Annotated in this window: 54 protein-coding genes (1 of these 54 running past the window's edge); 21 read left to right on the forward strand and 33 right to left on the reverse strand. The window is 63.6% G+C overall.

The window, feature by feature from the left end; genetic code table 11:
* Positions 1-698: 698 nt before the first annotated feature.
* The 3 genes from SNE35_RS23835 to SNE35_RS23845 form a co-directional block, all read right to left on the reverse strand.
* Positions 699-2,525 carry a putative bifunctional diguanylate cyclase/phosphodiesterase gene (locus tag SNE35_RS23835; RefSeq protein WP_320425521.1) on the reverse strand — a complete coding sequence of 609 codons (1,827 nt, stop codon included), beginning with the start codon at positions 2,523-2,525 and terminating at the stop codon, positions 699-701.
* A gap of 156 nt (positions 2,526-2,681) precedes the next feature.
* On the reverse strand, positions 2,682-3,206 hold the full coding sequence (locus SNE35_RS23840; protein ID WP_320425522.1) for an FxDxF family PEP-CTERM protein: 525 nt from the start codon (positions 3,204-3,206) through the stop codon (positions 2,682-2,684).
* A 140-nt stretch (positions 3,207-3,346) separates the two neighbouring features.
* Positions 3,347-4,885: a DUF4331 domain-containing protein gene (locus tag SNE35_RS23845; protein WP_320425523.1), complete on the reverse strand. Its 1,539-nt coding sequence runs from the start codon at positions 4,883-4,885 to the stop codon at positions 3,347-3,349.
* Positions 4,886-5,167: 282 nt separating this feature from the next.
* Here SNE35_RS23845 and SNE35_RS23850 point away from each other — a divergent pair, with 282 nt between their 5' ends.
* Both SNE35_RS23850 and SNE35_RS23855 read left to right on the forward strand, forming a co-directional pair.
* Positions 5,168-7,711: a chemotaxis protein CheB gene (locus SNE35_RS23850; protein WP_320425524.1), complete on the forward strand. Its 2,544-nt coding sequence runs from the start codon at positions 5,168-5,170 to the stop codon at positions 7,709-7,711.
* A gap of 43 nt (positions 7,712-7,754) precedes the next feature.
* Positions 7,755-8,342: a PAS domain-containing protein gene (locus SNE35_RS23855; protein WP_320425525.1), complete on the forward strand. Its 588-nt coding sequence runs from the start codon at positions 7,755-7,757 to the stop codon at positions 8,340-8,342.
* Between the two features lie 26 nt (positions 8,343-8,368).
* On the opposite strand, the gene SNE35_RS23860 is transcribed toward SNE35_RS23855, so the two are convergent.
* The 3 genes from SNE35_RS23860 to SNE35_RS23870 form a co-directional block, all read right to left on the reverse strand.
* Entirely contained in the window at positions 8,369-9,088 is a 720-nt protein-coding gene (locus SNE35_RS23860) for a Crp/Fnr family transcriptional regulator (protein ID WP_320425526.1), read from the reverse strand.
* A gap of 334 nt (positions 9,089-9,422) precedes the next feature.
* Positions 9,423-10,220: an SDR family NAD(P)-dependent oxidoreductase gene (locus tag SNE35_RS23865; protein WP_320425527.1), complete on the reverse strand. Its 798-nt coding sequence runs from the start codon at positions 10,218-10,220 to the stop codon at positions 9,423-9,425.
* Between the two features lie 36 nt (positions 10,221-10,256).
* Positions 10,257-11,423 carry a zinc-dependent alcohol dehydrogenase gene (locus SNE35_RS23870; protein WP_320425528.1) on the reverse strand — a complete coding sequence of 389 codons (1,167 nt, stop codon included), beginning with the start codon at positions 11,421-11,423 and terminating at the stop codon, positions 10,257-10,259.
* A 461-nt stretch (positions 11,424-11,884) separates the two neighbouring features.
* Between SNE35_RS23870 and SNE35_RS32120 the strand changes: the two genes are divergently transcribed.
* From SNE35_RS32120 to SNE35_RS23880, 3 genes are all read left to right on the forward strand, one after another.
* Positions 11,885-12,055, forward strand: a complete 171-nt coding sequence (locus SNE35_RS32120) for a YqcI/YcgG family protein (RefSeq protein ID WP_431312782.1) — start codon at positions 11,885-11,887, stop codon at positions 12,053-12,055.
* A 67-nt stretch (positions 12,056-12,122) separates the two neighbouring features.
* On the forward strand, positions 12,123-12,356 hold the full coding sequence (locus SNE35_RS23875; protein WP_431312783.1) for a DUF1989 domain-containing protein: 234 nt from the start codon (positions 12,123-12,125) through the stop codon (positions 12,354-12,356).
* Positions 12,357-12,623: 267 nt separating this feature from the next.
* Positions 12,624-13,622, forward strand: a complete 999-nt coding sequence (locus tag SNE35_RS23880) for an extracellular catalytic domain type 1 short-chain-length polyhydroxyalkanoate depolymerase (RefSeq protein ID WP_320425529.1) — start codon at positions 12,624-12,626, stop codon at positions 13,620-13,622.
* 508 nt (positions 13,623-14,130) lie between these two features.
* On the opposite strand, the gene SNE35_RS23885 is transcribed toward SNE35_RS23880, so the two are convergent.
* The 5 genes from SNE35_RS23885 to SNE35_RS23905 all read right to left on the reverse strand — a co-directional run bounded on the left by SNE35_RS23885 (position 14,131) and on the right by SNE35_RS23905 (position 20,597).
* Complete coding sequence (locus SNE35_RS23885; protein ID WP_320425530.1) at positions 14,131-14,313, reverse strand: hypothetical protein; 183 nt, start codon at positions 14,311-14,313, stop codon at positions 14,131-14,133.
* Between the two features lie 175 nt (positions 14,314-14,488).
* Positions 14,489-16,807 carry an FdhF/YdeP family oxidoreductase gene (locus SNE35_RS23890; protein ID WP_320425531.1) on the reverse strand — a complete coding sequence of 773 codons (2,319 nt, stop codon included), beginning with the start codon at positions 16,805-16,807 and terminating at the stop codon, positions 14,489-14,491.
* Between the two features lie 140 nt (positions 16,808-16,947).
* The gene (locus tag SNE35_RS23895; protein WP_320425532.1) at positions 16,948-18,012 is read right to left on the reverse strand and encodes a YihY/virulence factor BrkB family protein; all 1,065 of its coding nucleotides are present in this window, start codon (positions 18,010-18,012) and stop codon (positions 16,948-16,950) included.
* Between the two features lie 52 nt (positions 18,013-18,064).
* Positions 18,065-18,814, reverse strand: a complete 750-nt coding sequence (locus SNE35_RS23900) for a DUF72 domain-containing protein (protein ID WP_320425533.1) — start codon at positions 18,812-18,814, stop codon at positions 18,065-18,067.
* 1 nt (position 18,815) lies between these two features.
* On the reverse strand, positions 18,816-20,597 hold the full coding sequence (locus tag SNE35_RS23905; protein ID WP_320425534.1) for a RecQ family ATP-dependent DNA helicase: 1,782 nt from the start codon (positions 20,595-20,597) through the stop codon (positions 18,816-18,818).
* Between SNE35_RS23905 and SNE35_RS23910 the strand changes: the two genes are divergently transcribed.
* Together SNE35_RS23910 and SNE35_RS23915 are read left to right on the forward strand one after the other, a co-directional pair.
* Positions 20,592-21,317, forward strand: a complete 726-nt coding sequence (locus tag SNE35_RS23910) for a hemerythrin domain-containing protein (protein WP_320425535.1) — start codon at positions 20,592-20,594, stop codon at positions 21,315-21,317. The genes SNE35_RS23905 and SNE35_RS23910 overlap by 6 nt on opposite strands.
* A gap of 2 nt (positions 21,318-21,319) precedes the next feature.
* A complete protein-coding gene (locus tag SNE35_RS23915; RefSeq protein WP_320425536.1) occupies positions 21,320-21,880 on the forward strand; it encodes a low affinity iron permease family protein in 561 nt (186 codons plus the stop codon).
* A gap of 220 nt (positions 21,881-22,100) precedes the next feature.
* On the opposite strand, the gene SNE35_RS23920 is transcribed toward SNE35_RS23915, so the two are convergent.
* Positions 22,101-22,985: an SDR family oxidoreductase gene (locus tag SNE35_RS23920; protein WP_320425750.1), complete on the reverse strand. Its 885-nt coding sequence runs from the start codon at positions 22,983-22,985 to the stop codon at positions 22,101-22,103.
* A gap of 576 nt (positions 22,986-23,561) precedes the next feature.
* Here SNE35_RS23920 and SNE35_RS23925 point away from each other — a divergent pair.
* The 4 genes from SNE35_RS23925 to SNE35_RS23940 all read left to right on the forward strand — a co-directional run bounded on the left by SNE35_RS23925 (position 23,562) and on the right by SNE35_RS23940 (position 27,173).
* Positions 23,562-25,571: a PAS domain-containing hybrid sensor histidine kinase/response regulator gene (locus tag SNE35_RS23925; RefSeq protein ID WP_320425537.1), complete on the forward strand. Its 2,010-nt coding sequence runs from the start codon at positions 23,562-23,564 to the stop codon at positions 25,569-25,571.
* Positions 25,572-25,840: 269 nt separating this feature from the next.
* On the forward strand, positions 25,841-26,023 hold the full coding sequence (locus SNE35_RS23930; protein WP_320425538.1) for a DUF6496 domain-containing protein: 183 nt from the start codon (positions 25,841-25,843) through the stop codon (positions 26,021-26,023).
* A gap of 38 nt (positions 26,024-26,061) precedes the next feature.
* Positions 26,062-26,658 carry a cysteine hydrolase family protein gene (locus SNE35_RS23935; protein WP_320425539.1) on the forward strand — a complete coding sequence of 199 codons (597 nt, stop codon included), beginning with the start codon at positions 26,062-26,064 and terminating at the stop codon, positions 26,656-26,658.
* Positions 26,655-27,173 (forward strand): DUF421 domain-containing protein, encoded by a 519-nt coding sequence (locus SNE35_RS23940; RefSeq protein ID WP_320425540.1) that lies wholly within the window; start codon positions 26,655-26,657, stop codon positions 27,171-27,173. The genes SNE35_RS23935 and SNE35_RS23940 overlap by 4 nt, the downstream gene beginning before the upstream one ends.
* 147 nt (positions 27,174-27,320) lie before the next feature.
* Here the strand turns inward: SNE35_RS23940 and SNE35_RS23945 are convergent, their stop codons facing one another.
* The 3 genes from SNE35_RS23945 to SNE35_RS23955 all read right to left on the reverse strand — a co-directional run bounded on the left by SNE35_RS23945 (position 27,321) and on the right by SNE35_RS23955 (position 30,868).
* Entirely contained in the window at positions 27,321-27,452 is a 132-nt protein-coding gene (locus SNE35_RS23945; protein WP_320425541.1) for a hypothetical protein, read from the reverse strand.
* 29 nt (positions 27,453-27,481) lie between these two features.
* The gene (locus tag SNE35_RS23950) at positions 27,482-29,521 is read right to left on the reverse strand and encodes a sensor domain-containing diguanylate cyclase (RefSeq protein ID WP_320425542.1); all 2,040 of its coding nucleotides are present in this window, start codon (positions 29,519-29,521) and stop codon (positions 27,482-27,484) included.
* A gap of 525 nt (positions 29,522-30,046) precedes the next feature.
* Positions 30,047-30,868, reverse strand: a complete 822-nt coding sequence (locus SNE35_RS23955) for a c-type cytochrome (RefSeq protein ID WP_320425751.1) — start codon at positions 30,866-30,868, stop codon at positions 30,047-30,049.
* Positions 30,869-30,915: 47 nt separating this feature from the next.
* On the opposite strand from SNE35_RS23955, the gene SNE35_RS23960 reads away from it, so the two are divergent.
* From SNE35_RS23960 to SNE35_RS23980, 5 genes are read left to right on the forward strand one after another with little or no spacing between them, the layout of a single operon-like run.
* Positions 30,916-31,353, forward strand: coding sequence for a c-type cytochrome (locus SNE35_RS23960; RefSeq protein WP_320425543.1), 438 nt, complete (start codon positions 30,916-30,918; stop codon positions 31,351-31,353).
* Positions 31,354-31,364: 11 nt separating this feature from the next.
* A complete protein-coding gene (gene coxB / locus SNE35_RS23965) occupies positions 31,365-32,282 on the forward strand; it encodes a cytochrome c oxidase subunit II (protein WP_320425544.1) in 918 nt (305 codons plus the stop codon).
* Positions 32,279-34,759 (forward strand): cbb3-type cytochrome c oxidase subunit I, encoded by a 2,481-nt coding sequence (locus SNE35_RS23970; protein ID WP_320425545.1) that lies wholly within the window; start codon positions 32,279-32,281, stop codon positions 34,757-34,759. Before coxB ends, SNE35_RS23970 begins: the two co-directional genes overlap by 4 nt.
* 29 nt (positions 34,760-34,788) lie before the next feature.
* Entirely contained in the window at positions 34,789-35,106 is a 318-nt protein-coding gene (locus tag SNE35_RS23975) for a hypothetical protein (RefSeq protein ID WP_320425546.1), read from the forward strand.
* Between the two features lie 3 nt (positions 35,107-35,109).
* A complete protein-coding gene (locus SNE35_RS23980) occupies positions 35,110-35,601 on the forward strand; it encodes an MgtC/SapB family protein (protein WP_320425547.1) in 492 nt (163 codons plus the stop codon).
* Positions 35,602-35,827: 226 nt separating this feature from the next.
* On the opposite strand, the gene SNE35_RS23985 is transcribed toward SNE35_RS23980, so the two are convergent.
* Positions 35,828-36,166, reverse strand: coding sequence for an Hpt domain-containing protein (locus tag SNE35_RS23985; RefSeq protein WP_320425548.1), 339 nt, complete (start codon positions 36,164-36,166; stop codon positions 35,828-35,830).
* Positions 36,167-36,866: 700 nt separating this feature from the next.
* On the opposite strand from SNE35_RS23985, the gene SNE35_RS23990 reads away from it, so the two are divergent.
* The 3 genes from SNE35_RS23990 to xth all read left to right on the forward strand — a co-directional run bounded on the left by SNE35_RS23990 (position 36,867) and on the right by xth (position 38,327).
* The gene (locus tag SNE35_RS23990; RefSeq protein ID WP_320425549.1) at positions 36,867-37,112 is read left to right on the forward strand and encodes a hypothetical protein; all 246 of its coding nucleotides are present in this window, start codon (positions 36,867-36,869) and stop codon (positions 37,110-37,112) included.
* Positions 37,113-37,301: 189 nt separating this feature from the next.
* Positions 37,302-37,487 carry a DUF3606 domain-containing protein gene (locus SNE35_RS23995; protein ID WP_320425550.1) on the forward strand — a complete coding sequence of 62 codons (186 nt, stop codon included), beginning with the start codon at positions 37,302-37,304 and terminating at the stop codon, positions 37,485-37,487.
* Positions 37,488-37,490: 3 nt separating this feature from the next.
* Complete coding sequence (gene xth, locus SNE35_RS24000) at positions 37,491-38,327, forward strand: exodeoxyribonuclease III (protein WP_320425551.1); 837 nt, start codon at positions 37,491-37,493, stop codon at positions 38,325-38,327.
* A gap of 199 nt (positions 38,328-38,526) precedes the next feature.
* On the opposite strand, the gene SNE35_RS24005 is transcribed toward xth, so the two are convergent.
* The 15 genes from SNE35_RS24005 to ku (SNE35_RS24075) form a co-directional block, all read right to left on the reverse strand.
* Positions 38,527-40,686, reverse strand: coding sequence for a xanthine dehydrogenase family protein molybdopterin-binding subunit (locus SNE35_RS24005; protein WP_320425552.1), 2,160 nt, complete (start codon positions 40,684-40,686; stop codon positions 38,527-38,529).
* 1 nt (position 40,687) lies between these two features.
* Positions 40,688-41,677 carry an FAD binding domain-containing protein gene (locus tag SNE35_RS24010; RefSeq protein WP_320425553.1) on the reverse strand — a complete coding sequence of 330 codons (990 nt, stop codon included), beginning with the start codon at positions 41,675-41,677 and terminating at the stop codon, positions 40,688-40,690.
* A 3-nt stretch (positions 41,678-41,680) separates the two neighbouring features.
* On the reverse strand, positions 41,681-42,295 hold the full coding sequence (locus SNE35_RS24015) for a (2Fe-2S)-binding protein (protein WP_320425554.1): 615 nt from the start codon (positions 42,293-42,295) through the stop codon (positions 41,681-41,683).
* A 66-nt stretch (positions 42,296-42,361) separates the two neighbouring features.
* Complete coding sequence (locus tag SNE35_RS24020; protein WP_320425555.1) at positions 42,362-42,547, reverse strand: hypothetical protein; 186 nt, start codon at positions 42,545-42,547, stop codon at positions 42,362-42,364.
* Between the two features lie 319 nt (positions 42,548-42,866).
* Positions 42,867-44,057 (reverse strand): GAF domain-containing sensor histidine kinase, encoded by a 1,191-nt coding sequence (locus tag SNE35_RS24025; protein WP_320425556.1) that lies wholly within the window; start codon positions 44,055-44,057, stop codon positions 42,867-42,869.
* Positions 44,058-44,467: 410 nt separating this feature from the next.
* Positions 44,468-44,995, reverse strand: coding sequence for a hypothetical protein (locus tag SNE35_RS24030; protein ID WP_320425557.1), 528 nt, complete (start codon positions 44,993-44,995; stop codon positions 44,468-44,470).
* Positions 44,996-45,469: 474 nt separating this feature from the next.
* Positions 45,470-45,913 (reverse strand): hypothetical protein, encoded by a 444-nt coding sequence (locus SNE35_RS24035; protein WP_320425558.1) that lies wholly within the window; start codon positions 45,911-45,913, stop codon positions 45,470-45,472.
* Between the two features lie 61 nt (positions 45,914-45,974).
* Positions 45,975-46,379 carry a hypothetical protein gene (locus SNE35_RS24040; protein WP_320425559.1) on the reverse strand — a complete coding sequence of 135 codons (405 nt, stop codon included), beginning with the start codon at positions 46,377-46,379 and terminating at the stop codon, positions 45,975-45,977.
* 235 nt (positions 46,380-46,614) lie between these two features.
* Positions 46,615-47,094 (reverse strand): hypothetical protein, encoded by a 480-nt coding sequence (locus SNE35_RS24045; protein ID WP_320425560.1) that lies wholly within the window; start codon positions 47,092-47,094, stop codon positions 46,615-46,617.
* A gap of 28 nt (positions 47,095-47,122) precedes the next feature.
* Positions 47,123-47,479 carry a hypothetical protein gene (locus SNE35_RS24050; protein WP_320425561.1) on the reverse strand — a complete coding sequence of 119 codons (357 nt, stop codon included), beginning with the start codon at positions 47,477-47,479 and terminating at the stop codon, positions 47,123-47,125.
* 94 nt (positions 47,480-47,573) lie between these two features.
* Positions 47,574-48,527 carry a non-homologous end joining protein Ku gene (ku, locus tag SNE35_RS24055; protein WP_320425562.1) on the reverse strand — a complete coding sequence of 318 codons (954 nt, stop codon included), beginning with the start codon at positions 48,525-48,527 and terminating at the stop codon, positions 47,574-47,576.
* Between the two features lie 21 nt (positions 48,528-48,548).
* Positions 48,549-51,074 (reverse strand): DNA ligase D, encoded by a 2,526-nt coding sequence (gene ligD, locus SNE35_RS24060; RefSeq protein ID WP_431312788.1) that lies wholly within the window; start codon positions 51,072-51,074, stop codon positions 48,549-48,551.
* Between the two features lie 77 nt (positions 51,075-51,151).
* The gene (locus tag SNE35_RS24065) at positions 51,152-51,331 is read right to left on the reverse strand and encodes a DUF3606 domain-containing protein (RefSeq protein WP_320425564.1); all 180 of its coding nucleotides are present in this window, start codon (positions 51,329-51,331) and stop codon (positions 51,152-51,154) included.
* A gap of 79 nt (positions 51,332-51,410) precedes the next feature.
* A complete protein-coding gene (locus tag SNE35_RS24070) occupies positions 51,411-52,250 on the reverse strand; it encodes a tetratricopeptide repeat protein (RefSeq protein WP_320425565.1) in 840 nt (279 codons plus the stop codon).
* A gap of 11 nt (positions 52,251-52,261) precedes the next feature.
* Positions 52,262-53,206 carry a non-homologous end joining protein Ku gene (gene ku / locus SNE35_RS24075; protein WP_320425566.1) on the reverse strand — a complete coding sequence of 315 codons (945 nt, stop codon included), beginning with the start codon at positions 53,204-53,206 and terminating at the stop codon, positions 52,262-52,264.
* A 242-nt stretch (positions 53,207-53,448) separates the two neighbouring features.
* On the opposite strand from ku (SNE35_RS24075), the gene pepA reads away from it, so the two are divergent.
* Complete coding sequence (gene pepA, locus SNE35_RS24080; RefSeq protein ID WP_320425567.1) at positions 53,449-54,258, forward strand: flocculation-associated PEP-CTERM protein PepA; 810 nt, start codon at positions 53,449-53,451, stop codon at positions 54,256-54,258.
* A gap of 104 nt (positions 54,259-54,362) precedes the next feature.
* Here pepA and SNE35_RS24085 read toward each other — a convergent pair whose 3' ends face one another.
* Positions 54,363-54,623, reverse strand: coding sequence for a glycine zipper domain-containing protein (locus tag SNE35_RS24085; protein WP_320425568.1), 261 nt, complete (start codon positions 54,621-54,623; stop codon positions 54,363-54,365).
* 424 nt (positions 54,624-55,047) lie between these two features.
* Positions 55,048-55,839: a hypothetical protein gene (locus SNE35_RS24090; protein WP_320425569.1), complete on the reverse strand. Its 792-nt coding sequence runs from the start codon at positions 55,837-55,839 to the stop codon at positions 55,048-55,050.
* A gap of 351 nt (positions 55,840-56,190) precedes the next feature.
* Between SNE35_RS24090 and SNE35_RS24095 the strand changes: the two genes are divergently transcribed.
* Positions 56,191-56,767, forward strand: partial view of a hypothetical protein gene (locus SNE35_RS24095; protein WP_320425570.1) — the 5' end (the start) only. The gene runs 2,303 nt beyond the window's last position; only the first 577 of its 2,880 coding nucleotides appear in the window; its start codon is at positions 56,191-56,193; the stop codon falls past the right edge of the window.

Below are 56,767 nucleotides of genomic sequence, written 5' to 3' on the forward strand. Positions count from 1 at the left end.
AAGTCTAGGCGTGATTGCCTGACGGCGGGCCTTGACCAATCCCCCAGAATGGGGACGGTCGTGGCTCGCAGGCGTCGCGAACGCCGAACGTTGATCCGCGAACCAGGCTTGCGCGAGCACGGCCTTGAACGGCCATTGCGCAGTCGACAGCGCCGATCCGCCTTTCGGAGCCAGCTCGCGCTGAACTCCATGCATCCTTGGTACTCGTGAAGCGAGCCCTCTAGTGGACGCCACAGAAAAGGCAGTCGCAGAGCCGCTCTGGCGCGCATAGCGCCGATCGGGTCCCCCCGGAAGACGCCCTTGATGGCCTGGTCCAATACGGCCCCAGAGCCAACGATCTTGGACACTCTGAGTTATGTGGCCGCGCGGCGCCGTCGCGCAAAGCTCGAAGGAAGGCGAAGTGGGATGGTCAAATTCGTCGTCGAGCGACACCAAGCAAATGCGTAGAGCGGCCTCGCTTCCTCAGGTTCTCGTTGGTCGACTCGATTACCCGTGTCAGCACGCCACGCGCGCACAGTCTCCCGCACCACTGGTGGTTACCGGCCCGACACCTCAGCCTCCCTTCGCCATCACCGTCAACGTGTTTCCTCCGGACGCATGCAGGGACCTGCTGCCCATCGGCGCCAGTCAAAAAAGCATATGTCACGCATCCTGAGGCGAGAGCCTGCGTGCATTGAATTCAGGCAGGCTGCGCGTAGTCAATGGATATCCAGGCGTGTCTTGCGGGCCCAGTCGCCAGCCCACGCGGGCACCTGATCTCCAGGCATCGGGCGCGCGATGCCGTAACCCTGACAGATATGGCAGCCGTTGGACAGCAGGACGGCACAGTGCTCCGCAGTCTCCACACCTTCTGCAATGACCTCGCAACCGAAGGCATGTGCCAAATGAATGACACCTTCGACAAGGGCCCGATCACCCGCATCAGACAGAATGCCGCGGACGAAAGTCTGGTCTATCTTGAGCACATCGATCTTCAGCTGCCGCAGCAAGGCCAATGATGAGTAGCCGGTGCCGAAGTCGTCGAGCGCGACCTTTACGCCTAGCGCAGTGCATTGCGCCAGAGTTCCAGCCGCCTGTACTGCGTCAGAGAGGGCCGCGCTCTCGAGGATCTCGATCTCCAGCAGACTGGCATCGACGAATGGATGCAGCTTGAGCAGCGCGGCCAGCCGGGTTGCAAAGTCCTGCCGGAGCAGATGAAAGGGCCCGATGTTTGCGCTGGCGCCCATGTTCAGGCCCATCCCGCGCCAAGTCTCGATCTGGGTGAGCACGCGGTCGACCACCCATTCGCCGACCACGATTTCCAGTTCTGTGTTTTGGATCGCACCGAGGAAGGCCGCAGGCAGCAGCAATCCTTGTTCGGGATGCTGCCAACGAATGAGAGCCTCGGCCCCGGTCACCTGCCCGGTGCCGAGGTCGACCTTGGGCTGATAGTGCAGCACCAGTTCGCCGCATTGCAGGGCCTGCTGGAGGCGCAAGCGCTGCCTTTTCACCGACTTGACACCTCTGTCCCGCGCCAAGTCGAAACGGTGCACACCATTCTTACCGGCATCCTTGGCCAGGTACATTGACTGATCCGCGTGGCGAAGCAGCGTCTCGGCGTCCGCATCGTCGGCGGGGTAGAGCGTGAGGCCAATGCTCGCTGAGACCGAATGGTGCCTGCCTTTGGCAAAGACCGGTAGTCGGACGGCCGATAGCACCCTTTTCAGGGTCGCATCGCAGTGTTCCTCCTGGTCCAGATCAATCAGCAATGCGAATTCATCACCGCCGAGGCGCGCCACAGTGTCTTCCGCACGCAAGGCGGCGGTGAGATTTCGCGCAATGTTCATCAGTACCTGGTCCCCCGCATCGTGGCCGTGCCGGTCATTCACCTCCTTGAACCCATCCAAGTCAAGGTAGCAGATAGCGAGCGGATTGCCGCTGCGACTTGAACGAGCCAGCGCAAGCTGCAGCCGGTCGGAGAACAGCCGCCGATTGGGTAGACCGGTCAGCGGGTCATAGTTGGCGATACGAACGAGCTCGGCCTCATGAAACTTCAGCTTGCTGATGTCGGAGAAGACGGCCACGTAGTTACGCACTGAGCCCACCTCATCCACCACGGCCGCAATGGACGTGGACTGCGGATAGAGAGAGCCATCCTTGCGGCGATTGAGGACTTCTCCCCGCCAGCAACCGTGCTCGGCAAGCGACCGCCACATCTCTTCGATCAGGCCCGGATTGTTCACGTCCAGGGCCAACATCGAAGGCCTGCGACCAACCACCTCATCCTTGGCATAGCCGGTGATCCGCGTAAAGGCGGGGTTGACGTCGAGAAGTATCGCGCCGAAGTCGCAGACCATGATGCCGTCATAGCTGTTGGCAAACACGGCCGCCCCGAGCTGCGACTCCGCCTGAGCACGGCGAAGCTCTTCGTTCTGCGCCTCCAACTCGACTTGGTGCACCTGCAGTTCGTGAACCAGACGCCGCAATTCGGTTTCGCGTGGCACGCCACCTTCCTCGTCCGCAGAAATGACTTCTACATCCTTCATGGCGGCGGCCTAGCATTTGCAGTGCGCGAACTCTGGCACGAATGCCAGAAGCCGCCAATCGGGATGGAGCCTAACTGCCAAACTAAGCGGAGCTATTTCGGCTCAAACGCCGTGCACATGCGCCGAACGCCGCCGGCCGCTCATGGGCCTGTCCGACTACGCGACGCGACGCGAGATGCGGCTGTGCGAGGCGCGGAGGCCACCGATCATCCCAAGGCCAAGAAGCATCAGCACAAAGGTCTCCGGTTCCGGGACGGCGACCTGAACTTCGAAAGTCCCGGTATATGTGCCGGCTGCGCCGGTCAGCGTCGAGGGGTCACCGCCATAGCCGAAAACCGTCAGCGAGAGCGGCTGGCTCGCATCCACGACCGCCTGAAAACTCCACGAAGCGCCTGCGCTTCCCGGCGGAGCGCTGAATCCTTCATTGTTGAGCAGGGCGGAGAAGAAGGTGACCGAGCCATCTGGAGAGGCGAGGTTGACGCTCACCGTGCCCTTCACGCTTTCAGGCGTGAAGCTGAACACGTCAACGAACAGGTCGCTCACTGAACGCTGGAATGTCGTGCCGAGCAGATTCGGTCCCGTTGCCGTCAAGGTCAGCGGAATGGGCGCCGACCCCTGGCCGAACGATGCGGCCGCTATGAGCGCCAGCGGGGCAAAGAGCACAAACTTTTTGAGATTCATCATCATCCTTTCATGCCCGGCTGCACGCCTGGCCATGGATTGGCAATCAGATATCGCTGCCACGTCAGTCGCAAAGCGCATGGATAGACACCGCAGAAGTCCCAGTGCGATGAACACCAGTCTTCATCGGCGCACTCTGCTCACGGATAGATACTTCCGGGCGGAGCGGCCGGGTTGAAATTGCCCGGGAGCGGCGTGGTCAGATAAGGGAACTTCGAACCGTAGTTGCTTGAGTTCTTGCGCACGCCGTCATTGAACGGCAGCGCTCCGGACGGAGCGCTTGAAGCCGCACATCCGACCCCAAAGGTGTCGCTGGGCCCTGTCAGAACGCAGAGCGCACCCATTGAGACGCGCAATGACAGATCGACCACGTCGTCGCCCGGCCGCCGTCCGTTCGGGAACCCTGCGATGTCCCCTGCCGCGGCCCCCAGCGGATTCTGCGAACCCACCCCCACAGGCGCCACCGCAGTGTTCAAGCGAAGCATCTCGGCGGGGACCACATTGGCCGGCTGGTTGAGCGTTCTCAGCCCCTTCAGGAACACGGTCAGCAGATCGGTTCGCGGGAAGTTCGTCGGAGCGGACACGCTCGGATACAAGCTGTGAATGAGCGCCGGCAGGGCCGGGTTGGTGACGTAGTCCGGGAAGTTGACCGCATCATCCTTGGGCCGCGATGCGTTGAAGCGGTCCTTGTCGTCGATGCCGATGATGACCTCGTTCACCAATGGCATGCCCAGGCGAGACACCTGCGACCAGGCACCGCCTGCGACCACCGCCTTGCCGAGCCCCGACGAGGGCGAAGGATTCAACAACATCCCTTGATGCAGGCTTGCGGTGGTCCAGACGCCGATCACGGGCTCGGTGCCCTTGGTAATGCAGGAGATCGGGAGTTCAAGCGCCAGCGTGCTGACGTTCTTCCCCTCCAGATCGTTGTTGTTCCCGCTGACCTCGTTGCTGCCCAGGGGATTCAGGTTGATCAGGTCGAAGATCTTGCCGACTGCAATGTAAAAAGGCTCCTTGCGCTGGCCGACGAAGGCCTTCCCCGGCGTCGCGCATCCTGGGATATTGATGCGGTAGATGTGCTGGTCCGCATACATTGCGTAGCCTGCAACGCCGCCGAAGCTCTTGTCGCCAATGTTGTCGACCGGCTTGTCGAAGGTCGCGGAAGCGCCGGCGGCATTAGTCACGCTGGAACGTGTGCCAGTGCGGCGGTCGCCGCGCACGAGGTCAATCGTGTAGGTTTCCCGCACATTGAGCGTTGCCGGATTGATACCGGAAATGGCACCGCTGTTGATGAGCGGAATTTTCACCGACTTTCCGCCAGAGTTGACTGACGTCGCCTTTGAGGTGCTCTTGAACTGGAACTGGAACGTCAGGGCCTCCACGCCAGCTCCTGCGTTGTCGATGTGGATCTCATAGAGCGCATCCGGATTGAACATGTAGAAGTTCGGCCCCCCTTGAGGGTCCTGGAACGGGATGTAGTCGGCCAGGATGGTGACGTAGCCGGCGCGTCCCGCCTCGTAGCTTCGGAACGCGTAGAGGTCGGTCGCATCGACCGACGGATTCATCGCGATGAATGGCGCTTCCCGATGGCTTGACGCGGACGCCCACGGCAAGGCGCCGATGGCAAGGGCTACAACGCCCAGACGGCCAAGGGCAAGGGGGCTGGGATATGGAATCATCATGTGATCTCCTGTGATCCTGAGGGCGTTGTGGGGCAGATTGCGGGACCGTGAGCCAATGCCTGTGCCGTCAGCCATCAATGGCGAGCGGCTGGCCATTGAGATGGTCAGTACAGCATTGACAAGCCGTCGGGACGACCCGGCGAGAGGACGGGCACAGTCTGGAATCAGCGGCTCGATGTGTATGTGCGACGTCGCACATATCGCGACAGGCCAATGGCCAAGCTCGGCTGCGCCTGGATCAGTCTGGATCGCGCCGGAACGTCTGACCGATACTGCCGCATGAGCTTCATTCCCTCGCCCGCCGCACCCTTAGATCCACCCCACCCAATGCGGATCGTCGGCCTGGGTGCATCCGCCGGGGGGCTTACTGCGCTGGAGCAATTCCTGGCCCACGTGCCGGCGCATAGCGGACTGGCCTACGTGGTCGTGCAGCACATGGATCCGAACCACAAGGCACTGCTGGTCGAACTCCTCCAGCGATCAACGACGATGCCGGTCATCGAGGCGACCCATTTGCTACGCATCGATGTCAACAGCGTCTATGTCATCCCGCCGAACCGTGACCTGACCGTCGTCAACGGGCATCTGCACCTGGCCCGGCCGATTCAGCCGCGCGGGATGCGACTCCCGGTCGATGTGCTGTTTGGCTCGCTCGCCCGTGACCAGAGGGAACTGGCAGTCGGCGTGGTCCTGTCGGGCATGGGCTCGGATGGCACGCAGGGCTTGCAGGCGATCAAGGCGCATGGCGGATTGACGCTCGCACAGCAACCGTCGTCTGCCCAGTTCGATGCCATGCCCTCAAGCGCCATCAAGGCGGACTCAGTCGATATCGTGGCGTTGGCCTCGGAGATGCCCGCACGCATCCTCGCCGCCACGGCTCATGGGGTAACGGCGCTCGCGCCCGCGGTCGGTCAGTTACAAGGCCTCGCAGAAATCCTGGACCTGCTGCGTGAGCACAGCAAGCACGATCTTTCGCCCTACAAGACCAGCACGTTGACCCGGCGGGTCGAGCGCCGCCTCAGCGTCCACAGCCTCAACTCCATGCATCAGTACGCGGAATTCGTGCGACAGAACCCGCGTGAACTGGACCTGCTGTTCAAGGAGATGTTGATCGGCGTGACCTCGTTCTTTCGTGACCCGGCGGTCTGGGACGAGATGAAGGAGAAAGTGTTTCCAGGTCTGTTGAAAGGTGCCACGCAAGGCACGCCCCTTCGCGCATGGGTGGCCGGCTGCTCCACCGGCGAGGAGGCCTATTCCTTGGCGATGGTATTCCGTGAGACCGCCGATGCGATGCAACTGCCACCGTCCGTGACCCTGCAGATCTTTGCCACCGACCTGAGTGCCGACGCCATCACCATCGCACGCCGCGGCATGTACTCGGCCAAGGTGGCCGCCGACATGAGCCCAGAACGATTCGCGCGCTTCTTCAGCCCGCAAGGGGAAGGCGTTGCGATTGCCAAGGATATCCGCGACATGGTGTTGTTTGCTCAGCACGACGTGATCCTCGACCCGCCTTTTACGAAATTGGATCTGCTTTCGTGCCGCAACCTGATGATCTACTTCAACGCCGCATTGCAACGCCGGTTGATCCCGCTGTTCCACTACAGTCTGAAGTCCGGAGGTACGCTGCTTCTGGGCGCCTCGGAGACTGTCGGGCGCGCAAGCTCGCTATTTACGCCGCTGGGGGCCAAGTCCCGCCTCTATCGTCGCGACGAGAATCCCGTCCATATCCGGTCGGTGGCCTTTCCCATCAACCCTCATTTCCCGTTGCGCCCCACTGCCCAGGAGTCCCTCGTGTCCCTACCGACGCCGCAAGCGGCCAATCTACAAGTGCTCGCCGACCAGGTCCTGCTGCAGGAGTTTGCCCCGCCAGCAGTGCTTGTGAACGAGCAGGGCGACATCATCTACATCAGCGGACGCACTGGCCGGTATCTGGAGCCCGCTGCCGGCAAGGCCAACTGGAACATCCACGCGATGGCGCGCGCCGGCATCCGCGCCCAGGTGGGCGCGGCATTGCGCCGGGCCCTGCAGGACAACGGGCCGGTGGAACTGCATGGATTGAAGCCCGAGGGGGACCTTCAATGGACGGTGGACGTCACGGTGAAGCGAATCGAAGAACCCAATGCGTTGGCCGGCATGGCAATGATCGTGTTCCGGGAACAATTCGTTTCTTCAGCCCCAGTCGGCCAGCGCCACGGAGCGCAAGAAGCAGACGACCCGGCCGCTCTGGAGGAACTCACTCGGGCCAACGAGGAAATCCGCGCGCTGCGGCAGGAGATGCGTGCCTCGGCCGAAGAACTGCAAGCCTCCAACGAAGAGCTCCAGTCCACGAACGAGGAGTTGCAGTCGGCCAATGAGGAACTGACCACGTCCAAGGAAGAGGCCCAGTCAATGAACGAGGAGCTTCAGACCATCAACGCTGAGTTGCATTCGAAGCTGGAAGACCTTGCAATGGCCCACAGCGACATGCAGAACCTGCTCAACAGCACAGACATCGCCACACTCTTCCTGGACAGCGCACTCAATGTCCGGCGCTTCACCGAACAGATCAAGCGCATCGTTCACCTGCGCGAGAGCGATGTCGGCCGGCCGCTGAGCGAGCTTGCCAGCACGCTGGTCTATCCGGATCTGCATGTTGACGCCCTGGAGACCCTGCGCACACTGGTCGCCTCTGAGAAACAGATCAGAACGACGGACGAGCGCTGGTTCACGGTCCGGATCATGCCGTACCGCACTGTTTCCAACGTTATCCAGGGCGTCGTGATCACCTTCGTTGACATCACCGCCGCGAAAATTCTGGAGGCGCGGCTGCGGAGCGCTTAGAGTCGACCTTGATCAGCCGTCTTGATCGCGAAGGATACTCATCATGGATAGGGAGATCGCCTCTTCACGCAATTGGATCGACCTGCGGTCACGCGCCGCCGCTCGATTGGCCGGCCAAGAGATGGACCTCAAGCGTGCCAGTCCGAGCGAGGCGATGCGCGTCCTCTTCGAGCTTGCCTCATCTCCTGAGAACGCGGCCGATGCGCTCGCCCTGCTGCACGAGTTGCAGGTCCATCAGGTCGAGCTGGAGCTTCAGGGGGAAGAACTTCGGGACTCCCGGGCCGAGCTGGAAGCGGCGTTGGCCCGCCAGATCGAGCTGTATGAAGTCGCCCCAGTGGCTTGCTTCACCGTGGATGCCGAAACTCGCCTGCATGAGATGAACCTCGGCGCCGCCCGCCTGCTTGGCAGCGATCGCGACACCTTGCTGGGCATGTCGTTGACAAGGTTTCTCACGGAAGGCAGTGCCGACGCACTGCTGACGCTGCTGAAGAACGTGGCACAAGGTAAGAGCCGTATGACCTGCAAGCTGGACCTGCTGGGAGTGGAGCAGAGGCCGCTTGCAGTCCAGGCCGGAGCGACCAGAGACCCGGCGGGCGACCGTTTCTTGATCGCATTCGTGGAAGTCGGTTAGCCCAACCGGGCAAGATGAGCCCGAATTCAACGCCGTGACATCTCCGGCAGCAACCGTTCATATTCCTGCCTAACCGCGCGATAGCACTCACAGCTACGCGCCTCCAGGCCGGGGCGATCGAGGACGAACAGATGCCCGCGTGAATAGCGGATGACGCCCGCCCGCTGAAGCTTCAGCGCGGCATCCGTTACGCTCTCCCGACGAACACCCAGCATGCTCGCAATCATGTCCTGCGTGGCTGCCAGTTCATTGCCATTGCTCCTGTCCAGGGTCAGCAGCAACCAACGACATATCTGCTGATCTGTCGAATGATGACGATTGCAAACGGCGGTTTGCGCCATCTGTGTGATCAATGCCTGCGTGTAGCGCAACAGCAAGTGCATGAACACCCCGGCGCGTCCGAACTCTTCCAGGGCCGCTTGAGCTTGGACTCTGACGGTCTGGCCTGCCCGCTGAACGAGAACGCGGCTGGTCGTACTGCCCCCGCCCATGAAAAGTGCGACACCGATCAGTCCTTCGGATCCCACGACCGCAATCTCGGCTGAAGCGCCATTTCTCAGCAGATTCAGTAGCGCCACGATGGCGGTCGTAGGGAAGTACAAATGCTTGACTCTGTCTCCAGGTTCATAGATCACCTGCCCCTGCGACAGGGAACAGGTGTCTGCCGACGGAAGCAACCGTCTCAGCTCCGCTTCCGGCAGGGCGGCAAGGAGAGCATTTCCGGCGAGATCGTGATCGGTTGCCATGCCGTTCTTCAGCGCAGGCCCGCGTCAAGAAAGGTCACAGCTGGAAAATACGGACGTGCTTGCGTGTCGTTGCAAGGCAAGGGTCGCGATTTCGGCAAGGTGGACATACGACACGATAGCTGGATTCCCTCTCCTCCAGCACCGGTCTTGAGGACTTGAGAACGTCAGATACGTCTGGCGTTGGACGGCTCCGGAGATCACCCTCTGCTTGCTTGGCACTGCGGAGCCGCTCCAAGGAGACGTGCCTCTCCTCTGCCTATGGTCCGCCCTCCGGTGGCCGCCAGCGGCGCTTGAGGACGTCACACTGTTCCTATGTGGCTGTCTAAGACGAACGCTATCTGTCGGCGCTTCCCGGAGCAGCAGTCTTTCGATGCTGCTCGGCCAGCCTGTCCGCTGGCGTCACATGGGCAAGTAGCGCCTCGATCTTGTTCTTCCACCCGGAAACCACGTCGCTGTTGCCTTTCTCCATCGCTTCGAAACCATCCTTCGCGACGTCGGCCGGAGCTGCCTTGTGGGGATCGGCGCCGACCTTGGTGTCTTCCATGTCGGCACGGGCGAAGAACTGCGTATCGGTCGCACCGGGCATCAGAACCGTGACGGATACGCCTGTGTCCTTGAGCTCGTTGCGTAGTGCGTAGGAAAACGAGTCGATGAAAGCCTTAGACGCGTTGTAGACCGCCTGGAATGAACCCGGCATCAAGCCTGCGATCGAGCCCGTGATTAGGATCTTTCCAGCATTGCGCGCACGCATGCCTTGCCCCACACGATGGATGAGCGCGAGCGTGCCAGTTACGTTGGTGTTGATCACATGGCGGATCGCCTCGAATTCCTGGTCCAGGAAGCCATGGCCCAGCCCGTGACCGGCATTGGCCAACAACGCATCGACGGCCCGGCCACCAATAATCGCGTCCAGAGCAGCCACGCCATCGTCTGTTGCCAGGTCGACCTGAACGAACTCGACCGTCGAACCGCGCGCTCGAAGCTCCTCTGCGACTTGGGCAAGCGGCCCCTGGTCGGCTGCGATGACGAGGTCATAACCATGCTGTGCGCAAAGCACGGCCAGTTCGCGTCCGATGCCTGAGGAGGCTCCGGTAACTACGGCCAGCGGGCGTTGTTGAAGTGATGCGTCCATCGGTACTCCTGAAAGGGTGAACAATGCAGCCAAGCCTCATGGAACAAGAACGACCTTACGGCAGTCCTCTTGCTTCTTATTGAAGATCTCGTAGCCGCGGGCGGCTTCAGCCAGCGGCAGGCGATGGGTGATGATGACCTCGGGCCGGAGTTCACCGTTTGAGATCAGCTGCAGCAGCTCCGGCATGAAGCGCTGCGCGTGCGTCTGCCCGCCCTTGAAGGTCAGGCCTTTCTCGAATGCATCGCCAAACAGGAACGCATGGATGAAGCCAGCGTATACGCCGGGTACGCTGACGATACCGCCACGCCGGGTGGCCGCAATTGCCTGCCGCAGCGACGCCCCGCTCGATCCTTCCAGCTTGATCGCAGTCATCGCGGACTCAAGCGCGCTGCCCTTGGCTTCGAAGCCGACGGCGTCGATCGAGGCGTCGACGCCGCGGAAATCGGTTTTGTCGATGATCAAGCCGGCCGGATCGTCGACCTGATCAAAGTTGATCGCCTCGACGCCGTAGGTCGCCACCGCGAAATCGAGGCGGTATTGATGGTGATCAATCATGAAAATGCGATCGGCGCCCAGCATGCGCGCCGATGCCGCTGCCATCAGCCCCACCGGCCCAGCACCGAAAATTGCGACGCTTGATCCCACCCCGACTTCCGCATTAACTGCGGCTTGGTAGCCAGTGGGCAGAATGTCGGAGAGGAACAGCACCTGCTCGTCGCTCAAGGTCGAGTCGGGGATTACAAGCGGCCCGATATTGGCCTTCGGCACGCGGACGAACTCCGCCTGGCCGCCGGCATAGCCGCCATAGAGGTGGCTGTAGCCGAACAAGCCAGCGCCTGCACGAGTGTCCTTCTTGTTCAGGATCGCGCCCCGGCCGGGGTTGGTCTCCTCGCACGCCGCAAACAATTGGCGATCGCAAAAGAAGCACGTGCCACAAGAGATCGTGAAAGGCACGACGACCCGATCGCCGCGCTTGACACGGGTTACCGCGCTGCCGACATCCTCCACGACGCCCATGAATTCATGGCCGAGGATGTCGCCATGCTTCATGCCGGGAATCTTGCCGCGATAGATGTGCAGGTCCGAGCCGCAGATGGCCGTAGCCGTCACCCGCAGCAGGATGTCGTCGTCATTCGTGAGCACGGGGTCGGCCACAGTGTCCACGCGGACATCGTTGGAACCCTGGTAGGTGAGCGCTTTCATCGAAGTCCTTGGTGTCGAGAGTTGCGCTTTCAAGGCAAGCCTTGTGCCGCATAGCTGCGGGTCTTTATCCTGTTGATGCAGCGCCTGTAGGCCCGCGCGTCCGCTTTCCCTGCAGCAGGGGAGCCCCAGCCCTCACGCGTAACCACCGCCACGACAGGCCATGACTCGCGGTGCTCCACGCACCAGCGGTCGCCGCGCACACGACGCCTGGGCTCGCCGCCGTCTACGTGCCTTCATCGACGACACAGACCTCCCTTGCGTCGGCCCGAGGTCCGCGCTGAACACCGACCGGGTTCGCTTCGGGCATTGCGGAGCTCTCGCGGACACTGACGCTGCCGTCTGATTCGGCAAGACTTGCGGAGCTTCTCGCGGGAACTTTCGAATCCCGATCCCGTCCCGGTCAGTTTCATCGCCTTGTTCGACAAAGGAACATCGGACGAGCCGTCGTTCGAGACCGCGCTGTGGCGACAGCTCCAGGCCTCCATGAACTCGACCAGGACGAGCACGATTGGGATCCACGGGTCGGCGACGACGCAACTTCGCTGAAGTTCTCGATGGGCATCTCCGGCCGAGCGTTCTTCGTCGTTGGCCTGCACCCACACGCGTCGCGCATGGCTCGCAGGCCTCCCTAGCACTGCCTGGTGTTCAACGTCCATGACCAGTTTGAAGCGCTAAAAACGCTCGGGGAAGTACGCAAGCATGCAGAGGGCGATTCGCCAGCGCAGCCTCGCCTTGCAAGGCAACATCATCTACGCGTTCAAGCTCGTCCTGACTACCGGCGACGTGCTGTACTCGAACGACAGTCGGCCGATGTTCACCATCGGTCAGGACACCGTCGGCCGCCATGATTTCCTGCTCACGCCATGCAGCCTGGAGATGTTCACATCCTGTATCGGCATGTCGGCCACCATCCAAGCTGCTTCGAGAACCTGAACAAGGCCTTCGATGTGCGCCCAAGCGGCACCATCAGCGTCGAAGTGCCAGAGTCGCGGGCCGGAGATTTCGTCGAACTGCGCCGGGATGGATCTTGTATGCGCACTGACTGCCCGCTCCTCAGAGGGTTCTAACAAGGGTGCCTTCAAGCCGATCGACTTTGAAATCCATCTACCGGCAACGGCCTACACAGGAACGGCCTCTGGGTGAGCAGTACGCAGCCCATCACTCAGCGATCATGTTGCAGCGCAACATGAATGGACCGCAATGAACGAAAGCTCTCTTCAGTGCGACACCTTGGCCCATCGGGCTGCCGCTGGCGACTTCATCAGCCGCAGCCACATGCTTGGACACAGACGGCGAGACTACAAGCTGTTCATTCCAACGAAAACCAATGACGAGCCGATGCCCCTGCTCGTGATGCTTCACGGCTGCAAGCAAGATCCGGATGACTTCGCCGCTGGCACGCGGATGAACGACTGGGCCCAGCGCGAAGGCTTTCTCGTGGTCTATCCGTCCCAGCCGAGGAGCGAGAACTGCAACAACTGCTGGAACTGGTTCGACAGCAGACAGCAGACCCGCGACGGAGGCGAGCCGGTGTTGATCGTCGGTATCGTCAAGGACATCATGAACGAGCACCCGGTCGATGCTGCACGAATCTTCGTGGCAGGCCTGTCGGCGGGTGCGGCGATGGCCGTCATCCTCGGCTCGACATATCCGGACCTGTTCGCCGGCGTCGCTGCCCACTCGGGCCTACCGGCGGGCGCGGCAAGCAACATGCTCGCCGCGGTGGCAGCCATGCAGGGACGCAAGAGCGTCTCCACTGCCGAAGCGTCCAACCTGCCAGTGCCAACCATCGTCTTTCACGGCGACGCCGATCCGATCGTCAATCTCTCCAACGGCGCCACCATCGTCGAGCAGGCGTTGCAGGGCAGCGCGGCGTGCGACATCAAGCTTGGCCGGCGGCGCGTCGAGCCGGGCGTACACGAAGGCATTCGCTTCACCCGCGCCCATCACACCGACGAAGGCGGCAGGCATCGCATAGAGGAATGGATCGTCCATGGCGGCGAGCACGCATGGTTCGGCGGATGCGACGAAGGCTCCTTTACCGATCCTTCCGGGCCTGACGCTTCCGCCGAGATCGTCCGCTTCTTCCTGGAACTCCCGCCTCACCGATCCAGCCAGGCTTCAGCAGACGCCGATGAGCGGTCCGACGACGACATCGCGGCCTTTTCTTCGACACCGCGCCGTGCCCGGCACGCCTAGGGCTAACGGACTCTTGGCGACCGACTGAACGGCCGTCAACAGACAATTCCGGTGCGCCCGCTTACTGAACGTCAACACGACGCCGCCGATCCCCTTTTCGCCCACACTCGGATGCATCGAGCCTGAGGAGGCGGAAGCTATAGCGGACATCGAGCAGCGCTTCACGAAGATCGCCGACATCACCTACCGCGACAGCGGGCGAGGCTTGCGGTCGGTGCACGCCAAGAGCCACGCGCTCCTACACGGCGAACCGCATGTGTTGCCGCGCCTGCCTGCGCTGCTAGCGCAGGGCATCTTCGCCGAGGGCCATTCGTTTCCGGTCATGCTGTGAGTTTCCACTTCTCCGGGTGAGTTCCTAGACGACCATGTGTCGACGCCCCGTGGCATCGCCATCGAAGTGCTGGGCGTGTCCGGCGAACGCCTTCCCGGTTCTCTGGACGCGACAACGCAGGACTTGCTGATCGCCAATGCGCCGCTTTCAACAAGCCCAACGCTCGGAAGTTTGCCGTCAGCTGAAGTTGCTGGCCTCGACGAAAGACAGGGCCAAGGGTGCCACGAAAGTGGTCTCCGCGCTTTTCGCTGAGCCGATAAATTGCTGGAAGCGGTCGGCACCGAGAGCGGCACGCTGAAGAGCATGAGCGGCGAGCCCATCCACCACCCGCTGGGCGAAACCTATTGTCAACAGTGCCATTCCGCTGCAGCGACTACGTGGCAAAGTTTTCCTTCGCGCCCATCTCGCCAGAGCTGACCGCGCTGCACGGGCCTCGGTCGTATGGCGAATCTGCCGGACGGCCTGCGGCTGGCCGTGGAGTCCTTCCGCGGCACCCACGGGCGGATGCCCGTTCGGTCACGGCTGAACCCCGAAATCAACTGGCCACGGCACCGGCCAGCTGCATCGCCCGGACGCGCACGGGAATCGACTTGCCAGCCGGCACTTCGCTCTCCTTCGCGTGGTGCCCCAACGGCACCAGCGCATTCAGCTCCGGGAAGTAACCAACCAGGCAGCCTCGCGGGAGGTCGTAGCGAATCACCCGCAGACCCGCTACCTCTCGCTGGATACCGTCACCAAAGACGGTGCTCAGTGCAGCAAGGCTGCCCGGCTCAAGTCCGGCATCGGCCATGTCCTCGCCATTCATCAGGACGATCTTTCGGCCCTGGACGCGGCGCAAGCGGTCTTCGTCGCTGTAGACCGTCGTGTTGAACTGATCGTCGCTGCGGACCGTCACCAGGCGCAGCACGCCGGCCTCATGGCTCACTGCGTCGTCGGACGCCGCGGTCCATCGGGCGGGCACGCTGAAGTTGGCTTTTCCGTTCTCAGTCTTCCAATGACGTTCTCGCGCGGCATTCGGGCGCGGAAAGCCGCCAGGCGTATCCATGCGCTCATTGAAGTCATGGAAGATCTCTGGCCAGGTCTTCGCGATGGCGTCGCGGATCAGCGCGTAGTCGTCCGTCCACTCCCGCCAGGTCAATCGCGGGTTCGCCGGCAGGGTGCGCTGCGCGATGCCCGCCACGATGGCGACCTCGGACAGCAGCGACGTCGACGCAGGCTCTGCCACCGCGTGGGAAGCATGCATGTGTCCGGTCGAGTCCTCCGTCGTGACGATCTGGAGGCCCGACGCCTGCCGGTCGAACTCGGAGCGCCCGAGGCACGGCAGCAGGTAAGCCACCTCGCCGTGGATCACATGGCTGCGATTCAGTTTCGTCGCCACCTGCACGGTCAGCCGCAGGCGGCGCCAGGCATCTTCGAGCCGACGCGTGTCTGGCGCTGCGCGCAAGAAGTTGCCGCCCAGACCGATGAAGGCCTTGACCTCGCCATCAATGACTCCGGCGCAGGTCTTGACGGTCGTTCGACCCGGCGTGCGCGGCGGCTCGAAGCCATAGAGTTCCTTGAGCTTGTCCAGCGGCGCGAGCTTCGGCTTCTCGGTGATGCCGACGGTTCGTTGCCCCTGTACGTTTGAATGGCCGCGCACAGGACAGATGCCCGCGCCTGCGCGGCCGATGTTGCCGCGCATCAGGAGCAGGTTCACCAGCATGTTGACGTTGGAAACTCCCTCGCGGTGCTGTGTTAAGCCCATGCCGTATACCGCGATGACGGCTTTCGCTGCCGCATAGGTAGCTGCGGCCTGCTCCAGGTCGACGCGTGCCAGGCCGCTTTCGTATTCAATGTCTCGCCAATCGAGTTCGCGCAGCACCGCAGCGAGATCATCGAAGCCATGGGTGTGTTCGGCGATGAATGCCGTGTCCAGGACGCGCTTGCCACCGTCCGCCAGCGCGGCGTCGTCCCGCTCGATCAGGTACTTGCACAGGCCCGCCAGGGCAGCGATGTCGCCGCCCGGCCGCACCTGCAGGTATTGCGTGCTCACCTGCGTATGACCTGGCAGCAGCATGTCGTGCGGCGACTGCGGATTGTCGAAGAACTTCAGGCCGCTCTCCACCATCGGATTGAAAGTGATGATGGGCACGCCGCGGCGACGCGCGTCCTGGAGGTCGTGCAGCATGCGGGGGCTGTTCACGCCGACGTTCTGGCCGAAGAACAGGATGCAGTCCGCATGCCGGAAATCTTCAAGCCATACCGTTCCGATCGGCACGCCGATGGACTTGGGCAGCGCCACCGAGGTCGACTCGTGGCACATGTTGGAGCTGTCGGGCAGGTTGTTGTGCCCGTACGCACGGGCGAACAACTGGTAGAGATAGGAAGCCTCCAGCGACGCCCTGCCGGAGGTGTAGAACACCGCCTGCTGCGGATCGATCTTCTTCAACTCAGCAGCGATTTCATCGAAGGCCCGCTCCCAACTCACCTCGACATATCGGTCGGTGGCCGGGTCCCAGCGCATCGGAGCCGTCAGCCGGCCGCCCTCCTCCAGTGCGTGGTCCGTCCAGGATTCGAGCTCTGACAACGAACGCTGGAAGAAGAACTCGGGCGTACGGCGCTTGCTCGTCAGTTCCCAAGCCGTCGCCTTCGCGCCGTTCTCGCAGAACTCGGCCGTGTGCGGATGCTCCGGCTTGGCCCAGGCGCAACTCACGCACATGAATCCGCCCGTCTTGTTCTGGACGGCCAATGCCTTCAAGGCCGCGGCCGGAACCAGTTCCCGCGTCAGGTAGGTGACGACCGATTTAATCGAGCCCCATCCGCCGGCAGGCGGAACCGTCTGCTCCGCCAGATCGTCTTCAACGTGAATTGCCATCTGTAGCCTCTTTGCCGTGGCCTTGAAGTGCGCCTTGACAGTGGGCACTCCAGCGATGCGAAGACGGTACGGGCTGCAGCGCGCAATCAGCGTAGGACGCCTTCCCGACGGCACGTACGAATCGCACGAGCCCGCAGCCGCTAGTGGCCGGGCCTCGGCCGATCCGGATCCGGTGTCTTTGCGATCACGCCGGCTACGACCGCCAGCGCGATGAGGCCCAGCGCGGTCTTCCACCATGCACGGTGAGGCGAAGCCTGGGCCGGCGTCGAAGTTCTCTCGCCGCTGGCGTCGGGGCCGGCACGGCCAATCGGCTCGTCTCGCTGTGGCGCGGCCACCGGCGGTGCCGGTTCTGGCGCCACGCGGCACGATCCCAGCGAGTGCGCATACGCCCATGTGAACTCCGCACCCAGCAGGAATATCTGCGCAGAGTAGTACACCCACAGCAGCAGCACGGCGAGCGAGCCGGCGGCGCCGAAAGTCGATGTCACGCCACTTGTACCGATATACAGGCCGATCAGGAACTTGCCTGCATTGAACAGCAGCGCCGTCACTGCCGCGCCAAACCAGACATCGTGCCAGGCGATTCGCACGCGCGGCATGATTTTGTAGATCAGCGCGAACATCACCGCGACCAGCGCATAACTGACGACAAAGTTCAGCACCGACGCCAGCACATGCCACGCGGCCAGCCGTTCGTCTGTCCAAGCGCTGAAGGCTGCGAGCGCGGCGCTCAGCACCAGCGACGTCATCAGCAGGAAACCGATGCCGAGGATCATTCCGAACGACAGCAGCCGTGATCTCACGAGGTGCCAAATGCCGCTCGTCTTGTCACGGGCGGGCGCGCGCCAAATACGGTCCAGGGAATCCTGCAGTTCGCCGAAAACCGAGGTGGCGCCGACCAGCAGCGCGCCCGTGCCGATCACCGTGGCTGCCAAGCTCTTTGCGGGCTGCGAGGCGCTTTCCAGGAGGCTCTGTACTGCCATCGCGCCGGCATCGCCCATCAGCCCGCGCAGTTGCGACAGCACTTCAGCGCTGGCGGCGTCCCTTCCGAATACGAGTCCTGCCACCGAGATCGCGATCAGCAGCAGCGGCGCGATCGAGAACATCGTGTAGTACGCGATGGCGGCGCCCATGCTCGGCGCATAGTCGTCCACCCAGGCTGAGACGGCCTGGCGGACCAATGGCCAAATGTTCGAGAGCTTCATGCCCGGCGCCTTCGTCTGCGTGTAGATTGGCTCGGATGCCGGCATTGGTGGCTCAGGCAGACGCCCGGAAGGCCAGGGCATTGCCGAGTGCCCGTCCGCCCGCGGTATTGTCGAAGATGCACCATACTTCCTTCGCCCTGGACCACTGCTGGCGGATCTCGTGTGCACGCTCCGCGAGCCAGGCCGGCTCATAGGCCGACCAATACATCCGCGGCGAGCCGTGCCATCGGTAATAGATCTGCGCGCCGTCTCCATCGCCGTGATCACCAAGCCAGCCGCCAGGTCGTACCGCCGCCTCGCAGCGCGCCGGATCGGCCCCGGCCCGGGAGACCCGAAGTGCAGCCAGCGCTCGTTCGGCCGCCGGCTCGAACCAGCTCGCATGCCGCGGCTCGACGACTACGCGCCCACGCGCAACGCCCTCCTCTTCCATCAAGCCGAAGAAACTGCGCACGGGCCGTGCCTCGTAGGCCAGTGACGGCGGCAACTGCACCAGCAGCACGCCGAGACGCTGGCCCAAACCCTCGACCTCGGCCAGAAAGCGCCGCAGCGGCTGCCTGGCGCGACGCAATCGGCCATCGTGGGTGATGCTGCGCGGCAGCTTGACGGCGAAGCGGAAGCTCTGCGGCGTCATCGCAGCCCAGCGTTCGTAGACCTCGCGGCGATGGTTGCGGTAGAACGAGGTATCGATCTCAACGCCGTGGAGCACACGTGCAAAGCGTTCCAGATGCTGGCCCTCACCCGGGAACGCTGCCGCCTCGCTGCGTGGTATCGACCAGCCGGCCGTGCCGATGCGCAGCTGCATCTCAGGCGCTCGCCGCGATTTCTGCCCCGGCCGTGCGCCGGGGGACGCGGGCCCGCTTGACGAAGTCTGGCCGGAAGCTGCGCCGTTCGCTGGCTTCGCCGAAGGCTACCGTCACCGCCTCGTTGCTTGCATCAACAACGGTGCCCGCGCCATAACGCCGAACACGCACGTAGTCCCCGGGCGAGAAGGATTCGCGTTGGCTCGACGCGGCATCGCCATCCAGCTTCGGCAGGATCTGCTCGGTCTGCCGTTCCAGCTCGACTTCGTGTCGGGCCATGCGCCGGCAGTTGTCGCACTGCAGACAGCGGCCATCCGCGAACGGCAGCGGCTCCTGGAAGCCCTCCAGCAACGCCCGCCAGCGACAGGCGCCTGTCTGAGCATAGGCAACCATCTGTTCGAGCCGGGCCCGGTCCTGCTCGCTTCGCTCGACATACCCAGCCAGCATTGCGTCCAGTTGCACCATGCCTGCGGTAACTGCGCCAACAGAGATCCGGCCTTCCCGGTCGATGTCGATGAGACGTTCGCCACGCATCAGGTTCAGGAGGACGCGCAACTTGGCCGCGGGTCGCTGCAGGCGCTCCTTCAGTCGCGCGAGCGTCCAGCCGCTTGCGTCGGCAGCATTGCCCGAAGCGAGCAGACCGACCAGCGCACGGCCATCGTCCGCCGTCGGATAGCGACCGTTCAGGAAGAACTGCTGCACGGCGCGGTCGCCGGCGAGGAACAACAGCTCGCAGCGCGCCGGGAGCCCATCGCGGCCCGCCCGTCCTGCCTCCTGGTAATAGGCATCCAGCCCCGGAGGCAGCTGATAGTGCAGGACGAGGCGGATGTCAGGCTTGTCGATGCCCAGACCGAAGGCGTTGGTCGCCACGATCACCCGTGTCTCCCCGTTCATGAAAGCCATCTGGCTGGCCCGACGCCGTGGCGCGCTGAGCTTGCCGTGGTACAGGTCCGCGTCAGTGCCTGCTTCCAGCAAGGCAGAGTGGACAGCCTCGGCCGCCTTCACGGTCGTGGCATAGACGATGACTGCCCCTTGCTCCTCGGCGACGATCTCCACCGTTCGGCGACGCTTTGCCGCCTCGTCGGCCATCGTCTCGACGCCGAACCGCAGGTTGGGCCGGTAGCTGCTTGCCGCCAGCACTCCGGCCGCGGGAATGCGAAGCTGTGTGGCGATGTCCTCGATCACTTCGTCAGCGGCCGTCGCGGTCAGCGCGAGCACGGGCGGTGAATCTAGTTCCAGCAGTGCGGTGCCGATCTCGGCAAAGGCGGGTCGGAAGTCATGGCCCCAGCGCGAAATGCAATGCGCCTCGTCGACCACCAGCAGCGCGAGTTGCTGCTGCTTGAGCATCGCCTGGAAGGCCGGATCGGCAAAACGTTCAGGCGTGGTGAAGAGCACGCGCACCTGCCTCAGGTCCAGTGCCAGCAGGCTCTCACGCTGTGTCTCGGCATCGAGCGCGCTGTTGAGCTGCACGGTTGCAACGCCGAGCTGCTGCAGCCTGTCGTATTGGTCCTGCATCAAGGCGATCAGCGGCGAGATGACGACCGTCAAGCCCGGTAGCAAGGTCGCGGGCAACTGATAGCAGAGCGACTTGCCGGCACCGGTGGGCATCACCGCCAGCGTGTTCAGCCCGCGCAGCACGCGATCAATTGTCTCCTGCTGGCCCGGACGCAGGCGCTGCAGGCCGAACAGCCTGCGGAGCTGGCGGGTCACGCGCTGGCGCAGCCGCGCCGATACGGTCTGCCGGCTTGTCGGGCGGACCTTCGAACGGGATGAGAGGACTTGCATGGCAAGAGACTAAGTCGCCGCGCGGCACTGTGGCGCGCTGAACGTGCAAAAGCGTTGCTGTCCCAGGCCGGGGCCGGGTGTTGTCCGACGCGCGACAAAGGGAGCGATCCAGACCGCGGCAAGGGACTACGCCCGATGGCGCATTTGTCTGACGAAGTCCGCCGGCCCTACGCCGCACAGTCCCGCAGCGCACGGGATTTCACGTCGAACAGTCCCGGCAACTCGATAAGGTACATCATGGCAACTGCAAGCAAGAAGACCTCTCCCCGTACGCCGAAACCCCAGGACGCCATCGCCCTGCTCAAGGCGGATCACAAGAAGGTCAGCGGCCTTTTCGAGGAGTTTCAGAGCTCCCGCTCCGCCGCCAAAAAGAAGAAACTCGTGGACCAGATCTGCATGGAATTGACCGTGCACACAGAGATCGAAGAAGAGATCTTCTACCCTGCCGTGAAAGCGGCCCTGAAGGACAAGGAACTGGTACCCGAGGCCAACGTCGAACACGCATCCATCAAGGACCTGATCGCACAGGTCAAGGGCGTCGAGCCGGACGGCGAGATGTACAACGCGCGGGTCAAGGTGATGTCCGAATTCGTCAAACATCACGTCAAGGAAGAACAGAACGAGATGTTTCCCAAGGCGAAGAAGACCACGCTCGACATGCTGGAACTCGGCGCGCGGATGGCAGCACGCAAGGCGGAGCTGCTCGCGGCAGGTGGTTGATCATGGTGTCCGACACTGCTGCGTTCACGGAAACGACTGCGGCAGAGGATCCCGACGTGTTGGGCTCGATGCCGAGCACCAACACGGCCAGCTATGCGCGCCACTCCTCGGTCCTGACCTTGTTCGATCGCTTCTCGGCCCGGGTCACGCGATGGGCTGGGTCGCCTTTGGCGTTCACCGGCGCGCTCGTTTGCGTGCTGCTGTGGGCTGCCGTCGGCCACATGTTCAAGTACTCGGAGAACTGGCAGTTGGTGATCAACACAGGCACGACCATCGTCACCTTCCTGATGGTGTTCCTGATCCAGCAAGGGCAGAACAAGGACAGCGTCGCACTGCACCTGAAGCTGAATGAACTTCTGGCCGCCAACAAGCAGGCCAGCAACCGGATGATCGGCATCGAGGATCTCGACGAGCAGGACCTGCGCGACGTTGCGGCCTTCTACGTGCGGCTTTCGGAGCGCGCGAAGAAAACGGGCGCCCAGAAGGAATCTCACTCGATCGATGACGAAGGTATGCCCACCGACGCGCACGACGCAACGGTCTCCGTTCCGGCGACTGTCTGACGGGGATCTGAGTCAGTTTGACCCCACACGGCGTGGCTGCCTCCAGCCCGATCCACATCAGGCCTTCGAGACATCGCACCCCTGGAGATTGTTGCGCGTTCAATCAAATCGACGCTCATCACCACGGCTCCCACAAGGCTGTCCAGCGCAGGCGCGATCGGTTCTCTCAGGCGTCCGACCGACCGCGCACTGTGCGGCGCGACTGTGGGCTCGAAATCGTTCATCCCTGTGGTCTGCCGCCCGTACTGCCGTAGATGTCACCGCTGGCGAAACTGGCCGCGCTATCTGCAAGCAGGACGTAGAGCGGGGCAATCTCGGCCGGCTGGCCGGGCCGGCCGGTAGGTGAGTCGGCGCCGAACTTGACCAGCTTCTCGGGCTTCTGACCGCCGCTGGGCTGCAGTGGTGTCCAGAACGGCCCAGGCGCCACCGCGTTCACGCGGATGCCCTTCGGCGTGAGCTGCTTTGCCAGCGATTTCGTCAGTGATGCGATCGCGGCCTTCGTGGCGGCGTAATCGACAAGATCTTCTGCCGGATCGTACGCATTGATCGACGCGGTGTTGATGATCGTCGCGCCTGCGGGCAAATGGGGCAGCGCTGCCTTGGTGATCCAGAACAACGCGTAGACATTGACCTTGAATGTCGAATCAAACTGCTCTGTGCTTATGTCCAGCAGCGATGACTGAGCCGCCTGAAAACCCGCATTGTTGACCAGCAGATCCAAACCTCCTAGCGCCTCGCGCGCATCGTCGACCAGCCTGCGACAGAAGTCTTCTGAACGAAGATCACCCGGCAGAGGGAAAGCCTTGCGTCCCGCCGCTCGAATCAATTGCACGACCTCGCGAGCATCCTCCTCCTCGGCGGGTAGGTAGTTGAAGGCCACGTCAGCCCCCTCTCGCGCAAACGCGATCGCGGCGGCGCGGCCGATGCCCGAATCGCCACCCGTGACCAGCGCCTTGCGTCCAAGGAGGCGGCCCGAGCCCTTGTAGGACTGCTCGCCGTGGTCGGGCCGTGGCTGCATACGGCTCGCCAAACCCGGCCGCTCCTGCTGCTGCGGCGGAAAGGGCGGCTTCGGATGGGCCTCGCGCGGGTCACGTAAGGCCACCATTCCGGGCGCGCCCCCAGCCCGTGCGTCGGAGGTGTCTGCGGCGATCTCGACGGGCGCGGCACCCGCGGAGCCCGCGTGCACCGGTACCTCGCCCTGCTGGCCTGGGATCGAATCGACGTTGCGCTTGGTCACAGCATGCTCCTGATTGTTGAGATGTCGACCTCCACAAGCAAACGGAGTTCCCAGCCTTGGGCATTGCCGAAATGAGGGCATTCCAACCAACGATCTTCATGGAGGCCCTCACCGAATGGGGCGACGCGGTGGCTGATCTGACGTTCGAACTCCTCGACTAGACCCGACGGGCTAGCCGAGTCCTCTCCCCGAGATTGAGCCCCTAAGCCTGGTCAGTTCGGCGGGATGGCCCATGGCCGGCATCCTTCTCACAGCTTCCCGATCCAGATAGGCCCGGTGATCCAGGTGCCTGCAGGGAGACGGAATGGTTCAGGGTGTTGAGTGGGCTGGTAGGACAAGTCCCACATCCAAAAGCGGCGGGCGCGCACCGTCGGCCCCACTCCAGGACTCAGACTGGCGGTGATGACCCGTGGCCGATGCGCCACAACGATTTCCTGCTACCCCATGCCCTCGTCAGATCCGGCTCCTCCGCAAGTTCAAGCCGATAAGCGCTATCGAATGCTGGTGGAAAGCGTGCGCGACTACGCGATCTTCATGCTCGATCCCCAGGGAATCGTGCTGACGTGGAATGCCGGGGCGCAGCGATTCAACGGCTACAGGCCCGAGGAAATCATTGGGCAGCATTTCTCTACCTTCTATCCTCCGGAGGCCCTCGCAAGGGGATTGCCTGCGTACGAGCTGGTGGTCGCGGCCGATAGAGGTTCCTTCGAGGATGAAGGCTGGAGGGTTCGCAAGGATGGCTCCCAGTTCTGGGCCAACGTGATCATCAGTGTCATGCGCGACCCCGACGGCAAGCTGGTCGGATTCTCCAAGGTGACGCGCGACTTGACCGAACGACGTGGCCACGAAGAAGCCTTGCGTCGGAGCGAGGAACGCTTCCGATTGCTGGTCGAAGGAGTGCCCGACTACGCGATTTTCATGCTCGACGCGAACGGAAACGTTGCGACTTGGAACGTCGGCGCCCAGCGGATCAAAGGGTATGCGGCGGAGGAGATCATCGGCCAGCACTTCTCCGTTTTCTATCCGCCCGAGGTGAGAGACAGCGGTTGGCCACGTCACGAACTGCAGGTCGCGGCCGAGACGGGAAGTTTCCGTGATGAGGGCTGGCGGCTGAGAAAGGATGGGTCGGCCCTGTGGGCCCATGTGACCATCACCGCCTTGAAGGACAGTTCGGGTCGCCTCCTCGGCTTCGCGAAACTCACCCGCGACCTCACTGAACGCCGCACCGCCGCCGCCGCGGAGATCGCCAGCCAGCAACGTGAGGAGATCCTGGAGGCGGAGCGCAGTGCGCGGATGTCAGCTCAGCGCGCCACACGCATCAAGGATGAGTTTCTGGCCACTTTGTCCCACGAACTACGTACCCCGCTGAGCGCCATCCTCGGATGGACGCAACTGCTCGCAAGGGCGGGGACCAATGCCAAGCCGTCGGATATCCAGCGCGCTATCGAGGTGATCGACCGCAATGCCCGCGCCCAGGTTCAACTCGTCGATGATTTGCTGGACCTCAGCAGAGTGATGAGTGGCAAGATCCGCCTCGACCTGCAGCAGCTGTCCCTGGTCGACGTGGTCCAGGCCGCGGTCGATTCCGCGGTGCCGTCCGCAGAGACGAAGGGCATCCGTCTTCAGTCGGTGCTCGATCCCACACCCACGGTCGTCACCGCGGACGGCGGCCGGCTCCAGCAGGTTGTCTGGAACTTGCTCACCAATGCGATCAAGTTCACGCCCAAGGGTGGCCAGGTGCAGGTCCTCCTGCAGCGGGTGAACTCGCATATCGAGCTGAGCGTGAGCGATACGGGGATCGGCATCCCTGGTCACTTCCTCCCGCATGTCTTCGACAGATTTTCCCAGCAGGACAGCTCAACCACGAGGTCCTACGGCGGCCTGGGTCTGGGCCTGGCTATCTCCAAGCAGTTGATCGAACTGCACGGGGGGTCCATCCGCGCGGCGAGTCTTGGCGAAGGACAGGGGGCGACCTTCTTCGTTCACCTACCGTTGTCCATCGCGCAGATCGAGGAGGAGCATGCGCGCAGCCATCCGACAGTGCCGAGGGCCGACGACGACACGTCACCACTGCCGACGCTCGAGGGAATTCATATCTTCATCATCGATGACGAAGCTGATGCGCGCGAGCTGTTGCAGATGATGCTTCAAGAGCGCGGTGCCCAGGTGACCAGCTTCAGGTCCGCCGAGCATGCGCTCGACGCCCTCGAGAAAACCAGGCCTTCCGTCATCATCAGTGACATCGGCATGCCCCATATGGACGGATTCCAGTTCATTCGGGCGTTGCGCACTCGCGAGATACGTGAGGGCCGCATTCCGGCGGTCGCACTGACGGCCTTCGCGAGGCCAGAGGATCGCAAGCGCGCGCTGCAGGCTGGCTATCAGGCCCATCTGGCAAAGCCCTATGACATCGCCGAACTGGTCCTTCTGGTCGCCGATTTGATCGCCAGATAGCCGTCGCGAAGCGAGCGTCCAACGGAAGGGCAATGCACCGGTCACGGCCTCGGTCGGAAGCCCTGCAACAGCTTCCTGGTACCGGGGTGGATTGGGCGATGCAGCCCAGATGGACTGCATCGTGCGGCCGTTAATCACAACGTCAGTATGAACACAGGCGTCGCCATGGCGAATCGATCGTCCAAAACAAGAGCCGGTCTGCGCCGGCACCGCTATTGCCATGTGATGTGACGGGCTCGGCATGCGGGCCCTCGCTTGAGGAGTACGACATGGCACGCTATGGAGAGAAGGCATCCGAGAAGGTCCACAAGACCATGCACGAAGCGAAGCACGGCACGCTGAAGAGCGGTTCCGGCAAGAAGGTGACGAGCCGCAAGCAAGCCGTGGCGATCGGCCTGTCGGAGGCCCGCAAGGAAGGCGGCAAGGTGCCGGCGCGCAAGAAGTCGCATTGAACTCTCGTCGCCTAATGGGCAAGCGGGAGAAGCGCAGCATGGCAGCCAACAAGATGCGCGTCGACGAGCTCGCACCGAGTAAAACGGTGCTGCTGCTCGTCGACTTCATCAACCCGCTACGCTTCGATGGTGCAGACTTGCTCGCGCCCAGTGCGCTCATGGCGGCCCGGCAAACGGCTCGATTGCGAAAGCATCTGTCCATCAAGGGCAGTCGGACCATTTTCGCCAACGACAACTACGGCCAGTGGACTTCGGACTTCAAGGAACTCTGGAAGCGTTGCGCCGCACTCCCCGGCGCTGCCGGCCATATCGCGAAGTTGCTGAAGCCGGCGGCCGATGACTTCACCCTGCTCAAGCCTCGCCACTCGGCCTTCTATGCCACGCCGTTGGATATCCTGCTGAAGCAGTTGCGCTGCAAGAGGCTGGTGATCGCCGGCATAGCGTGCGACAGCTGCGTGCTCTTCAGCGCCATGGATGCATATCTGCGGGACTACTCACTGTGGGTACCGCCAGATTGCACGGCATCGGAAACCGAGGACAGCTGCGACCGCGCCGTTGAACAGATGCGCCGCGTTCTGAAGGCGCATGTCGGCCGCGCCTTCCCGGTCGATCCACCCAGCGGATCTCGGCCATGAGCGCCGACTGGCTGATCGGGATCCACGTTCCGCCGCTGGAGCTAGTCCTGCGAGGAAGTCTGATGTATTGGTTCCTGCTGCTGGTTTTCCGCTTTGTGCTGCGCCGAGACGCGGGATCGCTGGGCGTGGCGGACCTGCTGTTCGTCGTGATCATCGCTGACGCAGCGCAGAACAGCATGTCCGGCAGCTACGACACCGTGGCCGAGGGCCTGATACTGGTCGGCACACTGATCTTCTGGAACTATGCTCTCGACTGGGCCAGCTATCACTGGCCGCTTGCACACAAGCTGACGGAACCACCGCCGCTGCCGCTCATCAAGGCAGGTCGCATCATCGTCAGGAATCTGCGCAAGGAGTTCCTGACCCGAGAGGATCTCGAAGCGCAATTGCGCCAGGCGGGCATCGACGATGTCCTCCAGGTTCGCGCCGCCTTCCTCGAAGGCGACGGGAAGCTGTCCGTGATGAGATACGACACGGCTGCAGCCACCAAACCGGACGACGCTCGATCGCATTAGTCGCCATTCCATCACTTCACGCGAGTCGGGTTCTCGAACGGAGCCGACATTAGGCATTTAGATTGCTACACCGGTGCTCCGCCACGCCCACGTCGGGCCGGACCGGGCAGACCGAACCGATTCATCGGATGTTCTCTAAAAAGCACATCACCGCGTGAGCCCCACCATGAACGGTCCCTGCTCGAGCAGTAGTCCGTTGCGTCCGCGGCCCGCGGCGGTGATAAACGCGGCGTTCGCGCAATTCTGCTGGAGGCGCACCAGCGTCGTGAACGCCATCATTTCACGATGGCACAATTTTCCGACCGAGCTCAGGTCGGAACCAGGGATCTTGCTACACCTCGTCCGGCGGCCTTCGCGGCATAGCAGGCGCGGTCGGCAGCGTTGGTCCACGCTGCTGCATCAGCCATCGTCACGGTCAATGCTGCCACCCCGGCGCTGGCACCGATCTTGAGAGATCGAGACTCCCACGGAACGTCGAGGCCGGAGATCTGGGCGCAGATCTTGTCGGCGATCTTGAGAGCCACATCGACGTCGCAGCGCTCGAGGAGGAGAGCGAACTCGTCGCCTCCGAGGCGCGCCGCAAGATCGCCCGGACGGATCACGCTCGCGAGCAACCGAGCGACGGCCACGAGCACGGCGTCCCCAGCCGCATGGCCCTCGCGGTCATTGATCGGCTTGAACCGGTCGAGATCCAGATACACGATGGCTGCGGGAAGCGACCTGGGCAGGGTCTCGACGAGCCGCGTCACGCGGTGTTCAAACGTCTTCCTGTTGGCGAGGCTGGTGAGGCCATCGTGGGATGCTGCCCACTGGAGTTCCCGCTGCGCATCTCGTTGGGACGTAATGTCGCTGAGCGTCCAGATGGATCCCAGCGACAGGTCTAAGGCGTCCAGGGGATTGCATTTGAGCTGGCCCCAGAACTGCGTGCCATCCGCGCGACGCATCAACCATTCACCGCTGCGCCCGCCGATCGCCACGGATCCGTTCGACTGACGCTTCGGAGGAGATCCTCCATCGAATATCCGGTCGATCGACCCGCCGAGAAGCGTCGATTTGTCATGCCCGAGTACAGCGCAGAAGCCTTTGCTCACCAGTTCGAACTTGTCGTCCAAGACAAAAGCTATACCGATGGGCGCCGAATCTACAGCGGAGCTGAGCATCTTAAGCAGATGCGCCTTCTCGGCCTCGAGGCGCCGCTGCTCGATCGCGCCCTCCCTCAGCGCTGCAGAAAGTTCTCCCAGCTCTCCGGGGCAGTCCGGCCACCCGGCTCCGGGCGCAACCTCCCTGTCCGCCATGCGCGTGACGCGCCGCCGCAGTGCAGTCAATGGACTCAACAGCCACGACAGCAGCGCCAGGAGCATGGCGGACAGGATTGAAACGAGTGCCAGCGCCCAAGCGACTGCGTAGTGTTTTGCATCACGCAGAGGTCGCAGAAGGTCCGATTCCGACGTCGCGCGCCATACCAGCCAATCGGCGCCCGGCACGCCGGCGGCTGTCACGATCTCTCCCGGTTGCGGCAGTTCGAGCCCGGAGGGCTCGAGAGAGCTTCCGTGGGCGAGCCATTGCTTGAATGCCTCGCTCAGTCTCGGCTCCTGCGCAACATTCTTCAGGACTTCCAGCCGGCCCGATGGTGCGAGTACCTTCCCACTTGAATCCGTGACCAGCACGAGGGTGTCGGCGTCGGCATCGCTCTTCTCCGTGACATCGTCCAGCAGCTCTCGACTTGAAAGCTTCAGGTTGCCGCACAGGATTGACATGATTTTCCCGTCGTCGTCGAACATCGGCACCGTGAGAATGATGATCCATTCGCCTGACACAAGACTACGTACCGGCTCCGAAATGATCGGACGTTCCTCGATCAGCGTCCGCTGGATATAGCTTCGCTTCGACAGGTCGACCGCGACGGGTCGCAGACTGGCCTCGTCGATGAGCCAACGCATTTCGCCCAAGGGAGAGACCACGAATAGGCCGGAGAACAGACTGCGGAGGACCTGCTTGCTCTCCAGATAGCGGCTGTACTCCTCGTCGGTCCTGAGTCCCCTCAGCTCCAGCTGGTGCGCAGCGGTCTGAATCGCTCGCTGCAGATTCACCAAGCGGTGCGACAGGATGTCAGCGGTCCGCACCGTCTCGGCCAGCTCGCGTTGCCTTTGATTGCCCAGAAGATCCCGCTCAGCCCTGGAGGTGACCAGCGCGGTGATCGCGACGATCCCGAAAGACAGGGCAGCAATACCTGCCATGGTCACTCGAAACTTGACTGACCTCACCTGGCGTTCCAGCCAGATGCGCCATTGCCTCGGTTCCGGCGTCTCGGACACCGCATCAAATTCAGAGGGAACAGAGAGAGACATCCTGACTACTGCCTGTCGGCCTGAGGCCGTGACGTGATCGCTGGAACCAGGCGCATCTGCTTGCGGCGCCTGCTTTCCTGCTGGGGCGGCCGGGGATCCTCGACGAACATGCCGCCTTCGATCGCACCGCCGACATCGATTGAAGAAACAAATGCAATAGGCGTCGCCTCAGGCACAAGTTTCCAGCTCTCACCGTTCAATTCGGCAGCGGCGTCCCGTCTCGCTCGCCGACACGGATCGGCAAGCCTGGGATCGCACGGTGCCTCTACACATCGGCAGCGCCTCCCTGGGTACGCTGCGCTCCATATTCTGATAACCCGCACTCACATTATTGGGGGGCGCCTGCAGGCCCACAATGCAAGCATTGCACGTTAAGCAGTGTTTCGCGTGTCCGACACCGCGTCCCCACGCTTGCGCTTGAACCGTCCCTGGCAACCACAGCCCATCTGTGAACGAATTCACAGACGCACGACAGGACAGTCTTGCGGCCCTCATCGGCAGAACCGCCGTTCCGGCGACGAGCGGCTAAGGTTGCCCGCGCCCCTGGTGCAGATACTGCGCCATCTCCCTGGCACTCCGCTCGCTCACACCCAGGTTCGGCATCGCGGTGTTGGGATCGATGGCTTGCGGATCGCGTATCCACCGCTCCAAGTTGACAGCGGTATTGGTCAGACGGCCCGCGATCAACTGTCGCCGGGCAAAGCCATCGAGGGATGGCCCAACACCGCTGTCCGGACCGGTGACGCCCGGGATCGCATGGCAGGCGGTGCATCCATGCTGGCGCAGCGCCAGCTCGCCGCGTGCGCGCACTCCCTGCGCCTTGTCGCTTCCGGCCGGCTCGACCGGTCCGCAGGCCGTAACAGCCTGCCCTGTCAGTTCGCGGTAGCCGGGCACCGACAGGCGAGGCAAGCGCTCTGAGACAAATGCCGTCACCGCAAGCAGCTGTTCCTCGCTGAGCCGGTATTCCCAGGCTGGCATGCCACTCATCTTGATGCCATGCCGCGTGACCCACATCAGTTCACCGGGACTCAGGCTGCGCGCGCTGTCCGTGAGCGAGCGGGGTACCGGCTGCAGGCCCAGTGCGAAGCTCGCGGGCGGCACGCCGGGCCCACCATGACAGGCCACGCAGTGAGCGCGAAAGCAGCTGGCGCCAATCTCCTGGAGTTGTGGATCGCGCAAAGCGGCCTCCGGAACCGCGGTGGCATCGCCACGTTGCTGCACCGAGCGATGCATCGCCACTTCCAGAAGCTCATAGACCGGACGCCAGTGCGGCTTGGTGGCAGATACGTCATAGGCCCCGGACATCACGAAGGCCCAACCGCCCAGGGCACCCAACACTCCCAGCACCGACAAGACCAGGATGAGCAGTAGGAGGAGCGGTCTTCCCATTCCCAATGGCCGGCAAGCGTCATGCCCTCTCGGCACGGCGCTTGCCTTGCCGCCGCATGACTGCCCTTCGCCCGACCACCCTGCCCGTCCTGACCGGTCTTCTGCTGCTGCTGGCGGCGTGCGCGCCCCAGCAGGGTCGGTCTGACCTGACGACAGTCGCTGGCTCGGACCCGGAACGCGGCCGCCGTTTGATGGCCCGGTACCAGTGCGGTAGTTGCCACCGGGCCGGCGAGGTCTTCGCGGCGGGCGGCCAGCTCGGTCCTTCGTTGGACCGCTACGGTCAGCGCAGCTACATCGCCGGCGAATTGCCCAACACCCCTGAGATGTTGCAGCGCTGGCTGCTCGACCCACCAGGCCTCCTGCCAGGCACCGCGATGCCTAGCTTGGGGATCACCGATGACGACGCCCGCGACATGGCTGGCTATCTCCTCTCTCTGCGCTGAGCTGCCCGGCCATGTCATCCGCCAGCATGGAGGCGCAGCAAATTGCCGAGCTCGGACGCGTGCTGTTCATTGGCAGTGCATTGCTTTTCGCACTGGCGATGCTTCTGCTGGCCTTGGCTGTGCGGCGCCCAGACCGCAAGACGGCCGTGCCGCCGGCGATCTGGATCTTCGGACTGGGCATGGCGCTGCCGGCACTGGTGCTGGCAGCCTTGATGATGTTTGCCGCCCAACGCTCGCGCGTGCTGGCCGCACCGCCACCCGCCGATGCATTGCTGGTGGGAGTGATGGGCAGGCTCTGGTGGTGGGACCTGCGGTACGAGTCTCCAGCCGGCGCGGTCCGCGGCGCCAATGAACTGAGGCTGCCGGCCGGTCGTGCGGTGCGCCTGACGCTGGCGTCGGAGGACGTCATCCATAGCTTCTGGGTCCCGCAGTTGGGCGGCAAGATGGACCTGGTACCCGGCCGCATCAATCACCTGACGATCACGGCATCGACACCAGGCGTCTACGCGGGTGCATGCGCCGAGTTCTGCGGCCAGCAGCACGCGCGTATGGCCTTGAAGGTGGTCGTGATGCCGGCCGCGGAATTCGACCGCTGGCTGGCGGCGCAGGCAATGCCTGCGGCCCTTCCAGTGGGCGACGCAGAGCGGCGAGGCCGGCAGGCATTCCGCGAGCAGGGCTGCGCCGCTTGCCATTCGGTGCGCGAGACCTTGTCGGGCACGCCGCAAGGTCCTGCCCTGGGTCCGGATCTCACGCACTTGGCCAGCCGCCTGCACCTCGGCGCCGGGTTGCTTGCCAACGAGCGCAGCGCGCTGCGCCGCTGGATTGGCGACGTGCAGGTCCTGAAGCCAGGCGCGCGCATGCCCTCCTACGCCCACCTTGACGCGTCGACCTTGGACGCGCTGTCCGCCTATCTCGCCGAGCTGCGATGACGACACCCACACCGAACCCTCTACCTCGTCCACCCGGCGAGGAAGATGCGCTTATCCGCGCCTGGGCGGCGCCACGGGGCTGGCGTGCCGTCGGCGGCGTCAACAACGTCTTCATCGGCAAGCTCTACATGGGCACGGCGCTGCTCTTCCTGCTGTTGGCTGGTGTGCTCGGGCTGCTGATCCGCGCGCAGCTCGCTGCACCTGGCATGACACTGCTGGACTCGGAGACCTACAACCAGGTCTTCACGATGCACGGCACGGTGATGATGTTCCTGTTCGCCGTGCCCATGGTCGAGGCCGTGTCCGTCTACCTGCTGCCGAACATGCTCGGCGCCCGCGACCTGCCATTCCCGCGTCTGTCTGCCTATGCCTTCTGGGCCTATGCGGCCGGCGGCCTGGCCTTCTTCTGCACACTGTTCTTCGGCCTCGCCCCTGACGGCGGATGGTTCCTGTATCCGCCGCTGTCGGGCCGCGTGTACTCGCCCGGGCTCAATGCCGACTTCTGGCTGCTGGGCATCGGCTTCATCGAGATCTCAGCCATCGCGGGCGCCGTGGAGCTGATCATCGGCATCCTGATGACTCGTGCGCCCGGCATGAGTCTGGCTCGGATGCCCGTCTATGCCTGGTCGATGCTTATCGTCGGGCTGATGATCGTGTTTGCCTTTCCGGCCGTGATCGCGGGCACTGGGCTGCTGGAACTGGAGCGCGCTTTCGACTGGCCAATCTTCGACCCCACGCGCGGCGGCGATCCGCTGCTGTGGCAACACCTGTTCTGGTTCTTCGGCCATCCCGAGGTCTACGTGATCTTCTTGCCAGCGGCCGGACTGGTGTCGATGATGGTGCCGACGCTGGCGCGCATACCGCTGATCGGACGACGTGCCATCGTCGCCTCGCTGTCGGCGGTGGCGCTGCTGAGCTTCGCGCTATGGGCCCATCACATGTTCACCGCTGGTCTCGGCTCGCTCGAGATGAGTCTGGTGTCGGCGGCCAGCCTCGCTGTTGCGTTGCCAGGCTGCGTGCAAGTGTTTTGCTGGATCGGCACGCTGTGGCGTGGCACCGCGTCGACACGCGGAACGACGACGATGCTGTTCCTGCTTGGCTTCCTGTGCAGCTTCATCATCGGCGGGCTCACCGGCATCATGCTGGCCGTGCTCCCCTTCGACTGGCAGGCACATGACAGTCATTTCGTGGTTGCCCACCTTCACTATGTGTTGATCGGCGGCGTGCTGTTTCCTATTTTTGCGGCCATCTACCACTGGCTGCCGCTGCTCAACGGTCACCGTCTCGATGAGCGCTGCGGTCGCTGGGTGTTCGGCCTGGTCTTCGCGGGCTTCAACCTGGCCTTCCTGCCGATGCACTGGACCGGCCTGCGCGGCATGCCGAGGCGTGTCTACACCTATGAAGCTGGCATCGGACTGGAGGTTCCGAACCTGCTGTCATCGGTCGGAGCCGCGGTCCTCGCTGGCGGCGTACTATTGCTGGCCTTCGATGTGCTGCGGACGCTGCGCCGACCTACACAGGCCCACTGCGATCCCTGGAGTGCGCCAACGCTGGAATGGGTGCCCGCCCAACTTCACGGCACTCGCAGCATCCCGCAGGTCTCCTCGCCAGATCCGCTGTGGCACCAGCCGGGCCTCGCACGCGAAATCGAGGCAGGCGAACACTGGCTACCCGGCACGATCACCGGCGGGCGAGAGACGCTGATCACCAGCCCGCGCAAGGCCCGGCCGCTGCACCTGCTGGTATTGCCGGGCGACAGCCTGCTCCCACTTGTCGCCGGCCTGGGCACGGCCGGCTTCTTCCTGCTGCTGACGATCAAGTGGTCGATCACCGCTTGGGCTTGCGGGCTGGCGGCCGTGGGCGCGATCCTGGTCTGGCTCTGGCAGACCGACCGCTCGCCGCCCAGACCCGACGCGACGGTCGCCGACGGTGTCGTCCTGCCGATCGGTGCAAGTCGCTGGTGGACCTCGCATTCGTGGCAGGGCACGTTGATCCTTATCGTCGTCGATCTGAGCATCCTCGCCTCACTGGCCTTCGCCCACATCCATCTGTCGATGCGCCTGGATGTCTGCCCGCCTGCCGGGGCGGCACTGCCGGCACCCACCGCCATGTTCATCGCTGCGGCGGCATTGCTGACCAGCACCGCGCTGCTGTGGTGGCCGCGCGCCCCCTGCGCGTCGTGTTCGCTGACGGCGGGGGCAGTCGCGCTTGCATCATTCGCCACCCTGATGAACGCCCACGTCGACGCTGGCCTGATGCCGGAAGCGCAGGCCTGGAGTGCGTCGCTCGCCGCACTGCTCGCCTATCAGGGACTCCATGCGCTGCTGCAGGTGGTGATGTCGATCTATCTGGCGATGCGGACGATGGCCGGGCTCGTCACGTCGCGTCAGCGCGCAACACTCGACAACATCCGGCTGCTCTGGCTCGGGTGTTGTGCTCAGGGCGTGGCGGTCATCGCCCTGCCCTACGCCCTGTGAGCCGGCACGATGCTTGCCGACTGGTCGCCATGGATGCGCCGCAAAAATCTGGCAAGCAGACCCTCGACGAGGCTTTTGATCAACTCGAGGCGCAGTTGCCCCAGCGTGCAGCGCGCGCTGTGCACTGGACACGCGGCTCGCGGGCGCGCTGGGTGCGGCTTCCGCTGGGCATTCTTGCGATTTGCTTCGCGGTGTTCTGGTTCATGCCCATCGTCGGCCTGGAGTGGTTGCCCATCGGGCTATTGCTGATCGCGCTGGACGTGCCCTTCATGCAACGGCCGGTCGGACTTTTCATCCTCTGGCTGTTGGAGAAATGGAAGCGGCTGCGGGCCCGCTACGCGGGATAGGCGATGTGGCAGGAGGTCACCGCCGCGCTGGCCAGCGAATTCTCTGACTTGCCTGATGCCGATCAGGTGACGCGCGTGCTGACGCGCCTCCTGCTGGCAGCCCTGCTTGGCGGTGTGCTCGGCTACGAACGTGAACGCCAAGGTAAAGCCGCGGGCCTGCGCACCCACATGCTGGTGGCCATGGGGGCCGCGATGTTCGTTCTGGTACCACAACAAGGCGGCATGGCCCCGGCGGACATGAGCCGGGTGATCCAGGGCGTGATCACTGGCATCGGCTTCCTGGGCGCCGGAGCGATCATCAAGGCGACCTCGGAAGGCGAAGTGCAAGGACTGACGACCGCGGCCGGCATCTGGATGACGGCGGCCATTGGAGTCGCGTGCGGAATGGGGCGAGAGTCCACCGCGCTCCTGGGTACCCTTCTCACCGCCGTGATCCTTGGCTTGCTGCCGCGCCTGGTCTCATCGGAGCCGGATCGATCTCAAGGCCCATCATGACGCTTGCGGTGCGGAACGACGCCAGCCGGCGTCAAGGTAGAGCAGTTTCGATCAAGCTGGCGCGACCAGCCAAACCGCTCAACCGCCGCTCTGACGCAGTCGCTTTCGAGAAGCATGCGGCCCGCTCCTCCTTGCCATTCTTCCCAGCGCATGGCGTCGGCGCGAAGTAACGACAGCAACAAAGCTTCGGCCACCGGCAGACGCAGGAAGCTCTTTCCGCATCGTTCTACGACGCTGCGGCTGAAGTGTCCAGGGCAGAGACGGCGATGGCAATGCGCTCATGCAGCGCTCTCATAGTCTCGATTTGGTCAGCGGAAAGTCGCCCAGAGCTCTCGCGCAAACCCTTCAACATTGCCTCGATGGCAATCGCATCCTTGGCAATTTCTTCAAGCCCGACCACTGCCGCAGCACCCTTCAGGGTGTGTGCAATATCCACCAGCGAGTCGACAGCATAGGCTTGGCTCGCCGCCGTTTGGGGCATCAGTGCTGGCAGCAGCCTGCCCATCCGGGATAGAAGATCTCTCGCTTCCATCAGGAAGAAGTTGTAGCGGTATTTCTCTCTCATTACCCCGACCCCTGTGCGCATCCCCTCCGGTTGCGGGTTCGACGCTGCCATGCCGTGCCGATCTGCCATCTCTAACGAAGGAACGCGTCGATCATCGTGTTCCGAAACCACGTTTCCTTGGGCCCTCACCGGCTTGCGTGACGCCGTGCAAGCCGCCGGCTCCGGCTCACTGCCGAGAACCCACTTTACAGTCAGGCTCCAATCAGGCTCGAGTTGGTATGAGAAGTTTTGTAAACCACAGGAAGCTTGACCATTAGGACGTTCGGGAGCCAAGGGTGTGCTGACTGGCACCGGCGAGGCGGCCATGTTTGCCCGCAGCGACGTAGCAGGCAAGCTTGATGGGCATACGTGATCGTCATCAAGCGGGGCCAGTGCACCACCGCGCACTTTGCGTGAGTGCGAGAACTCCGTCTGTACAACTGGCAAGTGCGCCTTTCCCAGTGCGCGACTATGGCTGAGCACTGGACAGCATCGCCCGGAGGACCAACGTGTGTGCACGGGACTGTGCATTGCCCTAGCGGAGAATCTCGATAGATCTGAAGGTGACCCAATGGGACACAATAGCTTGCTGGGGACAGAAGTGGCCCCTGAACGCCCCGTAGGAAGCAGCGAGGACCGACTTGGTCCAAGCGACGGCACGGACAGCGGCAGCGACACAGTCGGTGCCGATCGACGCCCGCCCGCAGACCCGTCCGAGCCGGTGGATCGGATTCTCGAGCGCGATGTCGCCTATGCGCCGATCGAAGATGCCGACTCGGAAGCTGACGATGACCTTGGAGCGGACATCTCCGCTGATGGCGCCTTCAATCCAGATCCGGAGGGCGCGGCCGGCCAGGACACTCTCGTTCCAATCGATGCTGCGATGGCACCCGATCCCCTGGACGACGAGGACGAGGCGTCGATCGCGGAAGCCGGCATTGCTCCGTCGCCGCAGCACGGTGATTGATAAAGTCAACACCGGACAAGGCAGGTAGCCGCCTAGCAGACAGTATCGTGACGCACTTCCCGCGTACCGCCTGGCCAACAAGGGCGGTGTTCTGTAGGCATACGCCTGCGTCGCAGCAAGACCCCGTCCTTCACCAGCGGCCACGCTGGCGCGGCAGCATGCGGCTCTGAACTGCAGTGGAGAACGACCATGGCCGACGACAAGACCAAAGTGGGTGGGCAGGATCGCACACGCATCAACACGGGTGAAGACGACGAAGTCCGCGATTGGGAAAAGACGTTCGGCGTCACACCAGCTGAGCTGATGGCGGCCGTGAAGGCCGTCCGCAATGGCGCCGCTGCGGTCGAGGCGCAGCTGAAGGTCAGCAAGGTCTGACCCGTGCTGGTCGCCAGCTGGAACGTCAACAACGTCATCAGACGGCTGGACCATCTGCTGGACTGGCTGGGGAGGTACCGACCCGACGTCGTCGCCCTCCAGGAACTCAAGGCTCAGACCGAAGCCTTTCCAAGGGACGCTCTGCGTCAGGCAGGCTATGAGTCGCTTGTCGTAGGCCAGCGAACCTGGAACGGCGTGGCGCTCCTTGCGCGTGGTCACGACATCATTGAGGTGTCTTCGGCACTACCCGGCGACACATCGGACAAGCAGGCTCGCTACGTCGAGGCCGCCATCAACGGCGTCCTCTTCGCCTGCCTTTATTTGCCGAATGGCAATCCGCAGCCCGGCCCGAAGTTCGACTACAAGCTTCGCTGGTTCGATCGATTGCGAAAGCGCGCTGAAGGGCTCTGGGCGTGCGGTGAGCCGGTCGTCCTCCTGGGCGACTGGAACGTCGTGCCGACCGATGCCGATATCTACAAGCCCGATACCTGGCGTGACGACGCCCTTCTGCAGCCTGAGGCGCGCAAGGCCTTCGCCGATGTGCTGGAGCAAGGGTGGACCGATGCCATCAGGGCGACGCACCACGCCCAGGTTCCCTTCACCTTCTGGGACTATCGACGCAATCGTTGGGAGCGGAACGCAGGGCTACGCATCGACCACATCCTCGTCAGCGCGCAGTTCAAGGTCAATGACGCTGGCGTGCACAAGGAGGAGCGGGGCAAGGAATCGCCGAGCGACCACGCCCCGGTGTGGGCACAGCTCGAGCTGAGGCGCACTCCCAGAGCAACCAGGCCGGCCGCAAAGGATCGGATCCCTCCGCACCGCGCCAGGAGACCCTGAGGCGCGTGTGACATCGACGGGGTCTGACGCAGCGACTCAGGCTCTTCGCTTGAGCGAGAACCGTGAAGCTCGCACCCTGGAGGCAAAGGTCGTCCGCCTTCCTCCGACGCCGCGGAAAACATGGTGCACTTGCGTTACATCCAACACTTCAATTGAGGCGACAACGGGAAGCAATGCCGCGCGCCGCTCCGCTGTCCCTTCAGCTACCGAGCAGGTCCTCGACCCGGATGGGCATGTGCCGCACTCGCACGCCAGTGGCATGGAAAACCGCGTTGGCCACTGCCGCGTTCATGCCCACGTTGGCCAACTCGCCCACGCCCTTGATCCCGAGCGGGTTCACCTGTCGGTCGCTCTCCGGCAGGATGATCACCTGGTGCTGCTCGATGTCCGCGTTGACCGGGATCAGGTAGTCAGCCAGGTTGGTGTTCACATAGCGGGCGGAGCCGCGGTCCACGTCGGTCGCCTCGTGCAGCGCGCACGAAACGCCCCAGATCTGCCCGCCCATCAACTGGCTTTCGGCTGCCTTCGGGTTCACCACCTGGCCGAAGGCATAGGCACCCACGATGCGCGGCGTGCGGATCTCACAGGTGCGCGCATGTACGCGCACCTCGACGAAGGAAGCGCCGAATGCCGCCTGCACCCGGTCCTTCAGCCGGAAGCCGCCGCCGATCGAGGACACGCCCTTGTAGAGCGCCGCCACCTGTTCGGGCTTTGCCCCGTGCGGCACGTTCTCGGCGTAGGCTTCGATCGCGCCGTGGGTCGGAAGCGGCTGCTTGCCGAGCTTCCTGCGGATCTCCTCGCAGGCCTTGGCCACAGCGTTGCAGACACTGGCCGTCGAGTTCGAACCGCCGGCCACCGGCGCCGGCGGCAGCTCACTGTCGCCGATCAGCACCTCGACGTTCTCGACCGCCAGGCCCAACTGGTCGGCCGCGGTGATCGCAATGGCCGTGTACGCACCGTTGCCAATCTCGTGCGTGCCCGTCTGCACGGTCGCTCGGCCCTGAGGCGTCAGGCGCACGCGGGCGGTGGCGGGCGCCATCTGCGTCGGGTAGATCGACGACGCACAACCCCAGCCGATGAGCCAGTCGCCGTCGCGCATCGAGCGCGGTTCGGCGCCTCGGCGAGACCAGCCGAAGGCCCGCGCGGCGGCGTCGAAGCAAGGCATCAGCTGGCGAGACGTGTACGGCAAGCCCTTGATTGGCTCACGCATCGTGTCGTTGGCGCGGCGCAGCTCGATCGGATCCATCTTTAGCCGCCACGCCAATTCATCGACCGCGCACTCCAGCGCGTAGAGGTACGGCGTTTCCGGCGGACTGCGCATGAAGCCGGGCGTGTTGCGGTCGGCATGGAGGATCGTCACTTTGGACGCGACGTTGGGGCAGGCATAGAGGCGTGTGGTGGTCTCGATGCCGGAGACCTTGTAGTCGTCCGGCCGGCTGCTGATTTCCTCACCCTCGTGGCTCAGCGCCACGAGCTTGCCGGCCGGCGTCGCGGCCACGCGCACCCGGTGCCGTGTCTCCGCACGGTAGGTTGCGATGCCGAAGCCCTGCGCCCTCGTGACCTCGAGCTTCAGCGGACGCCCGAGCCGGCGCGCCGCCAGCGCGACGATGGCCGTGCGTTGCGTCAGCGAACCGCGCGAACCAAAGGCGCCACCGACGAAAGGCGAAATCACCTGGATCTGCTCGGGCGCGATCCCCAGTTGCTGCGCCAGACCGTGCTTGTAGCCGGAGACGTTCTGGCTTCCCTCCCAGACGGTCAGCCGGTCGGCACTCCACGCACAGAGCGTGGAGAACAGCTCGATCGGATTGTGGTGCTGGGTCGAGGTGGCGTAGTGCTGATCGACGGCCACTGCTGCGCGTGCAAATGCGCCGTCGAAATTGCCGACCTGCGGATCGGGCTCCGGCGGCTCAGCCGATTTGTGCGCCGGCCCACTGGTGAGTCCGGCGCTGCCGAAGCCCGCCGAAGGCGCATCTTCCGCATAGCGCACCACCAATCGCTGGGCCGCCTCGCGCGCTGCCTCGGGTGTGTCCGCGGCGACCAGCGCGACGATCTGCCCATCATGAAAGATGCGCGGCTGCATCGGCGCGATCGACGTGCCCATGAAGCCCTTTTGCGACTGGATGTCGCCTGGCTGGATGGCACCGATATTGCGCCAGGTGAAGACCTCCAGCACACCGGGGACGGCTCGGGCCGCGCGCTCATCGATGGCGACGATGCGGCCGCGCGCGATGCGCGACACGTGCAGCCAGCCGTAGGCGGGATTCGGGGTCGGCTGGTCGGCAGCGTAGCGGGCACTGCCCGTGACCTTCAGGCGCCCGTCGATGCGAGGAGTGGGCATGCCGATTCGGGTAGTGGTCATGTCAGATCTCCAACCGCGAGGCTTCGATAAGTGCGCGTGCCACGGTTCGTGCGCCCAGCTCGACCTTGAAGGCATTGCCACGGCGCGCTTGCGCGCCCTGCATCGCGGCGCGGCCGGTTTCCGCGGCACTCTGTTCATCGAGACGCTTGCCTTGGAGCCAGGCTTCCGCGGTGTGGGCGCGCCAAGGCCGGTAGGCCACGCCACCTAGCGCGATGCGTGCATTGCGAACCATGCCATCTGGCGCGAGGTCCAGCGCCACGGCGGCGCTGGCCAGTGCGAACTCGTAGCTGGCCCGGTCGCGTACCTTCAGGTAGAGGGACCGCCGAGTCCACGGCCCCGCCGGCACGAAGAAGCCTGTGATCAGCTCGCCGGGCTGAAGCACCGTCTCGCGCTCAGGTGCCTCCGGGCCGCGGTGCAACTCTTCGAAGCGCAGCACGCGCGCTCCGGCGGTACCCATGAGCTGTACCCGCGCGTCCAGCGCCACCAGGGCCTGCGCGAAATCGCCAGGATAGGCGGCGATGCAGCGTTCGCTGGTGCCAAGCACGGCGTGTCGGCGGTTCTCACCCTCCAGTGCCGCGCAGCCGGAGCCTGGAACGCGTCGATTGCACGCTGCCCAGCTGGTGTCGCGGAAGTACGGGCAGCGGGTGCGCTGCAGCACATTGCCGCCGAGGCTCGCCATATTGCGCAACTGGGCGCTGGCAGCGAAGCGCATCGTCTGGGCGAGCAGCGGATAGTCGCGATTCACGCCGGGATGCGCGGCAAGCTGCGCCATGCGCACCAGGGAACCGAGCTGCAGGCCGTCAGCCTGCAGCGCGATCTCGCCATGGCTGCGCTGCAGGCCGTTGATGTCGATCAGCGCATCGGCGCGAACCGCATCAAGCTTCAGACAGTCGACGAGACTGGTGCCGCCGGCCAGGAAGGCGCTGCCAGCGCGAGAGGCCTGAATCGCGCCAAGCGCATCGTCCGCGCGCACATAACTGAATGGATACATGGCTCAGCCCTTCGCCTGAAGCACCGCCGCGACGATGTTCGGATAGGCCGCACAGCGGCACAGGTTGCCGCTCATCGACTCCCGGATCTCGGCGTCCGATCCGGCATGGCCTTCACCGATGCAGGCGATGGCGCTCATGATCTGGCCGGGCGTGCAGTAGCCGCATTGAAAAGCATCGCAGTCGATGAAGGCCTGCTGCATCGGATGCAGGGTGCCGTCGGCGTGCGCCAGGCCCTCGATCGTCGTCACCGGGCCGCGCACCGCAGCGGCTAGGGTCAGGCATGACAGCACCCGCCGCCCGTCGATATGGACCGTGCAAGCGCCGCATTGCCCATGGTCGCAGCCCCGCTTGGTGCCGGTCAGGCCCAGGTGCTCACGCAAAGCGTCGAGCAGCGTTGTACGCGGGTCGATCTGCAGGCGGTGGTTCTCACCATTGACCAGAAGCTCGACGGTCAGCGCGCCACGCGGATCGCCGAGCGGCTGCGGCTCGGCCGTGGACGGAGCCTGCGCCGCCGCCGGCTTAAGCAGGCCAACCGCGCCACCGAGCGCCGCGCCGGTCAGCAGGCTGCGGCGCCGCAGTCGTGGATTCGGGGCGTCCTTGTCATCTTCCTCGTTCATGCAGCGATCTCCTGGCCTGGCAATGGCAGCGCCGAGGCAATCGCCATGCCGCCCCTGGGCGGCTGATCAATGCCCGGGCGCGTGGCGGCGGTCCCGATCGTCGTTCACCTGCCCCTGGTGCTCCTGCTTGTTGGCAGTCTCGCCGCCGCGCTTGGACCCGCGGTCCACGTTGCGCGCCTGCTCCTGCTCGTTCCGATTGGCCGCTGGCTGGTTCTGCGGACGCTGGCCGGTCTGCTGTCGTTGGGTGTTCATCGCAATGCTCCTTTCACTTGCTGGGCACCCATTCCGGCAATCGCCGTTCCACGCCCGGTGTCCGCGCTTGACCCTTTCGCGACTCATCGCACGGGAAGCCTGCTGAGTGGTCCGCCCCGGGACAGCTGCGACGAGGCCGTTGACGCTTTGGCCAAGCTCACCTTGGATCACTGCTGGTCGCTCGCTCACGCTGCTCGACTGCCCGCCACAAGCGGACTGGGAACAGCAGAACCGAACTAGTCGTCCGCTGGTTCAGAAAGCCGACGCCGAAGGCAAGCGCTCCTGCTGAGCTCCCCGCGGGTGAAGCGCGATTCGCGCGCTAGCCGATGGTGTCGTCGCTAGAGCCCAGTAAGGGCATACGAAACGTGAAAGTAGTCATGCCGTCCCGGGAACTCACCTGAATCTCCCCGCCATGGGCACGCGCGATGGACCAAACGATATACAGCCCCAACCCAAGGCCTTCGCCCCCGCCAGGCCGGGCGCCTCGCACGAACGGCTCAAACAAGGATTGCTGATCGGCAAGGGGGATGTCGGTGCCGTAATTGGTGACGCTGAGTTCTAAGGTCCCCTCGACATCTCGCGCCCTGAACCCGACAGGCTCATTGGGATCCCCGTACTTCAGCGCGTTGATGAGGAGATTCGACACGAGTTGAGCGAGTCGAGGGGCTTCGCACCAGACGGGCGCGGCCAGTTCGTCTCGATAGTCGATGGCCCGCCCGGGATGAGCCGAAAGCAACTCGTCAACCACCTGTCGAAGCTCGTCACCCAGGTTCTGCTCAAGCACTGGCTGAATCGTCATGCCCTGGCCAAGGCGCGCTCGCGCAAAGTCCATCAAGTTGTCGACGAGCTCTGCCATGCGCGTGGCGCTCTTCTTCAAGATGCCGATCATTGCCGCAGACCGATCCGGCGCAAGAGCGATGACGTGAAGGCTCGTCAGGATGGTCTGCAGGGGGCTGCGCAGGTCGTGTCCCAGCACCGCGATGAACTGCTCACGCAACAGCGACTGCTGTCGGACCAAATCCAAGTTGGACTCAGCGTTCATGACGCTGTCGTTATTGTCGAGATGAACCGCGATCAGTTCGGCAAAGAGGTTGAACGTGTTCCGAACCTCTGCGGAGTTGAGCTTCGCTGGGCGCGGATCGATTGCGCAAAGCGTGCCCCAGAACTTTCCACCTTTGCGAATGATGGGCACAGAAATGTAGCTCTGGAATCCATACAGGGCGGGCGTCGGATGGGCATGGTAGGCCTCATCCTCGGCCACATGGTCGATGACGACCGCCTCGCCCGACTGCCGGATCTCGTTGCAGATCGTCGTCTGAAGCGGCAGCTCGCCGCCTGCCTTCAGACCGAAGCCGATCTCGTCACGACTCGCACAGCAAATCCATTGGCTTTCGGTGACACGCGCAACCGCGGCGAACCCCATGCCGGTGGTTCTGCAGACGACATCCAGAATTCTTGGCACAGACTCGATGCCAGTAACCGCCGCGACCTCGGCGCTTGCGCTTTCCATACAAACCTCATCAAACCCAGTTACGTCAACACTTTGCTACGCCGCCAACGATGCAGCGAAGCCCTCAAGGACGGAACTTCGGCTGGTGGGAACGGTGAGGCGCACAGCAACGGAAGATGAGGAAATATACGCCAAGCTCGGACCCGGATATGTGTCGGTGTTGCGGGCTTCGCCCACCGATCGTCTTACCCAATCGCCGTCAAGCGTCGGCAACTGCGCCCCGGGCTCAGCGTACGCAGAGCGCCCTGTATCGCCCCTCCGCGCCACCGACCAGTTCATTGAGCTCTTGTTACGCGTAAGCGATCGTGCGGGTCTGGGCAAAGTGCCCAGCGCTCGCCGGCAACGCTGTGACTGGTCCATACGTCAATTGCCGCAGGACTCATTGCAGGGGACCTGCGGCATAGCCCGCTTCAGTCGCCGGCCAGTAGCTTCTGGGGCACCTGCTCTAACGTCCAGTGGCGATCCCGGAGCAGGAACACCCACACCACGTTGAAGCAGTCCTCCGCCCAGGCCTTGGGTAATGCGTTGCTCCCAAGGATCGCTCTTCCGAGCACCGGGATGTGGTCATGTTGCCAGCAGACCAATTCGGGTGATCGCATTGCGCGAAGGGTAGCGGCGACGTCCTCGACGGCATCGATGTCGGACCATCGATCGTCGACGCGCAGGCCGAGCGCGTCCGCCAGCGGAGCCACCGTGTCGGCGGGGCGCGTCGAAGCGTGCCCACGAGTCGGGCGGGCGGCGAAGATATGGCGCGGAGTGGCAATCAGGCCGCGACTCGTTCTAGCGCCCAAGCGCGAGAAAAACGGGACCAATGCGCCAGCGCGCTGCCAGCCCACGACGCTCAGAGAATTGTCGTCTGGTCTTCCCTCGACACTGACACCGCCGCGTCCGCCGACGGGCTTCTCGGCATGGCGGATCAGCATGATGAGCTTGGACACGAGGCGGCGATCAGCGTCCCTTTGGCGAGGGCTCCAGAAGCTCGACCGCGGCGGCCAGAACCTGAATGACCTTGATATCCACTAGGTCGGCGGAACGCACCATTTCCTGGGCCGAGTCGAGGATTCCTCACTTGCGGCGAGCCGATTCCTTGACCAGCATGACATTAGCTGACAGCCCCGCGAGGCGTATTCCTACAAGATGTTGAGTCATTGAGGAATTGGTCGCTCATGCAATCGGTGGAAATCTGAGGCTGTCGGAACCAGACCGATTCGTCTCGATGCGATCCATTCCGTTTGGCACCGACGAGGCCCGATGCATCGTGCATCGGGCCTCTCCTTTCGACGATGGCGCCCCGCAAGCGCGTGTTCCATGTGATGCCTCGTCGACGGCCTACCGCATGCGCACGTCATTCGACACCTGTCCGGCGGGCCGCACAATAGCCGTCGCAGTTGGGTATCACATCGAGCGGGAGTTCAGCATCCGCGTCGCCCGCGAGAAGTCGCCTGAAACTGCGTCGGGTCCAACGCATACGTCCAGGCACGCGACCTCATCAGGCCAGACAGCAGGCCCTTCCGCGTCGGGCTGAGCGTCGTCTCAAACTCGGGGGAGAACAGCTCGCAGTCCAAAACCCGTGCGAGTTGGCAGACCAGCCTGCAGAAGTAGTCGCAGTCGGATCGCGCGTCGATAGCAATCCATGCGGCATGCTTGCCGGGAGCAAGTTCCGTCAGGTCAATGCGGTTGCCATGCGCATAGCCGTAGGTGGTCGAACCATCGTCCACGTTTGAAACCCTGGGCGTGGTGGCGGCCAACAGGCGGTGCAGGAAAGTGATCTCGCCGGAGTTCAGCGGCGCGTGCTCGCGATCAGACCAGGAGGCCGCTGCCGGAACCAATGAGACGTCGAATTGCCAAATCGCCATCGCAATCTCCCTTGTTGTCTCGTATCGTCAGAGCAACATCTCGACACGCGGCGCGACCACCTCAACGGTCAGTCGGCAACCTTGAAAGAGCGCGGATCATCAGCGCTCCCATGAGCCCCGCCAGGAGCACTGCTGCAATCGGATAGGCGCGGATGGTGTCGCCGAAGCGAAGCGTCGGCGGCTCAGCATCCACGGCGTCCTCGAGCGGCCTCTCGTGACCGGGCGCGAATTGCTCTTCGCCCGAACCGGTGGTCACATGCAGCGGCGGGAAAATAGGCCCGTCCGAATCGCCGAGATCGTCGAGTGCCGAACGAGCGTGCGTCACGCCGTCCCGAAGCAGGTCGATGTCCGGCGCCACACCCGCCGATGGCGGAGAGGCAGTGCCTGTAGGAATGCTCTCGACATGTCCATATGGCACCTTTTCGGGACTGGCGACAGGTTCTTGAAGTTTTGACGTGCTGTTCATGGCTGATCTCCGGGAGGCGGCGCACTGAGCAACGGCAAACCAGATGCCGCGAACTCCTGGTGTTGCATCAGGCCGGCACGGATCCGGGAGCAGTTGTCGCAGCGCAGACAGCGCGCCCACGCGGCGAGTCAACGGCTCGATCCCGCGTGAGCGCATAGGCCGACTTCCCACCTTACGTGCGGTGCTACCTGGATGAGTTGTTGGATACCATCAGCCGACCACAGCAACCGTCCCGTCAACGTCCTCGTCGACTTCGGCTCGTCCCCGCAGCCACGATTGCAGCGCCCGCAGCGACGATCAGCAGGTCTTCGATCAGCCCGCTGCGGGTCTGTCCGATGCGCACCATGGCCCTCTTCCGAGCGGCGAGGGTTAAATAGGCGAGAGGAACGGCGGTAACAACGGCGAGTGCGGCGCCGGTGCGCACCTGGCCCTTCGGGGCCAAGGCCGCACCCGCGATACCTGCGCTCATGACGCGTGCCAGAAGGCCAAGGAACACAGTCCGATCGGGTGCTGTCTTCATCTTGTCGCCGAAAAGCTCGCCGACGCCCAATGCCAGCGCTCCGACTTTGAACGCGGGTCTGTCCAACAGGGCAAGGCTGCCCGGAACCGAGCGGCCGGCAAGGCGCGCCGCGACCAGTGACGCCATCGGTGTCATCGATCGCGCACTGGCGACCGCCCCGATCAGCAGCGATGAGAGCAGGCGACGGATTTCCATCTTGATCGACCCTGTGTACGAGGTTTACTCAGACCGCCTGCTGCGCGAGCGCTACAGCTTCGAGCCGCGCCGGTGCCGCTCTATCTGTGTCGTCAGCCCCAAGTTGCCTTTCGGAGCCCCCGGAGAGGCGACGCATCTCAAGGCCTGCGAGCCCGACACCCAGCGTGCAAAGCGCCAAGTTCACGATGCTTGTGCCCGCGAGGAGATAGAGGCCCGCCAACAGGACAGAACCGCGCAATAGCAAACGGCAGCACCGCAGAAATCCAAGTCGCGGAGAACTGGTCCATTGCAAGGACACCCGCCCGACCAGCAGCGAGCCCAGTGCGATGCCACCCAGCACCTGCGTGAGCAGTTCGAGACGTTGATGCGATGCGGCCATGGACATGAATTTGCATCCATGCCCTGCCCTCGTATGTAGGACGTCGCGCCGTCCCTCCGTCACTAGGCAACGATGTAGCCGCTGGAGCGCTCGGAAGAGATCAGGCGGCCTTTCTGCGTCCCGCGGCGGCCTTCTTCGCGGGGGCCCGTGCAGGCTTCTTGCCAGTCTTCTGGGCCGTGCCTGCTGCGGCACGCGCTGCGCCGGACGAGGCCTTGCGGCCTCCAGCCTTTGAGTTGAGGCTCTGCTTGAGCAGGTCCGACAGGTCTATCACGTTGGAACCGGCAACGTCCGGTGTCTCCTCCAGCGGCTCGACCTTTGCCTTGTCGCCGGCCTTTGCCTTCTTGGCGACAAGTTCCCGCACGGCGCTCGTGAACTCATCCTCGTAGTCGGTCGGCTTCCAGGTCGTTGTCATCTCCGCAATCAATTGCCCCGCCATCTTCATCTCCGCGGGTTTCAAGCTGTTGGCGGCGACTCCCACCTTCGGCAGGTACAGCCCGTCAGGAGAACGGATCTCGGCGGCCCAGCGCAGGATGCCCAACATCAGCGCCGGCCCGGCGGGAACGAGGGCGGCCAGATGCTCCTTGTTGTGAAGGACGAAGCGCGCGATACCGATGACGCCGGCCTGAGTGAGCGCCTCGCGCAAGAGCGCGTAGACACGGTCGGCTTTCCCTTCGGGCGCCAGGTAGTATGGCTTCTCGGTGTAGAAGAAGGAGACATCGGTCGCCTTGACGAAGGTCTCGATCGCAATGGTCTGCGTCCGCTTCGGGTAGGCAGCCTTGATCTCGTCGTCGGAAAGCACGACGTAATCCCCACCCTCGATCTTCACGCCCTTGACGATGTTGGCCTGTTCGATCTCCTTGCCGGTGCGCTTGTTGATGCGTTTGTAGCCCACCGGATCCATGGTCCGCTTGTCGAGCCAATCGAAGTCGACCTCCTGCTCGTCAGTTGCGGAATGCAAGGACACCGGTACATGGACAAGGCCAAAGGAAATGGCCCCTTTCCAGATAGAACGGGAGGCGGACGCTGCGGTGGGGCGAGCTTGGCGAGTTGCCATGGCAGTCTCCTTTACTGGATATCAAGGTTGGAGCTTGAGCTTCTTCCTGGCCACGGTCAGCGTCTGCCGCGAGGTCCAGTACTCGGCCCAAGGATCGGACGGCTCGAAGGACAGGTATTCGCGCGTCGTTGCGATCGTCCACTGCGCTCCGCCCTTCAAGGTTGGCAACTGTTCCCAGGAGACCGGCACCGAGACACCCAGGCCCGGCCGCGCGCGCGCCGAGAAGGCGCTGGCGGTGGTCTGGCCATGGCCGTTGCGCAGATAGTCGATAAAGATCTTGCCCAAGCGATTGCCGCCACCTGCCTTGGCGACGAAGCGCTGCGGGATGGTCTTGGCCATGTGGGCCACGACGGTCCGAGAAAAGTCCTTGACGGCCTCGTAGTCCAGCCTGGGCGCCAGCGGCACGACGACATGCAGGCCCTTGCCGCCGCTGGTCTTGAGCCAGCAGCTCAGTTCAAGTTCCTCCAGCATCGTGCGGGTCAGCAACGCGGCCTCCTGGACATGTGCCCAGCTCACGCCCTCACCAGGATCCAGATCGAACACCACCCGATCAGGTTGGTCGATGCGCTTCGCGGTGGAGTTCCACGTATGGAATTCGATGACGTTCAGCTGAGCCGCATTGAGCAGCCCGGCGACGCTATCGACCGTGAGCAGCTCTTGGTGGCCGGGCCACAGTGCAGGATCCAGCTCGGTCAGGCCGTCGAGCTTCGCGTCCGAATGCTTCTGGAAGAACAGTTGCCCGCTGACGCCCTGTGGTGCGCGAACCAGTGACACCGGCCGGCCACGCAGGTGGGGCAGGATGCGATCCGCAATGCTTTCGTAGAAATGGAACAGGTCGATCTTGCGCAGGCCAGTCGATGGATCGATCACCCGATCGGGATGTGAGACCTTGACCGACACCCGTGGCTTGGCCGACGGCGCGGGCGCCTTGGCTCTCGCGGCCAGTACGGTGCCGCTCTCGCGGACGACCGAGGATGCTGGCTTGTCAGCCCGCACGCCCCGGAAGCTTGCGTGCCGAATGTTCCCATCCGGGGTCCACTCGCCGAAGGCCACCTCGACCACCATCTCAGGCCTCACCCAGCGCTCGGCACCGCGAGTCCGCCGGGACCAGCGGCCGGGCGCTACCTGAGCCGGATCCACCGTGGGCTCCGCTGACACCAGGTCGAGCAGGCGCTCATGCAAGGCACGGCCCTCGGTAGCGGACCATCCCGTTCCCACGGATCCCGCTGAGCGCAGCCGTCCAGACGCATCGTGGTAGCCCAGAAGCAGCGCGCCCACCTCATTGGCGGCGTTGCTTCGATCGGTGAAGCCGATGACGACGAACTCCTGGCGGTGCTGGCATTTGAGTTTCAGCCACGTGTCGGTCCGCCGCGATTCGTAAGGCGAACCCGCCTCCTTCAGCATCACGCCCTCAAGCCCCAGGTGACACGCCGCATCGAGTACCGCTGCCGGCGAACTCGGCAATTCCTCGCTGAAACGGATGCGATCGGAAGCCTGGTCCTTGAGCAGCTCACGCAGGACCAGCCGCCGGCTGCGGACGGGCACCTGCCGGAGATCCATGTTGCCCAGGAAAGGCACATCGAACAGGTACAGGATGATGTCTTCCGTCCGCGTGCTATCGATGGCGTTCTGCAAACGATTGAAGTCCGGCGTGCCGTGCTCGTTCATGACCACCATCTCGCCATCCAGCCATGCGCGCTCGATGCCGATGCGTTCCAGCGCCCCGGCCAGCGACTTCAGTTTCGCGGTCCAGTCATTGCCATTGCGCGTCAGGATCCTGGCCTTGCCCGCGGCGATCCTGACGATCGCGCGATAGCCGTCGAACTTGTTCTCGATCAACCAAACTCCGGTGGCCGGCGGCGCGGTCGCCAGCGTGGCCAACTGGGGCTCAAGCACCACCGGGAAACGGGCCTTGATGGCTTTTGACAGATCCGGGCCACCGACCGGCTGTGCAGGATTGACGGCACGAGGTTCGCGCTGTTCGACCGGGCCCAGCGGATGGGTGAGGACACTGTCCGGCAGTGCGGTGATGACGTCATACTCGGCCGTAGGCCGAGCCCACGCGTCTCCGCGTTTCTTCAGCAGCAACCACTGCTCCTGCTTGCGTTCACCCGGCTTCGAAATGCGCACAAGCTCCCACAGGCCCGCCAGCTTCTGGCCATGCAGCTGGAAGATCAGCTTGCCCTTGGCCAGGCCCTCGCCTGCATCGCCGACCGGCTCCCAGGTGCCCCGGTCCCAGACGATCACCTTGCCTGCGCCATAGTGACGTTTGGGGATGTCCCCCTCGAACTCGTTGTAGCTGACCGGATGGTCCTCGACGTGGATCGCCATCTGCTTGACCGACGGATCGAATGTCGGGCCCTTGGGCACTGCCCAGCTGACCATCACGCCACCGAGTTCGAGCCGGAAGTCGTAGTGAAGGTGGGAAGCCCAGTGCTTCTGGATCACGAATACCAGCGGCTCCTTGCCGCGACGCCGCCGCACCCTTCCCGCAGGCTCCGGCGTCGCCTTGAAATCGCGCTTTGCGTTGTAGCTGCCCAGCGGCATATCGGCACGATCTTTGTCCTGCGCCGGTTTGGCCGTCCTGCGGACACTGTGGTCGGAGCGCGACTCAGCGGCCACGCCTACTCCTCTTTCAGATAGCGCTCTACCGCCGGCGCCTCGTTGCCGACGGCTTTCACCGCGTCGCGCAGCTTGGCAGCGGAGACACCAAACTTGGTTGACCAGTACTGGACCTCGTAGTCCTCGTCGAGGCTGATCCGACTGCGGTCCTGTCCGCCGGCGTTGGATTTGTCGTCTGGCATTGGGGTCTCCTTTGGAATGCAGTGACGCAAAGAAGCATTTCGTGTGCCTGCTCGTCCGCCCCAGTCGTTCGCTCCGCGCTCAGCCGTCCTGCGACCGCGACAATCGACGGTAAGCGCTGAAATGCCTCAATGCGGCTTGCGCATCGCCGCTTCGCTCCATGAGTACCGCGCTGTTGTAGTGGGCGTCGGCAAACGCAGGGTCCAACTGCAGCGCTCGTCCATAGGCCTCGATCGCATGCGAGATCTGACCCCGATCCTCCAGCGCGATGCCCCGGTTGAAGTGCACCAGCGGCGATTCCCCGCAATGTCGCGTGGCCTGGTCGTACAGCACGACGGCGTCCTTGCAACGGCCGGCCTCGCAAAGCATGGCGCCGAGGTTGAGGTAGGCGTCTTCGAAGCAGGGATCGAGGCGGATGGCTTCCCGATAGCTGGCTTCGGCCGCATGATCATCGGTGGCCTCGAGAGCGATTGCCCGATCGAACTGCGTGAGCGCCTCCTTCTTGGCCCTGCCGTCGGTGCTGCCGTCCAGGGACTCGACCAGGACCGCTCCGGACGACGGCTCGCGATCGAAGGACAGCAACAGCTGCCCCGTCTCCGCCTCCCACAAGCTATCGCCGTCGCGTACCGCCACGGCATCGCCGACGGCCAGGATGCGCAGGCCACTGATGGGAAGTTCCGCAGGAAGCTCACCGCGCAGCGCATCGAGCGCGCGAACGATGCTTCGGGTGGACAGGTGGGCGATACGCAGAGACTGGGCCGTTCGCATCAGCACCAGGTCCTGGAACCTGAACCTCAGCTCGTTTCGGGCGCCGCGGCTTGGGGCGACGAAGCCCGCCGCCACCAGGGCCATTACGGTCGCACGTGGCAGGCCCAGCACCTGTTCGACGCCACGTACCGTATAGGACGCCTCGTCCGGCATTGCAGGCGCATTCACTTTCTCGCTCGCGCACGTGCTGAGACTGGACTGGGGGCCGCCTTCGCAGTTGCACGCTTGACTTCCTTGCGTGCAGGAGCAGCTTCCTTGATCGGGGTCACGTTAGAAGCCTTGTTCCCGGCCCCGCTGTTCGACTTCGTCGCCTGCTGCGAGGCAGCAGGCTTGCCAAGGCTCGCCCGCAGCGCTTCCATCAGGTCGATGACCTGCCCGCTGCTGGCCGCATCCTCACTGTGCGCCGAAGCAACGACCTGCTTGCCACGGATCTTCTCGTCAATGGCCGCCAGCACCCGTTGCTTCTCCTCGTCCTCGAACGACTCGGGGTTGAAATCGTCGACTGCGATCTGGTCGACCAACTGCAGCGCCAGCTGCAACTCCGCCGGCTTCACCTCGGCATCCTCGATATTGAGATCCTTCAACGACCGGACCTCATCGGCATAGCGGAGCTGCTGGAGGATCAGCCCATCTTCGGTGGCGCGCACCTGGACGATGTTCTGCTTGGCCTTCCAAGCCCACTTGGCAAGCGCGCACCGCCCCGCCTTCAGCATGGCCTCGCGCAGCAGACCATACGGCTTGGCGCCCCGTTTGTCCGGCGCGAGGAGATAGGACTTGTCGTAGAACAGCGGATCGATCGCCGCGATCGGGACGAATGACACGATCTCGATCACATGGCTGCTGCCTTCCTCGAGGTTCTTGAGTTCCTCGGGTGAGAACAACACGAAATGATCGGGCTCGACCTCGTAGCCCTTCACCATATCCTTGCGCTCGACGACCTTCTTGGTCCGCTCATTCACGTACTGCTGCTTGAGCCGGCTCCCATCCTTGTCCAACAGTTTGAACTGGATCTCCGAGCCACTCTCCGTGGCTGAGAACAATCGAACGGGGACATTGACGAGCCCGAAGCTCAGCGTGAGCGAGGCGATCGATCTGGCGGAGGTAACCATGCTGTGCTCCTGGGGCCGCTGCAAATACCAGCTTAGTCACCTTGAGGCCGCAGCGCTGTACGCATTCAAGCCAAACCGGCGTAGGAAATGCTCGGAGCACGATAGAGATTCAGGCACTCGCATTGCCTTGGCGGCCCGGGTCGTGCTCATGCGGACGACTCGGACCGGCGCGCATTCTCATGAATGTGCGCCGAATCTCTTAGCAAGTTGTCGTCCGCATCGCGGACGGAGAAGGAGACACCATGAACCTGAAATGCCGGACCCAGCTTCCAGCAGTTTTCCGCCAGACACTTCTGTCGATCGGCCTTGCCTTGGCCTCCCTCAGCGCCAGCGCCCTGCCCAGCTTCACCCTGGACCCATCGACCATTGGCCTCGCCGGTAGCGCCTTCACCGCCGACAACCTCCTCGTCTCGAATTTTTCAACCGTCCTCAATGGACCTGCAGGTGCCTTTACGGAGACCGGCTATCTGAGCGTGACCGGCGCGCAACTCGGCGGCGGGATGGCGATGGCTGCTGGATTGAATACCGGGTACGGCCTGTATGTTCAGTTCGCCGGCGCGGGTCATACCACCTTCGGCACCGACCCCACGACCGGCCCGACGTTCGGTACTCTCGATAGCCTCACATATACCCTTTACGGATACAACGGGACTGCCACCTTCGGTTTCGACGCGGGAAACATGCCGATGACCACGGCAACTGGAGCCATCGCCCTGGCCTCCGGAATGCTTGTTCCCGGTACCGGCAGCGTGACCACGACCCCGTCCGCCCCCTTGTTCGCGCCCTCGGCCAACGCAATACTCACGATGGACGGAACCGCCGGCGGCGCATTCTTCGCGTCGCCGAACCCGTTCATGAATCAGGCATTGACTTCGTTCTCGAACACGAGCTCACAGGTCTCATTGATCAACGGTGGCTTCACGATCCGGCAAGGCGGTGGTTCGATCAACTTCTCGTCCGCCGTGCCCGAGCCCGAGTCCTATGCGTTGCTCGCCGCTGGACTGGCCGTCATCGCCTTCGTCTCGACCCGCCGAAGCCGCGACAGGCGCTAGGCGTGAGGCAGGGATGTCGAGGGAGCTAGATCGTGATCTGGTCGCCCCTCTCTGGCAGCCCTGCTGCAACGCCCGGTAGCGCTGGGCGCCCGGCCAAGTTGTCTTCAGCGGGCAGACCGAGCCAGGAGCACACCCACAACCAAGCCCAGGCCGAGGGCGGCGGCCACTGCGACCAACGGGTGCTCACGCACCCAGTCGATCAACGGCTCGGTCGCGGTGGGTGATGTGCTTTCCTCTGTACTGTCGCCATCGAGCGGCGGCTCATTGCCCGTACTGTCCTGTACCGGGTCTGGGACGCTCTCTTGGCCAGAACGGTCGGAAGAAGGCGACGGGTCTTCGCCGAAAACGGGGATGTCTTGATCCATGACGATGAACCGGTTGCTTCGTTGAGCGAACAGTCGGCAAGCAAGATGCCGTCATCCGATCGACCAGACACGCCACGGAGTCAATGGGCAGGGCGCCACGTCGACGCTCCGTCGAGTCGCTTGACTGCCGCCACCCTGGCCGCCCAGGTCGAAGTTACGGCGGAACTGCGCGTAGATATCACCGTAGCCAACAAATCCCCATCATTGCCTCTGCCCAACCATGCAGCGTGTCAGTAGCCGAGCGTATGCAGCACGAACCGAATACGCGGAGGTCTTCCAGAGGAGGACGCAACGAGCATCGGCGGGCGCCACGAGGAATGACGCGCTTTCAATGCATGAAGAGGGCGATGAGGATGATGATGGGGATCGGAACGCCGAGTAGCCAAAGAAGTAGTGAGCGCATATTGATCTCCTGTAGGTGTTGTCAGAACCGATCGCGATGCCGTCCGCCCACAACACCCAGCACGCTGGCAATGAAGGCCCCCACCAGCAAGGCGATGAAGCCCCACAGCGATGCGGCCGCAGCGGCCTTGCGGGCCTTGTCTGCCGTCGCCTTGGCCTCAGCTGCTTTGGCTTGCATGCGGGCGTAGGCATCAGTCACACGTTTCTCCGCGTCTTGTTGGTTCAAGCCGGTCCGTTCAGAAACGAGCTGGCCCACGTAGCGGGTGTCGTCTGCACCCAGGGCGTCGGAACCAGCAGCGTGCGCAAAGATGCGGGCAACTTCATCTGTCGGTGCGGGGCCGCCCGCAGGCGCGCCCGTTGCTGCGGAGCCTTGAGGGGATCCCGTGCTCCGAAAAAGGGAGTCGACGAAATAGTTGTCACTGGTACCGGCCGCACTGGCCGAGGAAGCCGCGGTCGGCGCAGCCGCCATCGCGCCCACACTGGTGCCGCCGATGATCGCGCCGCCTGCCTTGGCGCCGCCGCTTACGATCGATCCGACCGCAGCCGTCAACATGCTCGCAGTGACTAGCGTGGCAACAGACCACGCAAGGAAACCGTGGGCGGTATCCCTGAAGTACACCTCATCTGCATGGACCGAAGCCCATCGATGGCGCAAACGTCCGGCAAGATAACCGCCCATCCCAGACGCCGCCAACTGGGTGATCGTGAGCCAGGCTATCGTTGAAATGCCGAGAGTTTTCCCCGTCACGCCTTCACTTGACCATGGCGATACCGAGGACAACCCTAGTCCGACACCAAGAAGCAGAAGAATCAAGGACAGAGAGGCGGCCCCGGCTGCTCCAGCGATCACGGCCGCCCAGCAGATACTGTGCGCATGTCTTTGTGGTGGGTCCCCTTCCGCTGCGGACAACGGAGCAATCGGACTACTGGGGATTCCTCCCGGCGACGTGCTGGTGGCGTTCATTGCTTCTCCTAATGTTGCAACGCATGCTAGAGCCGTGACCAGCAAGTCCCTGCGGGACCGCCACTCGGACCAACGTAGGACGATCGGCATCGGATCCGGGCCGCACCGGCGTGCCAAAGATTGGGCCTTCCCAACTATTCACACGACCGGGGTCCAGCCGCTTTTGACACAATCCGGTACCTGAGGCCCCGGGGAGAGCTGGTGGAACATCTTGAAGACTTCGCCGCAACCAAACCCGCAGCCGATTGCCGCGTGTTCCTGATCGGGCAGTTTGCAGGACGTATCACCTTGCGCTCGCAGCAACTGCGCGCGCTCAATCTGGTCGACATGCTTTTGGCCCAGATGAGCAAGGCTCGGATTGCCGTTGTTGGCGGTGGTGTGGCTGGAATGACCGCCGCCGCTGCGGTTGTCGAATGGACGGCCGCAGCGAGCATCGACGTATACGAGCGCGCGTCTGCCCTCCTCCCCTTGCAGCGCCATTGCAAGACTCGATACCTCCATCCCTACGTGATCGAGTGGCCGTATGAGGACAATGACAGCCGGCCAGGTGAGGACGCGCTGCTGCCCTTGATGAACTGGCATGCAGCCTATGCAGATGAAGTTTGCATTCAGCTTCTGAAGCAATGGGCTGTCATCGAGGCAAAGCATCCTGGCCAGGTCAACTGCTACCTGGGGCATCGCGTACAGGATCTGAAGTGGCTACCCAGCCATGAGTTAGCAATCCTGGGCAAAGGTCCACGCGGGACCTTCAGCCGGTCCTATGACTTCGTGATCGTGG

It is taken from the genome of Roseateles agri (assembly GCF_034043675.1).
Lineage (GTDB): Bacteria > Pseudomonadota > Gammaproteobacteria > Burkholderiales > Burkholderiaceae_C > KK5.

Coding starts and splice junctions, on each gene's coding strand:
- SNE35_RS23895 (WP_320425532.1), bottom strand. CDS start 18,012: ATGAAGCTCTCGAACATTTGGCCATTGGTCCGCCAGGCCGTCTCAGCC.
- ligD (WP_431312788.1), bottom strand. CDS start 51,074: ATGCCGCTGGGCAGCTACAACGCAAAGCGCGATTTCAAGGCGACGCCG.
- SNE35_RS23865 (WP_320425527.1), bottom strand. CDS start 10,220: ATGGACGCATCACTTCAACAACGCCCGCTGGCCGTAGTTACCGGAGCC.
- SNE35_RS23905 (WP_320425534.1), bottom strand. CDS start 20,597: ATGCAAGTCCTCTCATCCCGTTCGAAGGTCCGCCCGACAAGCCGGCAG.
- SNE35_RS23975 (WP_320425546.1), top strand. CDS start 34,789: ATGGATGCGCCGCAAAAATCTGGCAAGCAGACCCTCGACGAGGCTTTT.
- SNE35_RS23880 (WP_320425529.1), top strand. CDS start 12,624: ATGAACGAAAGCTCTCTTCAGTGCGACACCTTGGCCCATCGGGCTGCC.
- SNE35_RS24050 (WP_320425561.1), bottom strand. CDS start 47,479: ATGTCCATGGCCGCATCGCATCAACGTCTCGAACTGCTCACGCAGGTG.
- SNE35_RS24025 (WP_320425556.1), bottom strand. CDS start 44,057: ATGGAAAGCGCAAGCGCCGAGGTCGCGGCGGTTACTGGCATCGAGTCT.
- SNE35_RS23860 (WP_320425526.1), bottom strand. CDS start 9,088: ATGGCAACCGATCACGATCTCGCCGGAAATGCTCTCCTTGCCGCCCTG.
- SNE35_RS23890 (WP_320425531.1), bottom strand. CDS start 16,807: ATGGCAATTCACGTTGAAGACGATCTGGCGGAGCAGACGGTTCCGCCT.
- pepA (WP_320425567.1), top strand. CDS start 53,449: ATGAACCTGAAATGCCGGACCCAGCTTCCAGCAGTTTTCCGCCAGACA.
- SNE35_RS24020 (WP_320425555.1), bottom strand. CDS start 42,547: ATGAACACCCAACGACAGCAGACCGGCCAGCGTCCGCAGAACCAGCCA.
- SNE35_RS23930 (WP_320425538.1), top strand. CDS start 25,841: ATGGCACGCTATGGAGAGAAGGCATCCGAGAAGGTCCACAAGACCATG.
- SNE35_RS23840 (WP_320425522.1), bottom strand. CDS start 3,206: ATGAATCTCAAAAAGTTTGTGCTCTTTGCCCCGCTGGCGCTCATAGCG.
- SNE35_RS23935 (WP_320425539.1), top strand. CDS start 26,062: ATGGCAGCCAACAAGATGCGCGTCGACGAGCTCGCACCGAGTAAAACG.
- SNE35_RS23940 (WP_320425540.1), top strand. CDS start 26,655: ATGAGCGCCGACTGGCTGATCGGGATCCACGTTCCGCCGCTGGAGCTA.
- SNE35_RS23970 (WP_320425545.1), top strand. CDS start 32,279: ATGACGACACCCACACCGAACCCTCTACCTCGTCCACCCGGCGAGGAA.
- SNE35_RS24070 (WP_320425565.1), bottom strand. CDS start 52,250: ATGCCGGACGAGGCGTCCTATACGGTACGTGGCGTCGAACAGGTGCTG.
- SNE35_RS23900 (WP_320425533.1), bottom strand. CDS start 18,814: ATGCAGCTGCGCATCGGCACGGCCGGCTGGTCGATACCACGCAGCGAG.
- SNE35_RS23960 (WP_320425543.1), top strand. CDS start 30,916: ATGGCCGGCAAGCGTCATGCCCTCTCGGCACGGCGCTTGCCTTGCCGC.
- SNE35_RS24085 (WP_320425568.1), bottom strand. CDS start 54,623: ATGGATCAAGACATCCCCGTTTTCGGCGAAGACCCGTCGCCTTCTTCC.
- SNE35_RS23875 (WP_431312783.1), top strand. CDS start 12,123: ATGCAGAGGGCGATTCGCCAGCGCAGCCTCGCCTTGCAAGGCAACATC.
- SNE35_RS23980 (WP_320425547.1), top strand. CDS start 35,110: ATGTGGCAGGAGGTCACCGCCGCGCTGGCCAGCGAATTCTCTGACTTG.
- SNE35_RS24045 (WP_320425560.1), bottom strand. CDS start 47,094: ATGGAAATCCGTCGCCTGCTCTCATCGCTGCTGATCGGGGCGGTCGCC.
- SNE35_RS24040 (WP_320425559.1), bottom strand. CDS start 46,379: ATGAACAGCACGTCAAAACTTCAAGAACCTGTCGCCAGTCCCGAAAAG.
- SNE35_RS24005 (WP_320425552.1), bottom strand. CDS start 40,686: ATGACCACTACCCGAATCGGCATGCCCACTCCTCGCATCGACGGGCGC.
- ku (WP_320425566.1), bottom strand. CDS start 53,206: ATGGTTACCTCCGCCAGATCGATCGCCTCGCTCACGCTGAGCTTCGGG.
- SNE35_RS23850 (WP_320425524.1), top strand. CDS start 5,168: ATGAGCTTCATTCCCTCGCCCGCCGCACCCTTAGATCCACCCCACCCA.
- SNE35_RS24010 (WP_320425553.1), bottom strand. CDS start 41,677: ATGTATCCATTCAGTTATGTGCGCGCGGACGATGCGCTTGGCGCGATT.
- SNE35_RS23950 (WP_320425542.1), bottom strand. CDS start 29,521: ATGTCTCTCTCTGTTCCCTCTGAATTTGATGCGGTGTCCGAGACGCCG.
- SNE35_RS23915 (WP_320425536.1), top strand. CDS start 21,320: ATGGTGTCCGACACTGCTGCGTTCACGGAAACGACTGCGGCAGAGGAT.
- SNE35_RS23985 (WP_320425548.1), bottom strand. CDS start 36,166: ATGAGAGAGAAATACCGCTACAACTTCTTCCTGATGGAAGCGAGAGAT.
- ku (WP_320425562.1), bottom strand. CDS start 48,527: ATGGCAACTCGCCAAGCTCGCCCCACCGCAGCGTCCGCCTCCCGTTCT.
- SNE35_RS23945 (WP_320425541.1), bottom strand. CDS start 27,452: ATGATGGCGTTCACGACGCTGGTGCGCCTCCAGCAGAATTGCGCGAAC.
- coxB (WP_320425544.1), top strand. CDS start 31,365: ATGTCATCCGCCAGCATGGAGGCGCAGCAAATTGCCGAGCTCGGACGC.
- SNE35_RS23920 (WP_320425750.1), bottom strand. CDS start 22,985: ATGGTGGCCTTACGTGACCCGCGCGAGGCCCATCCGAAGCCGCCCTTT.
- SNE35_RS23845 (WP_320425523.1), bottom strand. CDS start 4,885: ATGATTCCATATCCCAGCCCCCTTGCCCTTGGCCGTCTGGGCGTTGTA.
- SNE35_RS24035 (WP_320425558.1), bottom strand. CDS start 45,913: ATGGCGATTTGGCAATTCGACGTCTCATTGGTTCCGGCAGCGGCCTCC.
- SNE35_RS24065 (WP_320425564.1), bottom strand. CDS start 51,331: ATGCCAGACGACAAATCCAACGCCGGCGGACAGGACCGCAGTCGGATC.
- SNE35_RS24015 (WP_320425554.1), bottom strand. CDS start 42,295: ATGAACGAGGAAGATGACAAGGACGCCCCGAATCCACGACTGCGGCGC.
- SNE35_RS23855 (WP_320425525.1), top strand. CDS start 7,755: ATGGATAGGGAGATCGCCTCTTCACGCAATTGGATCGACCTGCGGTCA.
- SNE35_RS23885 (WP_320425530.1), bottom strand. CDS start 14,313: ATGGCACTGTTGACAATAGGTTTCGCCCAGCGGGTGGTGGATGGGCTC.
- SNE35_RS23835 (WP_320425521.1), bottom strand. CDS start 2,525: ATGAAGGATGTAGAAGTCATTTCTGCGGACGAGGAAGGTGGCGTGCCA.
- SNE35_RS23995 (WP_320425550.1), top strand. CDS start 37,302: ATGGCCGACGACAAGACCAAAGTGGGTGGGCAGGATCGCACACGCATC.
- SNE35_RS23870 (WP_320425528.1), bottom strand. CDS start 11,423: ATGAAAGCGCTCACCTACCAGGGTTCCAACGATGTCCGCGTGGACACT.
- SNE35_RS23925 (WP_320425537.1), top strand. CDS start 23,562: ATGCCCTCGTCAGATCCGGCTCCTCCGCAAGTTCAAGCCGATAAGCGC.